We start from the raw sequence: 57671 nt of genomic DNA on the forward strand, positions 1-57671 counted from the left end.
ACAAAAATTAATAAATTTATAACTCGAAAGTCTCCTTAAGGTTTCATCCTAATGTGTCTAATTTAGTTTGAAGACGTACATCTACGTAGCACATTACCCACTCTTCCCTGCGGCAAACAGACGATTTCTGCCAGCACAGCGTCTGCATCTAATTGAGTTTCTTTTTGCGCAATTGTGTCTGTCAATTCTTTGACGGTTGGATGGAGATAGGAAAACCTACCCAACAGGGCATTGGCCGTGCTTCCGCCTACATGTTGTATATAGCATGCTCCGCTTGCTGAGAAGGAACACATAACAGATACCGTATTGGCCAATTCATTCGTTTTAGGAGCAAAGCCTTTTATATCCTCATCTTTTAATACCAACTCGTCTTGCCCTTCCAAAAACAACTGCTCACATCGCTTTTGCAAAAAAGAGTGCCAAAGTTCTTCGTCCTGAGTGCCTTGCTTTCTAAAGTCACTTGCACCTCTCAGCTCTTCGCTGATAATAGCATTATAGGCAATATTGCCTATCCCCTTGGTTACCGGAAAGCCTATGCCCAACTCGGCATCCAAAACTTCCAATAAGGGAACTTCCTGGAACTCATAACGCTCAAGGAACAGCTTTTTAAATTTTCGGAGTTCTTCTTCTGCAGGCGAGCGTTTGGGTGTAAAACGACTTAGCGCCTCTACTCCACTCCATAAATCTTTTATGCTTTGATCTTTCAACAACAAACTATTATCCGGGTCTCCATAGAGATCCACCTGCAGAAGAGCTCCCTGCCAAGAAATCCCTAGTTGTTTAATCGCCGACTCTAGCGGCTCCAATTTTTCGACCGGAAATTCCCCCAGCGGCGACTGTTCGATCGACAGCATAGTCTCCCTGAACAAGAGCAATACTTCCAAGTAAGGAACCATCAATGAGCAGCTTTCCGCTATAGTGCGCAGCCGACTGATCAAGTGATCAAGTTGTCTATCTCCTAGCATCTGAACGGCTAAATCACTAACCAAGAACTGCATCGCGAGCAACTCCTTTACAAAGGCCTGCTTATCGGATTCACTTTCTTCATAACCTATGAGATCAGACAATTGCGTAAAGCTTAACGCTTCAATTCGTGCCAAATAACAAATTTCATCCAAAAGCTCGGTACGCTCTATGGTGCTGAGCTGATAATGCGTCCGACCGTCCTTAAGCTGCGCTTCCATATACCGATAACTGTCAGCTATTGTGTAGAGCGATGGGTTAATGCGATAGTGTAAAAAAGGGACTATATTGTCGTCCCTTTCTATTTTTCCAATGATTGCCTGCAGCAGACCTACATCTACGCGCGCGCGCCGACGGCGTTCCACATTTGAACCGGCTAATGTTTTATTCTCAGGAACCAAATATCGCATCGTACAGCCAGCAAATATGCCGTAAGGCGTACAGCGACTGCTCGCACGAATTATATACTTCTTGAGCGTATGCAATATCCTTCCCTTCTTTTTCGCATCAAGCAATTTGCCTTCCCGGAAAGCGACAGCTTGACGATAAAAATCAGGAGATGCCCAGTACAAGGATTCCAAGAAAACCGGATCATCCAAGCGCTGAAACAGCAACTTTTCTAGCTCCGCTTCGCCTTCTCGACTGACTATAAGATCGGTCAACGGAAACAGCGGTGTCCTGACTATTGCTTTTCCAAAATGTTGATACATGGTGGGTATTATTAAGGCTTATATAGGCTTCCGAAGATCCTTTCAAAAATACTCCGGTCGTTCAATAGAATTTCGGCGTCTCCTTGCATAGTAGGCAATATGGGAAGTTCCCGATTTCTTGAGGTTACCAAACGCGGGGTGCGCAACTCAACATAAGCCTGGTGGTGTTCATCTACTTGCACGGGTAGAATACGTGCGATTTGGCCTTCCAGAAAACCGTACTCATTAGTGGGATAATCGTAAAGATTGACTTTTACCGACTGGCCAACTTTGACTTTCCCGGCTCCTTTATTGGCATACTTTATTTTAATATCGAAAGCGGTAGCCTTAGGCACTACCCAAATGACCTGGTCCAAGGTATTCGTGGCATCAATGCCTTTAGAGACATAAATTTTTCCGTTCATCGGTGTGATAATTGCTTCTTGCTCATTTTTCTTTCTGTCAGTCCGGACTAACAAGGTATCCCCTACCATCACCTCATCACCGTCTTTTATTAAAAAGCGAAAATGCTGATTGGCATCTTCTCGGCGTACAGTCACTTTCCCGGGCTGTTCTTTAGCCTGTATCAATACATCCGCCATCAGTGTATCCGGAAAACGCACCTGATGGATAATAATTAAGGCAATTAAACCCACGCAAAACAAAACGCCCAGGCCCCAACGAACGAGCCACGGAGGTACCTGCCCGACGATCTCCTCCATTTCATTCGAGTTGTTCTGATCATTTACCGATCGTCTGATGTTGTTTAAAATCGATTCTATAGGTGTGTTTGGCATACAAGACATAATTAAGCAGCACCGAGCTCAAGCTGATTTTTCACCAACTCAAAGTAGTATCCCCGTTGTTCGGCTAGTTCATAGTGCGTCCCTTGTTCAACAATTTCACCATCTTTCATGACGATAATCTGATCGGCATTTTTGACCGTGCTCAAACGATGGGCAATGACTAAGACAGTCCGACCAGCATAGAACCGGTCTAAATTTTCCATAATAATTTTTTCATTATTAGCGTCCAGGGCGCTGGTTGCTTCGTCAAAAAACAAATATTTAGGATCTTTATACACCGCACGCGCAATAAAAAGACGCTGCTTCTGTCCACCGCTTAAGCCGGATCCCGTATTCCCCACCCGTGTATTAAATCCGAGGGGTAATTTCGCAATGTAGTCCTGTACATTTGCAACACGTACTGCCTCATAAAGTCGCTCTTCCTGTATACGCTCGCCACTCACTGCAATATTACGCGCAATGGAGTCGGAAAAAATATAGCCCTCTTGCATCACCGTGCCGCAATTGTTTCTCCACAATTGGGCGGATATATCCTGCAAATTAATCCCATCTACCAATATACTCCCTTCAGTTGGCGGGTAAAACTTCAACAACAGCTTCATTAACGTAGTCTTTCCACTTCCACTTGCTCCCACAATGGCCGTTACCTTCCCTTTAGGAATGTGAAGGTTGAGATTCTTTAGTATCAATGGACTCTTCGGCCCTCCGTAACGAAAGGAGAGATTATGCAACGTTATTCCGCTACCACCGTCCGATTGGATGTTGCGTAAAAACTGACTATGATTTAAGTAAATACCATCCCCCATATCGTTGGCTGACTGGTATCCGATGTTTTCGTTAAAGCCGATCAAGTCTTCATTCGACTCCTCTTCTTTTCGATTATGTACTTCGCCCAAGCGGTCTAAGCTGATTTTGGCATCTTGAATATTCCGTATAAATTGAATGATCTGATTCAAGGGATTATTCAGCTGGCCCACGATATAGGAAATACTCAGCATAACACCCAAAGTGATTTCCTGATTAATAACCAACATAGCAGCCGCATAGGATATCACAATATTCTTCAACTGTGTAAAAAAGGAGGCGCCAATTTCCTGATATTGCTCCAAAGCGAGGCTTTTAATGTTTACTTTAAAAAGCTTGGCCTGTATACGTTCCCATTCCCATCGCCGGGCCTTTTGCCCATTATACAGTTTGATCTCCTGCATCCCCGTAATAATTTCATAGACACTATTCTGGTTCTCACGCGCCCGTTGAAAGCGATTGTAATCAATGTGTTTGCGCTTTCTCAGAAACAAGGATATCCATAAAACAGACAGTAGGCTGCCTATAAAAAAGATAGTGAGCAGCTTGGCGTCATAAATGGCCAGTACAATTGAGAAAACGATAAGGTTGATGAGAGAGAACAGCGTATTTAAAGTCGATCCAGTCAGGAACGTTTCAATACGGTGGTGGTCGTTAATACGTTGCGTAATATCTCCCACATTCTTCGACTCAAAGAAGTTGATGGGTAGTTTCATCAACTTGACCAAAAAGTTAGAGATAATGGAAATGCTAATGCGCGTACTGATATGCAACAAAATCCAGTTGCGGATCAAATCAACGGCGATGCTGCCCAAAAACAATAGAAGCTGAGAAAGTAAAATTAAATGGATAAACGAAATATTCTTTCTATTCACTCCAAAATCCACCAAACTCTGTGTGAGGAAAGGGAAGCACATACTGATGAGACTACCCAATAGCATTCCGAGAAATAGTTGAAAAAAATACCGCTTATATGGTCGTAGGTAATCAAATAAAAAGCGAAATCCCTTCTTTTGTTCCTCACGCTCCTCGCTTTCGTTATAGAAATCTGGAGTTGGCTCCAACAAAAGTGCCACACCTTTTTCGTCATCAGAACTTAGCCAACACCGCTTGAACACATCAATATCCACCCGCACGAGATTATGCCCCGGATCACCTATTACCAGATATTCATCCGCTCTAAAGAGATTCTTTTTTTCTACGTCATACAATACAACGAAGTGCTCTTGGTTCCAATGTAATACACAGGGGAGCGGCACCTGCTCTATCAATTGCTTGTAACTTACCTTTGCCACCAAGGTCTTGAAGCCAACCTTTTCGGCAGCTTCACTTAAACCCAATAAGCTTACCCCGTTCTTCGTGATGTACGAATTCGCCCGTAAATAGTCCAATGAATAATCTTTCCCATAGAAAGCAGAAACCATCCGTAAGCAGGTTGGCCCACAATCCATGTAATCCAGCTGCTTGTAAAACTTAAACTTCCTACTGAAGAATTTCATTACACTTGTCTTTCATTCGTTAATTATTGGCATTGCCCGTTGTCGGCCAATGCGTATCTACAGTCGTATCCTTTTTACCACCGGTAATACGATCGCCGTCAATTTCAATATCATCGTCTTCTGCGGCTTCCGTCAATTTGAAGGCTTTCAGCTTTTCGATGCTCTTTTTAATTTCTTCGCGCTTCGAGTTGGTTGATTGATCTTTCTTTCCCATACTGATGTGTTTATTTTTTGTGATATTTAGCGTTGTCCAGGCCTCGAAACTCAAGCAGTCAACTTTCAGCAAAATCATTAAACAGGTCATTAATCTTTACTTTCGTGGCTGTGTCCTGTGACTGTTCGTAAATTGGCGGTTTGTACTCCTTAAAACCACCGAATAGTTGATCAGATTGCTGCTCATCTAACTTATACCGCTCGCAAGCCGCTACGTTACGTTCTCTTTTCTTTATTATCAGCCGATTAAATATTCCTTTCATCTCGTAATAATTTATTCGTCAGTACTTATTTTTGTGTGTTGTAACCATGCGCCGTAGGATGCCTTTAATCGAGTACCGTTTATCGCCAGCAAACATTTATAAAATGAAATTAGTGGGAAAGATGGAAGCGAGCACTTTTTTTAGACGAAGTGGCTTAGTTATTCGACCGAAATGAGGTAAAATACCTATAAAGAATTCCGCCCCGCTTTCAATGTAAAAACCCCTTGCGGTTATATTGACATACACTTTACTTACCAACATGGATATCAGGGAAGCGGAACCCAAAAATCCTAAACAAAGCGTATCTTTGTAAAAGACTTTAGAAAGGTGTATTGATGAACAAAAAGGTATTCTTTGAGGATTGGGGCAACGTGGATTATCAGGAAGCGTGGGATTGGCAAGAACGTATTTTTGCACAGATCGTGCAACAAAAAACCGATAACCGGCTTAACGGTACGGACTCTCCTACAGACAATTACTTAATTTTTGTAGAGCATCCACACGTTTATACTTTAGGAAAAAGCGGAAAAGCGGAAAACCTATTATTAGACGAACAAGGCCTTCTGGATAAACAAGCCACTTATTATAAAATCAATAGAGGGGGCGATATTACTTATCATGGCCCCGGGCAGCTGGTGGGCTATCCCATTCTGGATCTCGACAACTTTTTTACCGATATTCATTTGTATATGCGTACGATTGAAGAGGCAGTCATTCGTACACTCGCGGATTACGAAATAAAAGCCGGACGTTACGCCGGCTATACCGGGGTATGGTTGGATCCCGACAATGAAAGGGCGCGAAAAATTTGCGCCATTGGTGTCAGAGCGAGTCGATGGGTAACCATGCACGGCTTCGCTTTTAATATTAACACCGATTTAAACTACTTCAACAACATCGTCCCTTGCGGTATAGACGATAAAGCCGTTGCGTCTCTGCAAGGTGAGCTGGGCCGCGAAGTACCGATGGCAGAAGTAAAAGAACGGTTGAAAAAACACTTCGCTGATTTGTTTGGGATGGAGCTAAGTCAACAGACGGCTGCCCATTAACGCAAATCGATTATTGAGGAAATGCTGACTTTTTTTAAATAGCCCCGCAATACACGCTGTCCGAAATGCGATCATGATAGGTATCACGGAAGGCCGCGTATACATGTATCGGCTTGTCAGCAGAGGTCAAGGCGCTGTCTTCCCAACTATGTGTTTGTGCCGATCTTTCGGGGCCGATTTCCCGGAAATCGCGAAATAAATCCCCATCATAGAGTAAAACCACTAAGCGGTCGCCTCCCCATCCGCGTATCGTTTCCCATGACATCGTGATACGGTTTCCCTCACGTTCAACGGTGCAATTGCGCGGCGGAGCTATCGTCCCCTTACTAATCAGCACCTTTTCCGGATTCACATAGGGGTCGCCATTTTCGTCAACCTCTACGGCATACTTACGCGTATGTGACTGCGCCATCTGAAAAGGTCCCACCCTACTTCCCGGCGGCGCTGCGTTTCTAAAGCCAAATAGGACAAAAGGCTTTATTGGAGCCAAAAATTCGGATACAACGCGCATTTTGGCTTGGTTTAACAATTCCTTTGGAGAGAAGCGCTTGGTACGACGGCCAACCGTACGAACTACCAGTTGACCATTTAGTTCATACGATATTAGGTCGCCCGTTCTTCCACTAATAGAACCATGAATGCCATTTCTTGCAATTGCCATGTTAAAATGTTTGGTTTATATATGTGTATTGACCGAAACAGCTTTATGCCTGCTTCGCCCTAAAGTTACTATTAAAAAAGTATTTATCAAGTTTTAAGAAAGATTTACAAGGGGGTTAATAAGGCTTTACCTTTATTAACCCCCTTGTAACCCCCTATCAAACCCTTGTTAACCCTCTATTAAGAATAAAGCGTGCACGAATCAAGACCAACCTAATCCCGAAGCAGCCTCGACGGCTAAAACACTAACATTCTGGTAAACTCAAAGGAATATTGGTAGCGAGGCCGCCATCGGAGGTCTCTTTATATTTGGCGTTCATATCAAGCGCAGTTTCCCACATGGTATTCACCACTGCGTCTAAACTGACTTTCGCTTTTTCGGGATTAGACTGCAGCGCCAATTGCGAGGCGGTGATCGCTTTAATGGCTCCCATGGTATTTCGTTCAATACATGGAATCTGCACCAATCCACCGATTGGATCGCAGGTCAGGCCTAAGTGATGCTCCATGGCAATTTCCGCTGCCATCAGCACCTGCCGCTGTGAACCGCCCAGGCATTCGGTCAAGGCTGCCGCAGCCATGGCGGAAGACACCCCTATTTCAGCCTGACAGCCGCCCATAGCTGCCGATATTGTGGATCCCTTCTTAAAGATACTGCCAATTTCAGAAGCCGTTGCGATAAACTGCATAATCTTTTCCTGATAAAAGCCATCACAAAAGGTGAGGTAATATTGCAGCACCGCTGGTATCACACCTGCAGCGCCGTTTGTGGGTGCCGTAACAACACGTCCAAAAGATGCGTTCTCTTCATTCACGGCCAAAGCAAAACAGCTTACCCAATCTAATATATACTGGAAGGAAGCACCTCCTTCACGAATCGCTTTGATCCAGCTGTCGTAGTCGTGATACCCTCGCCCATTAAGCAGCTTCTTGTTGAGTTTTGCTGCACGTCGTTCGACATTCAGCCCCCCTGGCAACACCCCTGTGGTATGGCAACCGCGATAAATGCAGTCTCGAATGGTATGAAAAATATGCAGGACGCCTCTATTGGTTTCTTCCTCACTTCGCCAGGCATGTTCGTTTTCCATCACTACTTCCGATACTTTTAAACCGGTACGCATGCACCATACCAGCAATTCCCTCGCATTCTGTATAGGAAAAGGCAAATCTACTTCCTTCGATCCATCGTGTCTTTCGTGCTCCTGTACAACAAAGCCACCACCGATAGAGTAGTAGGTTTCAGAACGGGCTTTACCACTGGTTAAAAATGCCTGAAAAGTAACGGCATTGGGGTGAAAGGGCAGGCTCTCCTGAAATAAAAAAAGTAAATCATCAGTATAGCTGAAATCGATCCGGTGTACACCGCCCAGATTAAGATAGTGACGCTGTTTGATATCATCTACTTTTGGCTGGATCTGATTAACGTCGAACGTAACGGGGTCATCGCCACTTAACCCTAAAAGAACAGCAATGTCCGTTCCATGTCCTTTGCCCGTTTTAGCAAGCGAGCCATACAACAGAATCTTAACGGTCTCCGTCTCTTCCAGCAAACCCTCTTTCTGGAGTGTTTCGATAAACTTTTGTCCGGCACGCCAAGGGCCCAGTGTATGGGAGCTCGACGGCCCAACACCAATCTTAAATATATCGAAAATGGAAATCTGCTCTTTCTTCATAAAACATTACGAAGTTAAGCGATATAATTGTCATTTCATCACCATTTTCCCATATCTTTTCAGGCATGATAGATACGTTTAAAGGATTACCTTTAGGAAGTCGGCCTATTTGGAAAGCAAACAACCGCTTACTTAATCTTTGGAAAAAAACCTGTCCTGTTAGCATTAAATTGCTTATTTTCTATTCCCAGTAAGCGTTTAAAACAATAATAGAACAGCAGTCCGACAGGAATTATAAACAGATAGATGTAATATAGTCGCTTGCCGATATGAATAAAATTAACGTAGCCCCTTAACATGTTGCCAAGAAAACTCGTTGTTATTGAGTCAACAGAGTACGCATACAATATGAAATTATTAACTGAAGCGACAAAATGAACAGCCAATACCATGGCCACAACGAAAGGAAGCATGCGTACGAACGACCGCCAATCCAGTGTATTGACTTTTTGCTTTCTTTTCAATATTTTGAGCGCTGGTTTATGCTCTTGCAAGGTAGGCCTTTGCTTATGAAGGCTTAACGCAGCGTAAGTTATCGCTATCAATAAAACCGCTTCGAACACAAAAACCAAGATCAGATCCTTAAATCCGCGCCCAAAAAGCTGCACAACAAAATGAAGTTCATTGGACGGATTAATCTCACCACCACTGAAAAGATAGGTACTCCAAAGATCTAAGAATAAGATCAATAGAATCAGCAAATAGACGAAACCTTTATTCCTTAACATTACGATATACGTTTTTTGTGATTGGACCGCCTCCAAAAGCTAATAATCGACATTTCGACCATCGCGCCGTAACGTAGAACAATCTGTTCATTAACGTAATACAGACCTTTCCATTCGCTAACTCAGTCAAGGTGGACGCGAGGAATGACTCTTTAGACCTTTACAACAGTTATTTTACGTGCTGGCTTTCAAATTGTCCATCCCCCTTATAACTGCAATAAAGACAGTATGCTAGCGAGGTAATTGCGATCGTTAGCCAACCGGGGCACTTTGTTTTGGCCACCCAATTTATCCCGACTTTTCATCCATTGATAGAAGGTCCCGGCAGGGGCTTTATGGATAATCGGCTCGCCGAGTGCCATATTCTTGAAACGCTTTGCGTCATAATCGGAGTTCAGCTCCCTCAACTTTTCGTCCAATACGCGTTTAAATTTGTTGAAGTCGTCCGGCTCTCTTTCAAACTCTATAATCCATTCGTGAGCACCCGCCTCATTGTTACGAAAATAAACGGGGCCTGCTGTATAATCGCGAACAATGGCGCCAGTCGCCTTACAGGCTTCGTCAAGCCCATTATCTGCGTTGTCCACAATCAATTCTTCACCGAAGGTATTGATATATTGTTTTGTTCGGCCGGTAATCTGTATGCGATAGGGATGCAGGGTTGTAAATTTAATGGTATCTCCAATCATGTAGCGCCACAGGCCAGCGTTAGTCGAAATAATCAGGGCGTAATTCTTTCCAAGCTCCACTTGGTCGAGCGTAAGCGTTTGTGGGTGTTCGTCGTGCAGGTGTTCCATGGGCAGAAATTCATAGAAGACCCCATAGTCGAGCATGAGCAGTAAATCGTCGGAGTCCGACTGGTCTTGGATTCCAAAATAGCCTTCCGAAGCATTGTAATTCTCCAGATAGTACATATTATCAGAGGGTATTAACTTTTTAAACTGCTCTTTATACGGTTTGAAGCTCACTCCGCCATGAAGATAGAGCTCCAAATTAGGCCAGATTTCAAGCAAATTGTCTTTGCCCGTCAATTCGAGCACCCGCTTTGCCAATACAACGTTCCAGGTGGGAACGCCGGATAAATTGGTAACGTTCTCATGGATAACTAAGTTCGCGACACGCTCAATCTTTTCTTCGAAGTTCGGGTTAAGCGTCGTTTCCAAATCGGGCGTTCGGTACATTTCCGCCCAGAAAGGAAGGTTACGAATCAAGATCGCTGACAGGTCTCCTGAGCTGGACTCCCCGTTGCCCAACTGATTGATCTTATGGCTTCCCCCCAGCACCACCCCTTTACCGGTGAAGACTTTCGCATCCGGTCGGTTATGGCAATAGATAGAGATGAGATCTTTTCCTCCCTGAAAGTGGCAATCTTCCAATGCTTCCTCACTTACCGGTATAAACTTGCTGCGATCAGCGGTGGTACCGGACGACTTGGCAAACCATTTGATATCCGAAGGCCATAGCAGATTTTGTTCGCCGGCAATCATTCGATCGATGTACGGCTTCAAGCTATTATAGTCTTGAATAGGCACCCGTTCTTTGAAAGTGTCGAGGGTACAGATCGACTTATAATCGAATTGCTTGCCCCACTCAGTCGCCTGTGCGGTGGTAATAAGGCTTTGAAACCATTCTTCTTGAACCTCATGGGGATACTTCATGAAAAGTTCAATCTGATGGATCCGCTTTTTCATTATCCAATTAATAATGGAATTGATGATTGCCATTTTGTTATATTAGGATACCTTGGTTTTGTTTACTAAAGTAACAAATTTTATTCACTAAAGATTCGCTTCGTGACTCAATATTCGCTAAACGCCCTCTTTATTCACTATTTTAATTCCAGCACTTAGCCTAGTTTTTTTCTCCTCAGCTCAAAATGTCTTCCCAAATAATAAGTCCTGGCCATTTCATTAACCGCTATTTCCTCCGGTGTGCCTGTCAGCATAATCTTCCCTTCGGTGAGCAAGTAAGCTCTATCGGTAATCGATAGGGTTTCCTGCACATTATGGTCGGTTATTAAGATACCGATATTCCTATGTTTTAATTTATGTACGATCGTCTGGATTTCCTCCACTGCAATGGGATCAACACCCGCAAAAGGCTCATCCAACAAAATAAAATGCGGACTGGCGGCCAGTGCACGCGCAATTTCGGTACGCCGACGTTCACCACCCGAAAGTAAATCGCCCCGGTTTTTTCTCACCTTATGCAAACTAAATTCGTTGATCAGCTCTTCCAGTTTCTCTTTCCTGACAGCTTTGTCTTGATGATGGATTTCCAACACCGCCATAATATTATCTTCTACCGATAACTTTCTGAAAACCGACGCCTCCTGGGCGAGGTAACCGATACCCTTTTGTGCTCTACGGTACATGGGATCTTCTGTGATATTGTCGTCCTCCAAATAGACATTACCTTCATTCGGTTTGATCAAGCCGACAATCATATAAAATGAAGTGGTCTTACCGGCGCCATTTGGCCCCAATAAACCAACGATTTCCCCCTGCTCCACGTGAAAGGAAACGTCGTTTACAACGGTGCGTTGTTTATATTTCTTTACAAGATGTTCTGCTTTTAGTATCATATTAGCTGTTAGCTTTTAGTCATTAGCCGTCGGCTTAAAGCATAAAGCTTATAGCCACCGCTTAAAGCTTATATCAACTTAATTCCCTTTAGACTCAATTGAATATTCCTTTTGTCTCTCCAAACATTTTCCTCAATGGTGAAGCAGGCCGTAAAGGGTATTCCTTTATTAACATAGGCCATGTACTCGCCCAGGCCAAAACCGATGCAATCGAAAACCGGCGCGCCTTCCTGGGTGATATACATCTTTAAATGGTTTGCTCCTACTAATTGTGCCGCGCCCACGGAATAAACATTCTTTGCCATAAAAACCGGCGCATTGTTTTCCGGACCGAAAGGAGCAAATTGCTGTAAAACGCGAAAAAACTTAGGCGTAATATCGGCCAGATTTAATCGCGAATCGATGGTGATTTCAGGTTCCAATAACTCCGGAGCGATACGCTGGGCTACTACCTGCTCGAATTTCATCTGCAATGCTGGCACGTTTTCGGCCTTCATCGTCAGTCCCGCAGCATACTTATGTCCACCGAACTGCTCCAACAGATCACTACATTCCGAAAGCGCTTCGTACAAATCAAAGCCGGCCACGGAACGGGCCGATCCGGCTACGTGGCCATTTGACTTGGTAAGTACAATCGTTGGGCGGTAGTATTTTTCTGTTAGTCGAGAAGCAACGATGCCAATAACGCCTTTGTGCCAGTCCTCTTGATAAACGACGGTGGTTTTTCGCTTAACAGCCGTTTCACTTTGTTGAATGATTTCCAAGGCTTCCGCCGTAATGCGTGCATCGAAATCTTTACGCTGCATATTCTGCATATCGATCAAACCGCAACAGCTTCTTGCTTCTTCCAAGCTTTTTGCAATCAACAACTTGATCGCATCTTTGGCGTGATCTATCCGTCCCGCCGCATTTATGCGGGGACCGATTTGAAAAATCACATCCGTTAAGTTCATATCACCTACCTTAGTAGAAAGATCAACAAGTGCTTTCAATCCCACGCTGGGATTATTGTTCAGTTTTTTCAGTCCATAGTAAGCAAGCACTCTGTTTTCGCCCGTTATCGGCACAATATCGGAGGCAATACTTACGGCCACCAAATCCAGGTACTGAAAAACTTCTGCTTCGTCGAGCTGATTTGTTTTGGCAAAGGCTTGGATAATCTTAAAAGCAATCCCGCAGCCGGACAGTTCCTTATAAGGGTAGGAACAATCGCTACGCTTCGGGTCTAAAACGGCAACCGCTTCAGGCAGCGCATCACCCGGCGTGTGGTGGTCGCCAATGATAAAATCGATCCCTTTGGACCTTGCGTATTCGACCTGATCAACCGACTTGATCCCGCAGTCGAGCGCAATAATCAACGAATAATTATTTTCGTCTGCATAATCAATACCTTGAAAGGAAATGCCATAGCCTTCTTTGTACCGATCGGGGATGTAGTAACCAATATGGTTATAAAAGCGCTTTAAAAAGCTATAAAGCACAGACACCGCGGTTGTCCCATCCACATCATAGTCACCATAAATCAGTATGTTTTCTTTTATGCCGATTGCGTGCTCGATACGTCGGATAGCCAGATCCATGTCTTTCATCAGAAAGGGGTCGTATAGATCGCTAAGTGAGGGCCTGAAGAACTTACGCGCCTGTTCGAAGTCCTGTACGCCGCGCTGGACCAACAGGGTAGCCAAGACCTTATGAATGTTAAGCGCCTTTGATAAAGAACTGACGATACCTATGTCTACTGTATTTCTTTCAACCCACCTTTTTTGCATATACTTTATCTATTAACTGTATCTCCCAAAGGCTAATAAGAGCGCGCTAACCCTTTTATATGCCCCTGCAAGGGTTGCATATAAAGCGCAATTTATCTAAGTTTGTGCTATTCGATCGGTAAATATACGTTTTTTTAGTTGTAAGTATAGGCTTGCGCCCTGTACGTGAGCTCAATCGTTCACGGATTTTTACTTATAACTTATCACTTTTAACTTACAACTTATTCGCATGCAAGCATTTTCTTTATACGAAGGTTCTTATTCAGTTGACAGCAGCAAGAAATTCATCCCTTTTGATCCTTCAAAAGACGACCCCAAAGATCGGAAAGGCTCTTTATTTATTCACATTCATCCCTTTCTCATCCAAACGTCTAAGGGCTTGATTTTGCTGGATACCGGATTAGGCTATAAAGACGAGGCTGGAAATCTGATTTTGCACGACAACATTAAAAAGGCAGGTTTTGATCCGCGAGATATACGTTTTGTTTTGATGTCGCACTTACATCAAGATCACGCTAGTGGCATGGTTTATGAAAACCAAGGGAAACTGCAGTTGGCTTTTCCTGAAGCCACGTATTATGTTTCACGTGGAGAGTGGGAAGCCGGCTACAGCGGAAAATCGAGTTCTTACAAGACGGAGGTTTTCGACGTTCTTCAACGTAGCGGGAATTTGGAGTTAGTGGAAGGCGATGGCCGTATTAACGACGCGATCAGTTATGAACACAGCGGCGGCCATACCGAATTCCACCAGGTTTTTCATATACAGGAGAACGGTCAATACTATTTTTTTGGGGGCGATGAACTCCCCGAACCGGAGCAGTTATTACGGAAGTTTGCTGCGAAATACGATTTCGATGGGAAGAAAGCCATGCGCCTAAGAGAAAATTACGGAAATCGCGCAGCAGCCGAGGGATGGATCTGTATGTTCTATCATTCCACAAAGGCGCCTTTCGGGAAGGTTTCCATCGTCGACGATAGTTTCCGGGTGGAAGGAATTAAGTAAGTCGCTATTACCCTGCTAAATCAATTGGTATTGCGTAGCAACCCGGATTAATGCAGCTGCGTTGGAGACCTCAAATTTCTGCATCAGGTTTCGCCTGTGGGTTTCCACGGTGTGGGGGCTGATAAACAACATCTCTCCGATCTCGGCAGTTGTCTTTCCCTCGGCAATGCAACGAAGCACCTCCTGCTCCCGTCTGGTCAGCTTAGGCAAATTCATCGGGTCATGTAAGGCCGCTTCGAATAGCGACTGCTGCACTTCCGGACTGAAATAAACCTTCTTATTGACAACGGATCGAATCGCGTCGATGATTTCTTCGGCGCCTGCGTTCTTTAACACATACCCATTGGCACCATTTTGAAGCATCTTTGTAATCATACTGCGCTCGTTATAATTACTTATTCCAATAATGTGGGTGCGAGGATAAAGTTGTTTGATTTGTTTACATAAATCAATTCCACTCATGTCGGGTAAATTGATATCCAATAACACCACATCCACACTTACTTCCGTCAAAAAGCCCAAGGCACTGTCGCCATCATGGCAGCAAGCTTTAACCGTTACGGAAGCATTGTCGGACAATAAGGCCTTCATACCCTCCAGCACTACTGGATGATCATCAACTATAAGTAGGGAGATATGCTGCATTGACATTAAATTCTATATTAATCGTTGTTCCGACATTTCTTTCCGACTGAATATCCAACTGCCCATTGAGGTAGGCTACTCTGTTTTTCACATTATGCAGCCCTATACCTTTTTTGTCCTGCGCATCCATGGCATCAAAACCGCAGCCGTCGTCTTCGACGGTGATGAACACTTTCTCCTCGTTTTGAATACATTGTACCAAGATGGTATTAGCGCCGGCGTGCCGTACCGCATTATTAATCAACTCCTGCAAGATACGGTAAACCATAATTTGGCGATCTTTATCATCCTCTAAGGCAAAACCATAGGTTTGAAGCGAGATATTGATACCTGAACGTTCAAGGTCCTCACAAAAATCACGTAGTGCCGTCACCAAGCCGAAGCGCAATAGCGTTTCCGGCATCATGTTTCTGGCGATTCTTCGCAGTTCATTTACCGCTGCATCCAATTTATTCAGGATAACCTGATGTTGCGCCTGAGCTTCCTGTCCTGATCCAAGGCATGGATTTTTAGACAAGAGCAATTTCACATTTGACAATAAGCCTCCCAAACCGTCGTGCAAATCACTGGCCAGGCGCTTTCTTTCTTGCTCCTGCCCTTGCAGCATGGCATCGAAAAACCGTAGTTGCTGTTCCTTGCGCATACGTTGGAGCTGTTCCTCGTGCAAATCACTTTGCTGCTTTACTAAGCGCTGTTTATTCCGGTAAAGCAAGTAGCCCAGCACAAGCAGCACCAATAGGCAAGCTAACACAATGCAAATAAAAAAGAGGATCGCCTTATTATATTTTAGAGCGGCCGTATTGAGCTGGTTCTCGGCCTTCAAGGCAACGATTTCTTTCTCCCTTTTTGCATCTTCGTATTTTTTTTCTATCAAATTTATCTTGACGTGGCTCTGTTTCTCGTTCACCGTATCGGCCAATGCAACATATTCTTTTAGCAAGGTAAATGCTTTTTCCCGATGCCCCAATGCCTCTTCTACATCGACCAAATTCTTAAGGCTGATCAGCCTATTACGCGATAAAGGGTAATTTTCGTTTTCCTTATAAACGCGGTAAGCCATTTCCCTGGCTTTATCGAATTCCCGCTTATCAAAATGTAGATAATATTTGCGGTTGAGCAGTTCGATGTGATTGTAGGCCTCTTGACGCCGACTGGCGAAAGCAATCCCATCGTCGTAGCTTTGTAAGGCTCGGTCGTGGTTTTTTTCCACGTACTGCTGGTACATACCAAAGAGAATATAGTAATTTGTCCACGGATACGCGTTCGGCTTATCGCGCAATTGCTCGTAGGCAAAATCAAGGTGATCGCGCATTCTTTGCCTGTTAAGGTCCGAAAAATCCTCCTGGAAAAGTAGGGTCTTCACCATTCCTAAATGGCTACTAACTGCATCGGCGTATTCTTGGTGCTTTGCAAATATGTTCGCTGCGCGCTGAAAATAAGAAAAGGCCTTGTCGTACTGTTTAATATCAGCAAAGACATTGCCTATATCATAATAATTATTGGCCAGCAAGAGCGAGTCACCAATGGCTTCGAGTATGGGACAGGCCTCTTCTATCAGTATTTTCAGAAAGCTTTCTGTATCGTCCTCCCGCTGACTTATAGCCCCTATATTGTGCCAAACCCGGGCAAGATATCGCTTGGCGATGTAGGACGTATCTACTTCCAATAACGCCCGTGCTTTTTGAAACTCTTCCTTCGCTTCTTTCAGGTTATAATGTTCCATATAGACGCCGGCTACATAATAGTGTGCGATGGCGATGAGCCGCTCATCTTTTAGCTGAACACTTCGATCAAAGGCGTCTTGGGCAAAGTGCATCGCTTTCGCCGAATCGATATAAAGCCAGTGATCTGAAAGTTCCTGTAAGGCACTTATCTTCTGCCTTTCATCCGCGTTGCTTTCCAGCACCTTTTGCAGGCTGTCTTCATTGAAGGCAAGCTTCTGTTGTGCGCATAGGAAATGGCCGCAGCAAAACGACAGAAGAAAAGCTAAATAGTAATGCATAAGCAAGTGACGACTAACAAACAAATTTATTGATTATTGAAGGCATAATGGCAAAAAACAAGAATATACCGGAAAACCACTAGTACAAAATCCCGAATGTACAGGATAGCATAAAAAGAAATAAAGCAGCAATTTTGCTCCAGTAGCTTTTTCAAAAATAAATAATTCTAAATTAAAGATGAGACAAATTTCTTTCCTTCCAACCTTGTTGGTATTGTTAGCGGTTTTCATGGTAAGACCAGTTTCAGCACAAAGTGGAGCGCCATACAACACGAGCTTTGGCTTATTCTTAGACCTTGGAAATGGTGGCACCTATGTCGGCCCGCACGTGAAACATTTCTTTACTGAAAACGACGCCGGACAAGCGATGGTGCTATTTGGCAATGATATAACCATTTTAGGTGTTGAATACTCTTATAACAAGCGGATACCAGATGCAGGGGGATTAATGTGGAATGCAGGGATCGGTCCGCAAGTGCTATTCGGTGACGGCGACACCGGCTTTGCGCTCCGTCCGCAAGCAGGCCTGGAATTTAAGGTTCCGCAAGCCCCCTTGAGCGTGGGCTTCGACTGGCGTCCGTACTGGATTGTTTCGCCCGACTCAGAGTTTGAAGCCGGGAGGTTTGGCCTTACTTTCAAATACACGCTTTAAAGGTGGAGGCTTAGGGTGTAGGGGTTAAGGTTGATACTGCCCTGCACCTCATCATGCCCTTACCTTATACCTTACACCTCATTAGAACTTCTCTTTCATGGTTTTTTCCAAGGCAAACATTTCGTCGCGCAGTTTGGCGGCTTGCAAGAAATCCATATCCTTGGCAGCACGTTCCATATCCTTTCTAGCAGTGTCGATCGCCTTCTGCAATTGGCTTTTGCTCATATATTGAACCACTGGATCGGCCGCTACGCTACTTGCCGGATCGGGGTCGACGTAAGCTTTGGCCGCCCCTCCTTTGAAATCGGCCACGGAGGTCTGCTCCATAATGGCCTCGCGCGATTTACCGACGGTACGCGGTACGATTCCATGTTCTTCATTATAGTTGATCTGCTTCTCTCTCCTTCTGTTCGTTTCATCAATGGTAGCCCGCATGCTATCGGTAATACTGTCTGCATACATGATTACACGTCCCCGATCGTTTCGCGCCGCTCGGCCTATGGTTTGTATCAATGAGGTCTGCGAACGCAGGAAACCTTCTTTATCGGCATCCAAAATGGCCACTAAGGTCACCTCAGGTAAATCCAGGCCTTCCCGCAACAGGTTTATTCCGACCAAGACATCGAACTCGCCCAAGCGAAGGCCTCGTAGAATTTCAACGCGTTCCAAGGTCTTTATTTCCGAATGGATGTATCGAACCCTGATTCCGAGACGGGTCATATACTTGGTAAGTTCTTCAGACATTCGCTTGGTAAGGGTAGTCACCAACACCCGGCCGCCCTCTTTCGTCACTTTATCTACTTCATCCAATAAATCGTCCACCTGATTAACCACCGGTCTGATTTCAATGGTAGGGTCCAGCAATCCGGTAGGCCTAATAACTTGTTCTACTACCACACCTTCGGTTTTCTGCAGCTCGTAGTCACTCGGCGTAGCACTTACATAAATAGTTTGCGGAGCCAAAGATTCAAATTCTTGGAAATTCAGCGGACGGTTGTCCAATGCCGCCGGAAGCCGGAAACCATACTCCACCAATGAAATTTTACGTGAGCGGTCGCCTCCGTACATAGCCCGTATCTGTGGAACCGTAACATGGCTCTCGTCGATGACCATGAGGTAGTCTTCCGGAAAATAGTCTAATAAACAGAAGGGCCGCATTCCGGGCTGTCTGCCATCAAAAAAACGCGAGTAATTTTCAATACCGCTGCAGTAGCCGAGCTCGCGCATCATTTCCAAGTCGTAATTCACCCGTTCTTCCAAACGCTTCGCTTCGAGCATCCGCCCATCTTTAACAAGCTGCTCTTTCCGTTGCATCAACTCGTCTTGTATCGCCCATAAAGACTGCGTGAATTTCTCTTTAGGTGTCACAAAGAGGTTGGCAGGGAACAGCGCTAAGGTTTCCATCTTCTCCAGCGTCTTGCCTGAAACCGGATCAATCACACTGAGCTCTTCAATTTCATCACCAAAAAAAATAATACGATAGGCATCGTCCATATACGCCGGAAAAATATCCACCGTATCGCCCTTTACCCGGAAGGTTCCACGTTTAAAATCGGCCGTGGTGCGTGCGTACAATATCTCCACCAAGCGATGTAAAAAAGCGTTCCGACTGATGCTGGTACCTACACCGAAGCGAAATACCGATCGGGAGAAATCCTCCGGATTCCCCATACCGTAAATACAGGAAATTGATGAAACGACAATGACATCCCGCCTTCCGGACATCAGGGCCGATGTGGTACGGAGTCGAAGCTTTTCAATTTCATCGTTTATCTGTAAATCCTTTTCGATATAGGTATTAGAGTGCGCAATGTAAGCCTCCGGCTGGTAATAGTCGTAATAAGACACGAAGTAGTTAACCGCATTATCCGGAAAGAACTGCTTCATTTCACCATAGAGCTGTGCGGCCAATGTTTTATTGTGACTCAATATTAGCGTTGGACGTTGCGTTTGCTCAATCACATTCGCTATCGTAAACGTTTTACCGGAGCCGGTAACACCTAATAGCGTTTGGTAATGCTCACCGGCCTCTACCCCTTCTACGAGTTGTCGAATAGCTTCCGGCTGATCACCCGTGGGAACGTATTCCGAAGATATCTTGAATTTCATGAACGTATTTTGCTTTTAAAAGACAATGATGGGACTGACGATGAGGCAAATTTATTCGTTTTAGACAGCCTCTATCACGCTTAAACAATCGCTATCCGTTTATTGGAAGCTTCATTTAAGCCCCTTGGATTCATTGCATTTTTTTTGTTATTTGTATTCGGTTTTTGGTGTCGGCGAAGTCCGCATGACACTGTGTTTTACGTGGATAACGAAATCTGTTATCATCTAAGATAAACAAAGATACGAAAAAGCTGTTTGATTGTAATACAGACAAACCAACACTAAATATCTACAACATGGCCTTTATCCTCACTAAAGAAAACAGTATTGCCAATCATTTTATTGCGGAAATGCGCGATGTCAATATACAGCAAGACCGCATGCGATTTCGTCGCAATATGGAGCGCTTGGGAGAAATTTTTGCCTATGAAATCAGCAAAAAGCTTACCTATAAGCCTGTTGAGGTGGAAACTCCCCTGGGCACTGCCGAAACCTCTTTATTTACTGAGCAGCCGGTATTGATTACAATTGTGCGTGCCGGACTTCCCCTTCACGAAGGTTTGTTAAACTTTTTCGACAGAGCAGATTGCGGTTTTATCGGAGCCTATCGGAAGACGAAAAAAAGCGGTGCTTTTGAAATTGAACGAAAGTACCTGACATCGCCGGACCTGAAGGATCGGGTGGTTGTTGTCGTAGACCCTATGGTGGCTACCGGCAGCAGCATGGTACTAAGCTGCCAAGAGCTGCTGGCCACCTATGCTATCAAAGAATTACATATTGTTGCAGCCATTGCCAGTGAGGAAGGTGTGGAACATATAAAGGCTTATTTGCCTAAAGCACGTTTATGGATTGGCGTGGTAGATAGTGAAATGACGAGTAAGGCCTATATAGTTCCTGGCCTGGGCGACGCGGGCGATTTGGCCTATGGCGAGAAAGTCTAAATTAGCTATACGCTAAAGCAATAGGCTGTAGGCTTTATGCTATAAGCAGGCTTAAAGCTTGTTAGCTATAGCTGAGCAAAAACTCCTATCTTTGTGTTATGTATACGCACAAGAAGCACTTGTTTTTTGATTTAGATCATACGCTGTGGGATTTCGACAAAAATGCTGAAGAGACGCTCCATGAACTTTTTGTCACTTATAAATTTATAAATTTGGGAATCCGGTCGGCAGATGTCTTTATAGAGACCTATACCCGAAACAACCGGCGCGTGTGGGCGCTATACCATAACGGAAAGATCGATAAGACGGAATTACGCAGAGCGCGATTTGCGGACACTTTTGAGGAGCTAGGCTTATCGCCCACTTTATTCCCGAGTTCTTTTGAGACCGATTATCTCCGGTTATGCCCCCATAAGCCTCATCTTTTTCCCGGCGCGCACGATACCTTGGCCTATTTGAAAGAGAAATACGTACTGCATTTGATTTCCAATGGGTTTAAAGATGCGGCAGAAATAAAAGTAGTTAAAACAGACATTAAAAAATACTTTTCGCAAATCATCATCTCGGAAGATGTTGGCGTACACAAACCACATCCGGATATATACCACTTTTCGTTAAACGCTGCAAAAGCTTTAAAGGAAGAAAGTGTGATGATCGGCGACAGTATCGAAGCCGATATCCGGGGCGCTCAAGCCTTTGGCCTGGATGCTATTTATTTCAATCCTAATGGACTGGAAGAGCCCATAGACGTAAAGCGTAGTATTAAGGGACTTGAGGAGTTGAAACAATTATTTTAACTCCCCTGCTGCACCATAAATCGCGGCCATTTCTCCCAATGCTGCGATTTCTATGGGTAACGAATATCCTTTACTAGCCAATAGTCTATGCGTGTGTTCGAGAAAGAGCCGGTGTGCCTTGCTGATATTTCCGCCCAATACCAAACCTTCAGGCGATTTACTAAGCAGATAATCCGTAACGAAAACACCTAGCGTTTCTCCAAATTCACGGAAGACATCGTTCGCCACTTGATCTGCGGGAACGAGTTCACATAATGCCTTTACGCTTTCTACATGCTGGCCACTGCGAAGACAATAGGTATCTTTCAGCCACCTTCCCGCAAGGTAGTCTTCTGCGATACCCTCCCTAAACGGAGCACACCAGAGATCCCCATCTTCCGCATGCCCGTTCAAAAACAGCGCACTTCCGAGTCCGGTACCTAATGTTAAGCCTACCGCTCTTTTGAATGCGGTACCCGCTCCGGCAAACATCTCACCTTGCAGAAAACTAGCTGCGTCATTTATAAACTTGATAGCCGATGGATCCATCGCTAATTCTTCTGCGAGCAAGTCTCGAACATTAATTTCGTATAGCGCTTCGTACTTATTCTGTCCTTTCATCAAACTGATTCCCTTCTCATAATCAAAAGGACCAGGAATGGCTATTCCGACCGGTAACTGGTCGAACCCTCCTTTTTCCAAGGAAGCTTTTATGCAAGCAGCCCAAGCGGTAATAATAGCAGGAACAGTATCGTGTGAATTAACAGTATGTCGCTCGAATGTCTCTTCCAGCAATGATTTAGTTTCCAGATTGACCAAAGCCGTAGAGATATGTGATCCCCCGATGTCGCAACCTACTACAATTGTATTACTCATTAATGCGTTTATAATTTAATGGAACGTGACGCAAATATAATTAAAGCGTTTTAGCAAAAAAATAAAAAAAAATGTATATTTTTTGTAAAGCCACTTTTCGACAACAAGTATAGTCAATTTAGAGCGGTGGCAAAAATTTCAATTTCCCCCAGTTTAAGGAAACTTAAAGCTGGCATTGACTCCTGACCCGCTCTGCGTCAATACTTTATAGCGCTTCAAAGCCTGTATATAGTAATAATCCGCGTAAGGCAAAGGCACATCCACTTCGGCCATGACAGGAATATAGCCCGCCCCGTGCATTAAGATAAATCCACCATTGGCACCCAGCAGAGCTGTATATTCGGGAGAAGCCAGCGTTTCGAGCATGGTTTCACCGGCCTTGAAGTAACTTTTGCCGTTTTCGACGCTATAGCCACTCAATTCTAAGAAGGCAGCAGCCATGATAGCCGCCGCGGAGGCGTCCCGATAAGTGTTAGGTATCTCAGGCGCATTAAAATCCCAATAAGGGACTTTATCCTTGGGAAGATTCGGGTTGTCGAGAATAAACGTTGCTATATGTTCCGCATATTCGAGATACAGCGGATCTTTGGTTTCTCGATACAAGGAGGTAAAGCCATATAAGGCCCAAGCCTGTCCTCTCGACCAGCACGACTCATCGTTATAGCCTTGTGCATTACGCTTGTGCTTCACCTTGCCGCTTTTAGTGTCAAATGTCACAATTTGACAGGTACTGTAATCTGGTCTCACATGATTATTCCAGATCGTTTCGGCTTGGTTGCAAGCTACTTTATAGTAAGACGAGTCGCCCGTGGCATGTGTCGCCCAAAAAAGGAGCTCGAGATTCATTAGGTGGTCTATCACCACCACGAACTCCTTATCATTCTGTCGGGTGTCCCAAGAGCGGATCGCCTTCACTTTCGGGTTATACCGTTTGACGAGCGTTTTAGCGCTATTTAAGAGCGCCTTTTGATAAGAAAGCTCCGGGTCTATTTTCATCGCTGTGCCGAAGCTGTTATACATAATCGCTCCGAGATCGGCCAACTTTTCGTTCGTCTGCTGTTTTGATAGCAGCTTGAGCGTCCGTTTAGCCTCCTTAAGCAGTGCGCTATCCTGTGTTTCTTCATAGAGCGACCACAAAGTACCCGGATAAAATCCACTCGTCCACCAATCCGGCCCACTTGTTTCCAGATAGTTGTTGGCTTTCACGAAAGTCTTGGGTAATTTATCCCCCGGCAAATCTTCCATAAGCAACTTATATTGCGTACCGGCATGTTTGAAGCGCTGATCAATTGTTTCAGTAAGTGTTTTACTTCCCTTCGTTACAGCTTGCCTATTGGTGCTACAAGCACTTAGTATCAAGATAAAGAATAAGAGAAAAAGGTGATTTATTAGTAATCTTTTTATCATGTTCATTAAATGCCCGACGTACAGGATATAAAAGAAGGTGTCTAAAAAGTTGTCATTTCGACCGGACCCCGAGGCTTCGGGGGAAGTGGAGAAATCTGTTATTTGTAACTAACTCATTCAGAGATATCTCGATTCCGTTACACTACACTCGATNCAGAGATATCTCGATTCCGTTACACTACACTCGATATGACGTTGGAGGTCTTTTTAGACACCCTCTTTCCTTATAACGTTGTCTAACGCTTTTTGTTGTATCATTGATCTTCGTTGCCATTCGTCTTTTGCTCTACGCTCGTTAGCTTGGCAAATAAGCTCAAATAGGTCTGTTTAGCTGCCGATTGCTGCCTTCACAAGCCTAGGCCATTCGCGTCCTTCGGAACGTGGCTGCCTGTTCGCAAGGACTCTCCGTTCTGCCGAAAATCCGCCTTGGCTGATTGCGGGTTGCAAGTGGAGGCACTAGCATTGTAGCAACTAGGCACAGCGGGAGCTTTTTTTGTTAATTTTTTCGCGGTGAAAAAAAGTAACTATTAAAAGAGTTATCTCCCCATCCAACCACCGTCGACCGTAAGAATGGTACCATGGACATAATTTGCGGCTTCGGATGCCAAAAAGACAACCGGTCCTTTAAAATCCTCGGGATCTCCCCATCTACCTGCCGGAATTCGTGCGAGGATCGATTGGCTCCTTTCTTGGTCGGCCCGCAATGCAGACGTATTGTCGGTGGCGATATAACCCGGAGCTACTGCATTCACATTTACACCGCTGCCTGCCCATTCATTGGCAAAGGCTTTTGTAAGCTGCCCGATAGCGCCTTTAGATGCCGCATATCCGGGCACATTGATGCCGCCTTGAAACGTCAGTAAGGAGGCTGTAAATATGATTTTCCCACTGCCCCTTTGCACCATATCTTTTCCAAACTCTCTGGTAATGATAAACTGAGCCGTTTGATTGATGGCGATAATTTCGTCCCAATAGGCGTCTGGGTGCTCGGCGGCGGGCTTTCTCAGAATATTGCCCGCATTATTGACAAGGATGTCTATACCGCTATGAGCGGCTTTCACCTCATTTACAAATTGATAGACTGCATCGCGCTTTGAAAAATCGCATTGATATGCATAGAATTTACGGCCCAGTGCCGTTACTTCCTTCGCTACCTGGCTATCTGCCAATTCAAGACTAGCAGAGACGCCGATAATATCTGCGCCCGCTTCCGCCAAGGCTACGGCCATTGCCTTTCCAATTCCTCTTTTACAGCCGGAAACAAGTGCCAGTTTTCCGGTTAGGTCAAATTTATCTAGTATAGACATATCTTAATTTATTGAAACACGTAGTGGGTTGTTTACTTTTTCCTTATAAGTGCTCAGATATTGTTCCCATTCCTGTGCATTAACGACTTTGCCGGCTTTATCCCAGGCACCGCCATTATAATACACCAAAGGTTCGTTCGCCGTAGCGCTAAAATGGGCGAGCAGCTGTCCTTCACCTTCGCTTACATGTACTAAGTCTTTTTGTCCGATTACAGCGACCCCCAAGGTGCCGTCGGCTCCATGAGTAGGTTCCCAATAGGCCGCAATACCCTTTTCAAGGTTTTTTATTAGCTGGCCGCCATTCTCTTTGCGGAGTGCAATACCAGCTACCAGTGGAAGTTCTTCCGTTCCATTGTATTGATAAACAGCTTCTACTTTATTCAATTGCGACCCCGCATCAAGCGAAATAGTTTTGATAACAGACACCTCTTGCCCATTGACCTCCCAGGGCTCATAAGTTAATTGGAAGGTAGTACGTAAAGGGCCGTTATCGAGTATCTGGTGATCACGGTAGTGCTTCGAATAAACGATGTGTTCGTCTGCATAAGGCGCGATGTCTCCAGCGCCCAATGTCATGCCAACAGCATAATAATCGAGCCCGTCACCATGATCTTTGTGGTAGTCGCCCGTTTTATACCATTCGTCGATGACTAACTTATCCGTCCGTTTTGCCCATATATCCAGCCCCTGCGCATCATCCGGTCGCCCTTCCAATGCCTTTCCATACATGCGAAAGGCAATTTTATCGTTTTCCCAAGCAAAGTCGTCATACCGCTCCGGCACATATCGTGCAAAGGTTTTGGACTTTACCGCCGCGGGTTCGCCTTCGACCAAGTGTAGTGTCAGTTTTCCGTTCGCGGGAACTTCCGCCCAGATCAGCACGTTCACGACGCTATCGCTTCCCAGTTTCTCCAATTGATAGGCATATTCTTTCCCCTCGTCGTCAAGCAATTTGAAGGCCTTGCCATCCCGTTTATTGGCAAGGAGTTCAAGAAACTCCCGATAGGGCACACTTGCCAGCTCGGCACGATCGACCGCCAGTGTATTGGATATGACCAAGCTTTTGTTCTGTTTATCACCGCTATTGCACGAAAGTAAACCAAAGGCTATTATGAGCGTAGCAAGCCATCTATGTCTTTTGTTCATCGGCATTGAATTTTATTACTTGGCAAGTTTATTTGAGTGCTGTAATGGCACAACCGTCCATGTCGCCATAATCCATATTCTCGCCTGCCATTCCCCATATAAAAGTATAATTTGAGGTAGCGGCACCTGCATGTACCGACCATGGTGGAGAAATCACGGCCTGTTCATTTTGCATCCAGATATGTCTGGTTTCCTGCGGTTGCCCCATAAAATGGCACACTGCCTGCCCTTCGGGTACCTCGAAATAGCAATAAACTTCCATACGACGATCATGTGTATGTGCCGGCATGGTATTCCAAACGCTTCCGGTTTTGAGTTCCGTCATGCCCATCTGAAGCTGGCAGGTGTCTACCACGCCTGCAACCAGTAATTTGTTAATCACCCGATGATTCGCTGTTTCCAGACTGCCCAATTCAACGATCTCCGCATCAGCTTTGGTGACCTTCTTCGTAGGATAGGCATGATGCGCAGGGGCCGAGTTTATATAGAATTTAGCCGGCTTATTGTCTTCTTTACTACTAAAAAGCACCTCTTCATTGCCTTGACCGATATACATCGCTTCTTTAAAGTCAATATCGAACGATTCCCCGTTCACTGTGACGGTACCCGCGCCACCGATATTAATCAATCCAAGCTCGCGGCGCTCCAAGAAATACGGTGCCTTCAACGCATCGATCGTCTCTAGCCGCACCACTTGTCCGACAGGCATCACGCCGCCCGCAATGTATCGATCGTAATGCGTGTACACCAAGGTGACCTTGTTCTCTTCAAACAACTTTTCGATTAAGAAATTACTTCTTAGGGCTTCGGTGTCCATGTGCTTTGTCTCTGCTGGACTTGAAGCATACCGGGTTTCGTACGTAGTGCTCATTATTTCAGTTTTATTCTATTTCTTTAATTGGCTCTTTGAAGGGCTAATATACAAGAAAATAGTAAAAGGCGCAAACGTTTACATACTATGTTTACTTCTTCATTTCTACTTTGAGCACTCGGATAGCGCTGTCGAAAGAAGCTTTAGCGGGTAACTGAATCATTAGTCCCGCCGTTCCATCCTCGGTTAGACCGAGTTCCTCTCCGGTTTCCAATAATTGACAGCGCTGAACCTTATCCGCAGCAATAGGGAGTTTGACGGTATTGTCAGCCCGTTCTTCCATGACGTGTACATAAAGGATTCGCTGATTATTAACGTTCTTCTGGGTAAGCACGACTCCCTTGTCGGCTTCAAGCCCGTCCACCGGTTGGGTTGCATAAACCGCTTCGCTATGGGTAAGCATCCATGCGCCCATTTCCCGCAGTCGCCGAACTGCCGGAAGAGGCAGTGCCCCATCCGGCTTGGGACCGACGTTAAGTAAATAGTTTCCGCCCTTGCTCGCATTACTCACGAGGTACCGTAACATTTGTCCAGCCGATTTCCAATTAAAATCGCCCCTGTGCCAGGCCCAGGTATGATTCATTGTTGCGGGAGTTTGCCAAGGCTTCTCGAGCAATTCTTTTGGATAACTGTTGTCCATCATTTCTAAAAAGTCGATTTCTTCACCGGGGTTATGCATAGCAATCCGGCCATTGATCAAACATTTTTTACTCAATTTGCGCACTAATGAAATGAGCTCGTCCCTCCTGGCCGGGTTAATCAAGTCCTTCGCTTCCTCATCCCAGGTATCGAACCACAACAGATCCGGATCATAACGTTCTATAAGTTCCTGTACCTGTGGCAAGCTCTTTTCCTTCCAGTATTTTTCGAAGTCCCGACTTTCCCTAGCGGGCTTCCAATACGGAATTGCGCCCTGCGGGTGCTCCCAATCCTGCCAATGCGAATAATAAAATCCGTATTTCAAACCATATTTTTTGCAGGCGTCCACTAATTCCCCTAGTATGTCCCTTCCTTTGAGCGGCGTTGCTGCTATATCATAATCAGACACCTTGGAGTCCCAAAGCGCAAAGCCATCGTGGTGTTTAGCGGTGATCACGAAATATTTCATACCGGCGTTCTTCGCTTCGCGGATCCAGTCTTCTGCATTGAAACGAATGGGATTGAACTGCTTTGCTAAGGCTTGGTAAACGGCATCTGGAACTTCCAAACGCTGCTGTATCCACTCTGCGTACCAGCTTTTTCCATTTGGCAAGGTTGTATCAGGCATCGTTCTTCCGTTGTAAGTACCTCCCAATACACTGTAAAGCCCCCAATGCACAAACATACCGAACCTAGCCTCTTTAAACCATTGCACTTTATCGTCGACGGATTCCGGCACCTGTTGCCCTACAGACGACTGCTGCAGGGAAAAGAAAAGGAGCAGGACACTAAAAAATTTCTTCATTATCAATAGGGTGTTAATTTCAATACAGCGGTTTCATGATTTCTATAGAAAATCGCAAAAACGGATTATAGATACCAGTCCTTATAGCGTTTCAGTGCTTCTAAGAAGTAGTAATCTGCATAAATGATTGGCCGGTCTATTTCAGAATCTAACGGAAATGCCCCGGTGCTGTGCTGCAATAGGAAGCCCGCATTTTCTCCCTTTTTAGAGCGATAGGCCTCGCTTGCCAGCGAACGCAGCATTTGCTCAGCGCTTTTAACATATTGCTCCTTTTTCTGGCTGTCTACATACTGTGCCAGTTCCAATAATGCGGACGCAATCAAAGCACCGGCGGAGGCATCGCGTACTGCATAGGGTATAAAAGGAGCATCGAAATCCCAATACGGTATTTTGTCTGCCGGTAGATTGGGGTGATTTAGGATAAAATCTGCGATACCGGCTGCTTGCTTCAAATAGGCTTCATCTCTCGTATCTCTATACATGAGCGTATAGCCATATAGTGCCCAGCCTTGTCCCCTGGCCCATGCGGAGCTGTTGGCGGCACCTTGCCAGGTCGCCTTACGCCGAACTGTTCCGTCCTCGGGATTATAATCTACTACGTGGAACGAGCTGAAGTCGGGCCGAAAGTGATGCTTCAACGTTGTGTTTGCATGGGTAATCGCTATTTCCTTGTAGCGCTTACTGCCTCCCTGATCGCTCACCCAGTTTAACATCTCCAAGTTCATCATGTTGTCGATAATCACCGGGCATTCCCAATACTTGTTTTTGTTCCAGGACTGGATTGCACCGATTTGCGGGCGGTAACGCGTGGCTAATGATGCTGCGGATTGAAACAGGACTTCTTTATAGGCTTGTTCACCTGTAATCCGATAAGCGTTGCCAAAACTGCAGAACATCATAAAACCCAGATCGTGATTCCCCGTAAAGGTTTTGTTCGGTTCTATCAATTTCAACGTGCGCAAAGCCTCCTGCTGAATAACCTTATCTTTTGTCTGCTCATAGATCAGCCATAATGAGCCGGGATAAAACCCGCTACACCACCATTGAATATCCCGCACATCAACCTTCCCTGTTTTTGGATCGACATGTTGAGGAAGTTTATCAGCGGGAATGCGCTGCGCCAAAATTTTATATTGCTCGCGGGCGAATTCAAAGTTCTCTTGAATAAGCTTATGCATGTCGCCGTTCTGCGCGAAAGCTTGAACAGATAACACAAGCGCCCACATAAGGGCAACGACAGACCGGGTTAGCTTTGCCATAGTTCTGTTGGTTAATAGCCTGAGCTCGAATACTCTTTATGATCTCAGGTTACTAGTTCTTTGTCCTGAGAGAGCGCCAAAATAAAAGAAATATGTGTCAATTACAATCGGCAACACTACACAATCGTTTGCATAAGATCAAGTGGTCATCCTTCGGACTAAGGTTACGGGCACAATTTCTTGTGTATGGTTGATCGCACGCAATGATCGATCTTTGAGAAGATCAATTAACTTTTGGGCTACTCTACTGGCCATCTCAACAGGGTGTTGATCAATCGTTGTAACAGGAGGCGAAATAATAGATGCCCGTGGGTCGTTCGAATAACCGATAATTTTCAAGTCATCGGGAATTTTGATGCCTTGTTCCCGCGCAAACTCTACCGCGGCCAAGGCCGTTGTGTCGTTCGAAGCAAAAATACCATCCGGCTTGTCTTTCTCCGCAAATATCTGTCGCAAACTATTCCAGGCATTTTCTGCCGTTAGCTCCTGATAAAAACACCATTTTTTATTCAGTTTTATGTTGGCCTTGCCTAAAGCATGGAAAAAGCCTTCTGTTCGTTCCTTGTAGATACTACAGGACAACGGGCCCGAGATATAAGCAACTTTTGTACAACCGGTTTCGACCAGGTGATTTCCGGCCAATAAACCACCGCGATAATCATCTCCTTTAATAATATGGGCATCAAAATCCTTCGTAGGCACCCGATCGTAAAAGATTAAAGGAATATTTTGCTTGGTAAACCCTTCGAAGTGTTTATAATTCTCAGTGTACAAGGCGAGCGAAACGACCAATGCGTCCACGCGTGAGGAGTATAAGGTGCTTGCCAGTTTCTGTTCGATGGACTCCGAATCGTTCGATTGGCAGATCATCAAGCTGTAACCTTCATCTTGCAATCTATTCTGCAAAGCGGTAATGAAAATGGCGTGAAAATACATGGAAATCCGTGGCACAATCATGCCAATGATATTCGAGCGCTTATTTCTTAGGGACGAAGCCATGCTATTATGGCGGTAGCCCAACTCCTCGGCTTTTTCCTTTACGCGTTTGCGGGTAGCTTCGCTTATGCGTGGATTGTCGTTCAAAGCCCTAGACACGGTAGCCGCCGAGACACCTAGAGCCTCCGCGATATCCACTATACTGATTTCCGACTTTTCGGGCTTATGTTGTCTCATAAAACCTAAACATACAGATTAAATTTATCGTTAGTATTGGCCAATACTTAACAGTACCAATGTACAGGCATAAACCGGTTCGATGCCGTTGGCCTTCGCCAATGCAACCAGCTCTTCATTTTCTGTACCGGGGTTAAATATAATACGTTTAGGCTTAGTTTTCATAAGGTAATCATAATATTGCTCTTGCAGCTTCGGCCCGATATACAGGGTAACCGTATGAACGTCGTGCAGAGGCTCGCCCGGCGGCAGAATTTCAGCACCGGCTACCACGCCCTTTTTTATACCAATGTTGACGATTTCATGGCCGGCCGCTACCAAGCGGTTTGCCGCTAAATAAGCGTATCGCGCCGGATTGGTCGTTGCTCCTAGAATAAGTGTTTTCATATTTGTTGCTCGTTATGAGTTGCCAGTTGTGGGTTACCAGCCCCTTCACTTTACTACTACCTAGCTATAGGCCTTACGCCCTACTCCCTATTCTACTAACACAATTCATGCCATCAATGGCTGCCGACACAATCCCTCCAGCATAACCCGCTCCTTCTCCGCAGGGATACAGTCCTTCAACCTGTGGATGCTGCAAGCTTTCTTTATCTCGCGGAATTCGTACGGGCGAAGAAGTTCTGGACTCGACCCCTACCAGCACGGCTTCATTGGTATAATAGCCTGGCATCTTTTTCCCAAAAAGCGGTAGCGCACCTTTAAGCGCCTTGTATACAAAGTTAGGAAGCACCTCTGAAAGCTGGACCGATTTCAAGCCCGGCTTATACGAGTTTACAGGGAGATCGCTTGACAATCTCCCTTCTACAAAGTCGACCATCCGCTGCGCCGGCGCCACCAGTCGCCCGCCACCCAACACATAGGCTTTCTGCTCGACCGACTGTTGGAAAGCGAGTAAGGCAAAGGGATTCGTCGCAGCGCCCGGCACGTCGGTTAGATTGATCTGAACCACTGTCCCGGAGTTTGCGTAAGGGTTGTTCCTTTTCGATGGCGACCATCCATTCACCACCACTTCACCTTCGTCTGTTGCGCATGGCGCAATGATTCCGCCAGGACACATACAGAAGGAAAACACTCCCCTTCCCCCTATTTGCTCTACCAGACTATAATACGCCGGCGGTAAATGCTCGTTTCTAACGGAGCAATGGTATTGCGCACGATCTACAATTTCCTGCGGATGTTCAATACGGACACCCAACGCAAATGGCTTTGCTTCCAAGGACCATCTTTTTGCTTCAAAGAGGTGAAAAATATCCCGTGCCGAATGGCCTGTTGCCAATACCACGTACCTGCCGGCAATCTCTTCGCCTCCCTCCAATACGATGCCCTCGATCCGCCCTTGCTTTGTAAGCATGTCCACCACCTTTGCATCAAAACGAATCTCTCCGCCGTGCGCTATTATCGTTTCCCGAACAGCTTCAATAATATGCGGCAGTTTATTGGTACCGATATGAGGTCGCGCATCCACGAGAATATCCGGGGTGGCGCCGTGATCCACCAATATTTGCAAAACCTTTTGTACATCACCTCTTTTATTCGAACGGGTGTATAATTTTCCATCCGAATAAGTACCGGCTCCACCTTCGCCGAAACAATAGTTCGAATCCGCATTAACGATCCCTTCCTTATTAATCAAGGCCAAGTCCCTACGTCTTTCTTTTACCCGTTTTCCGCGCTCCAGCACAATCGGTTTGAAGCCCAGCTCCAGGCACTGCAAGGCAGCGAATAGGCCAGCAGGTCCTGCTCCGACGATGAGGACAGCTTCGCCTTTAGAAACATCGCGATATGAAAAAGGTTGACTTTCCAGCGGTGCCACTTCGTCGATGTAAACCATCAGGCGCAAGCGATATACCACTTTTCGTCCGCGGGCATCAATTGATCGTTTTTTAATATGAAGCGCTTGAATGCGTTTAGGAACCAGTTTTAGTGCCTGGGCGGCTTGTTGCAACAGGAAGCTTTCGTCCGAAATCTTCTCCGGGTCTATGGCTATTTCGATTTCTTTTTGCATATTGTATTGCTTGGTTGTTATCCAAGATGCACAAAGGTATGAAATTTCGCCGTCAGTTCCGTTGAAGAGAGGACGAGCGTGGACGAAAAAACAAGGCTTGGCATTGGCGAATAACAAGCATTTTATCTAAGTTTGTTACCCAAGTAAGAATGATATACATTAAAAGTAAAGACAATGATTAAAAGATTTATTTTTGGATTAGTTGGCTTATTGGCCACTTTATCGTTGAGCTCATGTGGCTACAATAGCATGGTTAAATTGGATGAAAATGTTCAATCCAAATGGGCCGAGGTAGAAAACGCATACCAGCGGCGGGCTGATCTGATTCCAAATCTGGTCAATACCGTAAAAGGTGCCGCAAACTTTGAACAGCAAACATTAACAAACGTAGTGGAGGCTCGGGCCAAAGCTACATCGATCAATATCGACCCATCGAATCTCACCCCGGAGGCCATTAAACAATTTGAAGATGCCCAAGGTGCACTCACCGGATCATTAAGTCGCCTTATGGCAGTAGCAGAAAACTATCCTGAACTCAAGGCTACAGAAAATTTTCAGGGCTTGCAGGCCCAATTAGAGGGTACGGAAAACAGAATTGCCGTTGCACGCCGTGGCTTCAACGAGGCGACACAGCAGTACAATTCGACCATCCGCTCCTTTCCGAACAATTTAATGGCGGGCATCTTTGGTTTCAAAGCAAAAGGCTATTTTACCGCGCAAGCGGGTGCAGACAAGGCTCCTGAGGTTAAATTTTAACAAGATATAGCGTAAGCCCATCCGATGTAGCGACTTCGATGGGCTTTCATTTTAAGCGGGCACAACCGCGTAAAACCGAAAAAAGATGAATATTTTCAATAGCGAAGAGCAGGAGCATATCGCCCATGCGATTGGTTTGGCCGAGGCGAATACTTCTGGCGAAATCCGCATCTGTGTAGAAAAACGCTGCGACCAGGATGTGCTTTCCCGCGCGGCGGAGTGTTTCAACAAGCTCGGTATGCACAAAACCAACCTGCGCAACGGCGTACTGATCTACCTTTCTGTTGACGACCATAAATTTGCCATTATAGGCGACGCCGGTATCAACAGCAAGGTAGAACCTGACTTCTGGGACACAACAAAGGATAAGATGTTAGTTCATTTTAGACAGGGCGATTTAGTGGCAGGTCTCATAGCAGGCGTTGAGTGTGCGGGCAATAAGCTTAAAGCCTTATTCCCCCGCGAGCACGACGATGTCAACGAACTGCCCAATGATATTGTGTTTATGAACCGCCAAAAATAAAGCCAGCAACATGAGAGTTTACCAAACTTTGTTCTTTTCTTTTATACTCTTTCTATCAACTTACGTACAGGCGCAAGATTTTCCGCCACCTTCTAAGACGTTGGTGACCGACTTCACCGGAACCTTAACAGGATCACAACAGCAGCAGCTGGAGCGCAAATTGGTGGCCTTTGCGGACACTTCGTCTACGCAAATAGCCGTTGTGATGATGCGATCGGTGGGCGACTACGATATTGCGGATTATGGCGTTCGGTTGGCACAGCAATGGGGAATAGGAACAAAAGGAAAAGACAATGGAATCCTGTTGCTTGTTGCAAAAGAGGATCGGAAGGTAACCATTCAAACCGGCTATGGCGTTGAGGGGGCCGTTCCAGATGCGATTGCTTTTCAGATTATCCGTAATATCATCACACCATCCTTTCGGGCAGGCGATTATTTTACAGGCATTAACCGGGCAACCGACGCTCTAATTTCCTATACGAAAGGGGAATTCAAAGCGGAGCCACGGAAGAATCGCGGAGGTGGCGGTAGCAGTGGCCTCATTATCACCGTTATTATAATCGCCGTTATCATCAGTCTGTTAGCGGGCAGAGGCGGCGGTAAAGGAGGTGGCGGACAAGTTATCGGTGGCCGCGGGGCGTCCGACCTGTTCTGGCTTACTATGTTAAGCGGCATGGGACGTGGAGGAAATCGCGGCGGTGGCTTTGGTGGCGGAGGTAGCTTCGGCGGCGGTGGCGGTGGCTTCGGTGGTTTTGGAGGGGGAAGCTTTGGTGGCGGAGGCTCCAGTGGAAGCTGGTAACCCTATTAGTTGGGAGTTATCAGCTGCCAGTTGTGAGTTGCCGGTTAGGCTGAGCAGAAGACAGTATGCAGTAGAAAACAGCACTTATAACTAATTAGCAAAAAATGTTAAAAAGAGATTCTTTGACTGCACAAATGCAACAGTTAAGTCATACGCTGGCGAAGGTAAAAAGACTCATAGTGGAAGATCAGGAGCCTAAGGCCTTGGAGGAGGTGGCCTACACCTTGGGACACTATTATGGCACTTCCCAGAAAGAATTGGTCGCAATGTCGACCGATCTGTTTATCGATCGAATCCGCGAGCAAGCCTATAAGGCGGAAGAATTGAATATGTTAGCCGCTTTTTTAGACGAGCTTGCGGGGCTTGATGAGGAGGAGGAAACAAGGAGAAATTTATGGGCCAAAGTTATTGCACTTTACGATTTCATTGAAGCGGAGTTTCAAACGCTTTCTTTCGATCATATCGCAAGAAGAAATATTTTAGTCAGAGCACTCGGTACCGATTAGTTACTCGGACGAGTGCAGACGCCCTCTAACTAACTTTATAAACTGTATGAACCTAAAAATTAACATGTTGATCCTTTCGTGCATAACCTGTCATTTGCTAAGCGCACAGACCGGTGGTTTTCAACCCATCTATCCGAACGGAAAGATTCCCAACGAACGACCAGATAAAATCGAGCTAAAAGAAGTCAGCGAAATAGGCAGCGATGGCATCGAACGTATATCGGCGGTCAGCGTCCCTGCCATGAAGTATTATGCACCAAACAAAAGTAAAAACAAGGGAACGGCTATTATCATCTGCCCTGGCGGCGGCTATGGAATTTTGGCGATGAGCCATGAAGGGCATGAAATCGGAAAAAAGTTCGCTGAAAACGGCATAGCGGCTTTTGTACTCAAATATAGGCTTCCGAATGATGCCATCATGGCCGATAAAAGTATCGGTCCCTTACAAGATGTGCAGCAGGCTTTCAAACTTATCCGGGAGCAGGCCACGACTTACGGTATTAACCCCCAAAAGATCGGCATTATCGGCTTTTCTGCCGGCGGACACTTGGCTTCATCGGCCGGCGTACATTACCGCGATGTAAAAATCGACCATACAACAAAAACCAGTCTACGACCAGACTTTATGCTGTTGATCTATCCTGTCATCAGTATGGATAGCCTTATCACCCACGCCGGGTCGCGTAACAATCTACTGGGGAAGGCGCCGGAAGACGACTTGGTAAGGTATTTTTCCAGTGAAACGCAAGTCACCGCAGATACCCCTCCGACCCTACTGGTACACGCGGAAGATGATACCGCAGTTCCGATTGCCAATAGCAAACGTTTTTACGAAGCCTTACAAAAGCAGCATATCCCTTCTAAACTGATCACTTATCCGCAGGGTGGGCATGGCTTCGGCCTGCATAATAAGACCACGAAAGACGCGTGGTTTGATCATGCTTTGACCTGGTTAAAGGAAATGGGATTTTAAATGGTTTGGCGGCAACCTGATTAGGAAAGCTTCTGGAAGGTTCGCCACCAAAGGTCAGGCATTTCACCGTCCACGGCCAACAGATAATCCTCATAGCTGCAAGGGACCAAATGAAAGCGTTCGTTGACCGACTTTGTATTGGGATAAGGCACTTGCATCCACCAGCGATCTGTCTTTTTACTTTTTATGAATATCAGCTCATAACTGTCATCGTTCAACGAAGCCCGATAAATCACATAAGAAGATTTTGGCTGCAAAGGGAAATCCTTTTTCCGATTGTAGAAGCCATCAATGAAATACCAAATCATTTGTGCCAATAAGGTAGCCGTTTGTCCGTTTTGGTCAAAGGCTGGATTAAACTCGTAAAAACCGATGGAGCTGAGCTTATCGCTCATACCGGCATATCTACAAAGTTGGCAAGCTTCTTCGCCATAAAAGCCATTGGGCGTTGCATTGGCATTGGCACAGGCATCCGGCGACCGGATCGCACTGATATCAAAGCTCAATAAATCAGCGTTTCTGATCACAGGCTCCGCCTGATCGGTTCTTCCGGAAAACAAACCTAAACGATAGGAGTCAAAATACAACTTATCCATCACCTTTAAACTCTCTTGACTCACATAGTAGGTTTGATAACCTATGTTGCTATAGTTGAACAAGTAATTCGGTTGATGGAGTAATATCTTCGTAAGATAGGTTTGCGACGAGGCTTCACTTTCATTGTCGATGCTTTCATCCAGGTCAAAGTGTGAATCGATCACCACCAAATCCACCTTTTGTTCCAGTTTTTCGTAGCCTTGAAACTGCGCATAGGTTAAATCCTGGCCGCCGCCGATAATAACAGGAACCACGTTTCGCTTTATCAGTTCTTCAACGACCGTTTTCAGTGCCGCATAAGTATCGCTTACCTGATTACCTGCCTTTATATTCCCGAAATCTGCCACGCGCAGGGGGTATTCGCCGCGGTGCAAGCTATAGAGCTTTTCACGCACATAATTCGGCGCGAGTGCACAACCTTGATTAGCGACTGCCCGCCGATCTTCTGCCACGCCGATGATAGCCAAATCAAAAGGCTCTTCATTCTGATCTGGAAATTCCGTTTCAAAAGCTTTGATATGGGCACCGAGTTGGCTGGTTAAAAATCCGTTTGCCGGAGTTAATTGCTGAACATCAATAGGCGAGAAAAAATCGATCAATGACATGAAAACAGGATTACGCTAATGCTATTTATTTTAAGATTGTGCAAATATCCATTTATTAACTTACTTTTGAAAGTATTAATGATCAATCTATAGGAATAAGACGGTGATATTAGTTACTGGTGGAACAGGTTTTTTAGGTTCAACGCTTCTTAGGCATTTACTGGCCGACGGAAATAAAATTCGGGCGATTAAGCGTCAATCTTCGACCGTCCCTCCGGATCTCTTGGATCATCCAAACCTCCAATGGTGGGAGGCAGATATCAGCAATTACTTCGAACTCGAAGACGCTTTCACCAACGTTACAGCGGTTTATCACTGCGCGGCGATGATTTCTTTCGAACCGCGTGATAAAAAGAAAATTATCAGCATCAACCGGAATAGCACGGCACATATTGTCAATCTATGTATACAATACGGCGCCCGTTTGTTATACGTTAGTTCGGTAGCCGCCATTGGCAAACCCAAACCTTCGCAAAAGATGGCAGATGAAACCGATCTGTGGGAGTTTGACGGCACCCAACACGGCTATGCAATTTCTAAATACGAAGCAGAAATGGAGGTATGGAGGGGAACTGTCGAAGGTTTGGATGCCGTTATTATTAACCCTTCGCTCATTATTGGCCATCAAAGCGGACCGGAAAATACAGGGGCAATTTTTAAATTACTGAAAAGTGGACTCCGTTATTATGCCGGCGGTAGTGTAGGCTTAGTAGATGTAGAAGATGTTGCCAGAGCTGCCATCATTTTAATGAACAGCAAAGACATACAGGCTGAGCGCTTTATCATCAACAACCAAAACATGAGTTACCAACAGCTGTTTAGCGTCTGCGCCACTTACCTTGGCCGGCCGGCCCCGAATAGATTGGCCACCCGAAATATGCTCGGGATTGCTTGGCGGGCAGCAAAAGTGCTGTCGTGGTTTACAGGCAAACAACCCGGCTTAACGCGGGATACCGCACGCGCTGCTTGTGAAAAACAAGCGTATTCAAATGCGAAACTAAAGGAAAAGGTAGGTTACGCTTTTAAGCCGATTGACCAGACACTAAAAGAAATTTGCGCGCATATTTAAGCCCGCATGAGATAGATCCTTTACGATTATTGACATAAAAGAAACAAATCCCTGCATCGCAATGAAAAACTATTACATCATTGATTTCGACAGCACTTTTACACAAGTTGAAGCACTTGATGAGTTAGCCCGGATTTCCCTTGAACATCATCCGGCGAGAGAATCGATTTATACAGAGATAGAAAGGCTCACCAACGCCGCTATGGAAGGAAAGATATCTTTTCGTGAAAGTCTTGCCGGCCGTGTTAAACTGCTTGAAGCGAACAAATCGCACCTGGAAAAACTAATTAGTATTCTAAAAAAGAAGGTGTCCTCCTCTTTCTCCAGAAATCGCGTTTTTCTGCGGGAACACAGCGATGATGTATTGATCGTTTCCGGAGGTTTTAAAGAATTTATCACACCCGTGGTAAGGCCTTACGGTATAAAGACCGAAAATATTTACGCTAACACCTTCGTTTTCGATGACGAAGGAAACATCATTGGTTACGACGAAAACAACCCTTTATCGGATGAGGGAGGAAAGGTGAAGTTGCTCAAAACGATGAAGCTCGACGGTACTATTCACGGGATCGGCGATGGCTACTCCGATTTTCAACTAAAAGAATCGGGGTTGATTGAAAAGTTTTATGCCTTTACGGAGAACATAGAACGCAAATCGGTATCGGAGAAAGCGGATCATATTACGCCCAGTTTAGACGAGTTTTTATATGTTAATCACCTTCCTAGGGCCATTTCGTATCCTAAAAACCGTATTCTCTGCCTTATTGTGGGCGATGTACCTGAGATTGCCACGCATTTACTCCGACGCGACGGCTTTTCGATCCGTCAGAAGGAAACGTTGGAAGCTAAATACGTTAAAGATATCGGTATGCTCCTATTGGCCAATGGTACCTTTATTACAGATGAACAGCTGTCTCAAGCTGAAAAGCTGAAAACGATTGGCTACCTGGGCAACAGTAAAGGCTATATTAATCGGGAACTGTGTAACGAGATGGGTATCGTTTTATTTGACGACAAAAAGAACAAGAAGCGAAACGGCGAGTTTATTCCGAAAAGGATGGCCGATTTCATTAACAAAGGTGATACCGTAATGAGTCGCAATTTTCCGAACATGCAATTACCTCGAATGCATCAAGCCCATCGTCTCATCCATATCCATAAAAATGTACCGGGCATTATGGCGCAGATCAACCATGTTTTTGCCCAGCACCATATCAACATAGTCGCGCAGTTTTTAATGACCAAGGGAAATATTGGCTATGCGATTACAGATATCAGTAAAGGCTATGACGACTTGCTCCTTAAAGAATTAAGACAGATTACAACCACGATAAAATTGCGGATTTTATATTAGAAAGAGGCCGTCTATCACTTTTTAGACGGCTCCATTCATATCTATTGCAGTATTTCCGCCAGCTTGGTATGCAAATCTTCGCCACGGAGATTCTTGGCAATAATCTTACCCTGCGGGTCTAACAAAAAGTTAGCAGGTATACCGCGAACACCGTAGAGTTGAGCAGCGGCATTATTCCAGAATTGGAGATCAGAAACCTGGGTCCAAGTTAAGCCATCATCATTAATTGCTTTAAGCCAAGCCTCTTTGCCATTGGATCGATCTAGGGAGACTCCTAATACCGTAAAATTCTTATCCTTATATTTATTAAAAGCAGCCACTACATTCGGGTTTTCCTGTCTGCAAGGCCCACACCAACTAGCCCAAAAATCGATAAGCACATACCTTCCCTTAAAGGATGAAAGTGCAACGGGCGTACCGGTCGTATCGTTCATCGTAAACTCCGGGGCCTGCGAGCCTACGCTCGTCCCTTTCGCGACATTCAACAATTCACCATATGCTGTACCTATTTCAGTTGCCTGCACTTCCTGCGACAGACTGCTGTACAGCTCTTGGGCGCGCTCATAATCCCGGCCCGGATCCACGGTCGAGCGTAGGGTATACAGACTTACCATCGAGTTGGGTTTACTCTTGATAAAGTCGGCAGTAATTTGCATTTGCTTGTTTTGCAATCCCTCATAAAGCTGTTGAAAATTCTTCTGAAACGCCTCGGAACTTCTTTCTTCATCCGAAGCGCCATAATAAAGCGCCATCATCTGTGCTTGATCGGCTTTCAACACATCCATTGCCTTATTGAGGGCCGCCTGATCGACGTTTAGTGGCGTACCGCCCAATGTAGCGCGACTCAATGAATCGGCCGACTGAACGGTAATCGTTCCCTTTTCGAGGAAGATGGGGAGCATATCAGGTGCTTCAAGCTGCATTACGGGCTCCCCTTTATGCGCCATTACCAACACTGCGTTTATGGGATTTTGCACCGTTCCTTTAAAGGAAAAGGCGCCGTTTACCAGATCACTGGAATCGAGCTGATTAGCCCCATTCAAGCGATATGACACATAGGCTTTGGCCGGTGCGCCCAAGTTTCCTACCTTTCCTTTAATTTCATATTCCTGTTGTGCATTTGCCAAAGATGGCAAAACCAGTAACGCACCGATAATAAATTGTTTCATGTACACTTGTTTTTATGTAGGATACCAGCTGACAAAATCATTGCTAAGCGGCCTACGTTAGCATAAAGTATGTTAGTCGACAGGCAGCTCCGATAAGGAGTATACCTATTACAAATGTAACATTAAAATTAAGGAAGGGAAACTTCCTTTCTTTCATCGTTGAAATTTAGCCAACATGTTACAAGTAGTTATCTTTTTTTCCTAAATTGCGCGGGCATACAACGTATATAATATTTTCACCGTGGCACATCCTTACGAAATTAAAGTGGAGTTAACGAAAGACTCACAATTAGCAAAGGTTGACTTCAACAACCTTAAATTCGGGCAGATTTTATCTGACCATATGTTAGTGGCTGATTACGACGATGGCGAATGGAAAGAAGTCAAAATTGTCCCTTATGCTAACCTCAGTCTGAACCCAGCTACGTCCGCCTTGCATTATGGACAGGCTATTTTTGAAGGTATTAAGGCCTATAAGTTTGACGATGGTCGTGTAAGCATTTTTAGGCCCGACAAAAATCTCGAACGTTTCAATAAATCTGCTGTCCGTTTAGAGATGCCAGAAGTCCCTCAAGAGATTTTCATTGACGGATTAAAAAAGCTGATTGACATTGACCGCAATTTTGTGCCGTCAGTTGCTGGCGCTTCCCTTTATATCCGTCCCTTTATGTTCGGTACGGAGCCGGCTTTAGGCGTCCATCCTTCAAAATCTTATAAATTTATTATTATTACAGGGCCGGTTGGCGCCTACTACAACAAGCCTTTACGTGTAAAAGTGGAAACCTATTTTACGAGGGCTGCATCAGGCGGCGTAGGGTTTTCAAAAAATGCGGGCAATTATGCGCTTTCGCTCTATCCTACGAGGCTTGCACAAGATGAAGGTTTCGATCAATTGATCTGGACCGACGCAAAAGAGCATAAGTATATTGAAGAAGCTGGCACGGCCAATCTGGTTTTCATGCTTGGCGACACCTTAGTGACTCCGGGATCTGACACCGTTTTACAAGGCGTTACCCGCCATAGCATTATGGACCTAGCAAAAAGCTGGGGAATCAAAACGGAAACACGGAATGTAAGCGTGCAAGAACTTATCGATGGCATCGAGTCCGGTAAGGTGAGCGAAGCTTTTGCCGCCGGTACCGCCGCTACTTTAACCCCCATTTCGGAAATCGGTTATGAAGGCAAGATCTATAAATTAAGTGATCCGGCAACCCGAGCGTTTTCCAACAAAGTACTCGATTATCTCAACCAGCTTCGTTACGGCAAGGTTGACGATCCTTTTGGATGGAACCTGATAATAGGATAATATGGTAGTTTGTCGATTATGGCGGCTCTGCGCCATAATCGATAAATTTACTTTTCTTCCTTCTCCTTCTTTTTATTAAAAATCCCTCTAAAAAATTTTTTCACTTTTCCGACGGCTTTATCTGCCCCTTCTGCCGTGTTGGTCAATAACGCTTCGCGCTTTTTATCGATTCCCACGCTGGCTTTAACACCTTCAAACAGGCTCTTCCACAAAAAATTAAAAAAAGAAGCCGTTAAAGGCCGTTTATAATTGATCGGCCCCGGATGAAACTTTTCATTTGCATCTGGATTACTATCATTGATTAAGAACTTATTTGCTAGTATAGAGACCATCCCCTTTTTGGATTTAGCGCCATCGCTGTCCTGAACGATAATTTTAACTGCTAATTTCCGGTAAAAGAAGTCGACCCTACCGACTGCTCTGTATTCATCGGCTTTTACATTGAAACGAAGTCTATCAAAGTAACCGGAAGCGACCTCAACCATCGCCAAAGGCTTTGTTAAAGGGTTCAGGGCCGTTGCGTTCATGGCCGTCAGCGAACCGTTGTAGGTAAAAGCGCCACGTTTATCAAGCATATCGAACTGAAAATTTATGTGGAGCTTGCCATTGTTCATAAACTTTGAATGAATATCTGCTGTCATATAGGGATTGCTTACCAGCGCAAGCGAATCGTTCGTTACGTGACGGAATGTGGCACGGGTATCATTGAAAGTCACCCGCCCCGTCTGTCCGCTTTTTTGGTTATATTCCAGGTAGCTAATCAACGTCTCCTTTAAAGTGAGGGTATCTATTTTAATCGGGAAGGCCAGCTTTCTTAACTCCTGGTGCGGGAATTTACCGACTTTTTCAGTTGCCTTTTTCTTAGGATAACTCGTATTCTTATAAATTTCGACTCTTGATTTACCCAAAACCACTTGTCCGGCATACAGTTTTTGTTGCTTCAAGAGCTTAGGCAAGTCGATTTCGTTAATACTGATAGTATCGAAAGCCAGCTCAAAACGCTCCTGTGCTACACCGGCTTTCTTATAAAAGTCCACCTTGTTATAACGAGGCATAAGCTGCAATCCACTCAGGACGATTTTTCTATCGGCCGATGTGAATTGAATCCCTTTTAAATCAATATAGTACAAGCTATCTCCGGTTGCGATACGGTAATCGTCCATTTTAAAATCAACGGAACGTGCGTTGTAAAAACGCGCGCTATCACGCTGTGACGTCGAATCCACCCGCAGATCCGCAATATTGATATTCACATTCTTCAGTCGGGTAGTCTTTTCTTTCTCTTCATTCCGATTCGTATAGGCGACATTTACATTTTCAAATGCGATATGATCTATTGTTAGTTCATTCACTATTTTGGAAATTTTCTGGTATAAGGTGCGTCTATCTTTTGATTCGATGGTGTCATTATAGGCCTGCGTTTGATTGACTACCTTAATATCGGGGTTTTCCACAACGATTTCATCAATATTGAGTTTTCTTTCCGTGTAAATCCGCTTAGGATGAAAGTTACGAACTGCCACCTTCGCTACCGAAACGTCGTACAGGTTATCGGGCGCCTTTCTGTTCGCTTTCAACTGATTATATACGTTGGTGTCGGGCCTGAGTTTAAAATTATATAGATAGGCGTTTCCGGTAACCATGTTAAAATCCAAATCATCATATGACACTTGATACAAGCTATCGCTGGAGTCCAAGACAATGGCATGTATGCGTTCATTTAAAATTGGTTTCCAGTGGTTCCCCAGATACCATACGCCGGCGATAATGACTAGCACCAGTGTCACCAAAATACCGATTACCCACCTCCAAAACGGTTTCATAAACGTGCTCGATCTATTTATATATTCAATGCTAACCTAAATGCACAAGAAAAGTTTGATTGTTCGTTAAATCTCGGGCAGTCCTAAATTACGTTTTAACCCGGAATAAAGGGCTTTCCACATCAGGTTAAAAAAAGTATTTTCTTGCGGATGTTCATAATAATGGCGTGCAATACGGGCGGGTTCATTCTTTTGCGACGGGTTATCCGTCTTTATGGCCAGCCAGTTAATGAATAAAGAAAGCACTCCTTTCTTTTCCAATTTACCACTACGAACGTCTAAAGCTGCAACTTTCAAATCGTTATAATACATCTCAGTTTCAACATCGGCGCCGTACCTGTTCGCTTTTATATTAAATTGCAGGGCTTTAATATAACCTTTCTCAGCACGCGCCAGGGTGATCGGCTCCAATAACTGATTGTAAAAGGGGGCAGGAGCGCCTTCTAGCGCGCCTTTGTAAGTGAAGGCCCCGTTCCTGTCGCTCATGTTGAAGTGTAGATCCAGTGTCAGCTTTGGCTTCCCCAAGAAATAAGTCGACAAATGCCCGCTCACCCAAGGATTACGCTTTAGCTCTCGCTTATCGTTACTCACATGCCGAAAGTTGGCATTCAGGTTCTTAAAGAAAACTAAACCGGCCCTACCTGATTTTGGATTCAGCTCTTTATAATATACATCCGTATTACGAATAAACACATCGCCTATGGTAATCGGCAGTTTTAGTCGCTGAAAAGCAAGCGCGGGAAAGTTATTCGAGGCCATCGTGGTCTTTTCCGGCATACCTTTATCAGCATATACGCGCACAACTGCATGGTTAATCACAAGGCTGTCGACCCCGAGGCTTCCTTGTTCCAGCCATTCATTAAACCCTACTCCGAAGGCTTCTATTTTCGGAAAAAGCAGGTCATACCGGTCTTGTTTATATTTCAGCGACTTCGACCACTGCGCCTCTGTGTACTTCGGCAGAACGGCAAAAGAATCTATACGAATCCGCCCTTCATCACTCGAAACCACTAAGTTTCCTAACTGAAACCGGTATAAGCGCTCGCTGCTTAGGTAGGTCACGCCTTTACCGTATATACGGAACTTTTCCACAAACGGAACGGCACTCGAATCCGCACGCCCGCTGCGGCGTTGGCCGAGCGAGATATTGCTGGCATAGGCGTCTATATTCTTCAGCCAGGCGCCCTGCTTCGTCTGCATGTCAACCGTGCGGTATTGAATTGATTGTACAGTGGTTTCACTGATCGTTATTCTGTTTTTGATGTTTTGAAGCTGTTCCTGTAAGGACTTTTTTTCTCCGGCCTTATGTGGAAAGATAAAGCGTGTAATAAGAGGTTCGGTTATTAGGAGATTGGAAATATGCAGCTCTTTGCTCCATAGAAATTGAAGCAAGCCAAATCCACTTATATCAATTTTCTTCGCGGTTACCTCGAATAGCGTTCCAATCCCTTCGGCCTGCAATCGGCCGAGTCCCATTGTATCTGGAATCAATTGGATTTCCGTTGCGATCAACTGTCCTTTAAACAGGTTTACTTCGGCCGTTTTAAAACGAATCTCATAAATACCCTTACTTTCCTCTTTAACAGCGGCCTGCAAGGTGGGGGGCACTTTACGTTCAATGATCCGTTCGGCGATGAAAACCACTATCAAAAGGGTTGCGACGGTAAAAACCGTCCACAACCCTATTTTCATGCTCCTACTCTTTCCTTCTTTTATTTCTGGCATATATTGTCATTATCGCGCCTTAAGAGTAGGCTAAACGATGTTATTGAATAGGTTTGATATTATCTCAGTCGATAAAAACAGATCTAAAGATAAAAATCTCTTTTAATTAACACCAAATCAGCGAAATTGTTCATTAAGCACCAAGAGCACGCTAAATTCGCCCGACCACAACACTTAGCTGACAAACTGTCACAAAAACCAAAATTTATTTGTAGTTTTGTAGCCTTAAATCATGGCTATGATCGAGACAGAAATGAGTTTAAAAGAACATGACGAGTCGCGCCAAGGAGAGGCGGTTATGTTAGGTGATAAGGAAAAAGCGAGCGGACGCAAATTATATATTGAGAGTTATGGCTGTCAAATGAACTTTGCGGACAGCGAAATCGTTGCGTCTATACTATTAGACAAGGGTTTTAGCACGACTTCTGACTATAAGGAGGCAGATGTAGTTTTTATCAACACCTGTTCCATCCGCGAAAATGCGGAGCAGCGCGTGCGAAATCGTCTAAAGGAGTTCGAATCTGCTAAATCGAAAAAGCCAGGAATGATCGTAGGCGTTTTAGGCTGCATGGCTGAGCGCTTAAAGTCGAAATTTTTAGAAGAGGAAAAGCTAGTTGACGTGGTGGTAGGTCCCGATGCTTACCGCGATTTGCCGAACCTAATTGAAAAAGTAGACGACGGTACGAGAGCGGTTAATGTATTGCTTTCCCGCGAAGAAACCTATGCGGATATCAATCCGGTGCGACTAAATACCAACGGTGTCACCGCATTTATTTCCATTATGCGCGGTTGCGACAATATGTGTTCCTTTTGTGTGGTACCCTTTACCCGTGGAAGGGAACGCAGCCGCGACCCCTATTCCATTGTTCAGGAGGCGCGGGATCTTTTCAACGCCGGCTATCGGGAGGTTACTTTGTTAGGACAGAACGTTGACTCTTACAAGTGGGCTCCACAAGGGGATGAAGCCGGAGTAGATCGTACACCTATCACCTTTGCCAAGCTATTGGAGATGGTGGCTGCGGTTGATCCCTTGCTGCGGGTGCGCTTTTCTACGTCCCACCCCAAAGATATTACCAATGAGGTGCTCTATAGTATTGCCAAGCATGAGAACATCTGCAACTATATACATTTACCGGTACAATCCGGAAACAGTAGGGTATTGGAGCTGATGAACCGCACTTATGACCGTTCATGGTATATGGAGCGCGTGGATGCCATCAAACGCATTATTCCAGATTGCGCTATATCCACCGATGTGATTACCGGCTTCTGCAGCGAAACGGAGGAGGAGCATCAGGATACCCTTTCGATGATGGATTACGTTCAATACGACTATGCCTATATGTTTGCCTATTCGGAACGCCCTGGAACGCTTGCCGCCAAGCGCTATCAAGATGACATTCCGGAAGAAGTGAAGAAAAGAAGGTTGACAGAAGTGGTCGAAAAGCAACGCGCCCATAGCTTGTTCCGCTTACAGCAGCAGGTAGGCAAGACGCATAAAGTGTTGATTGAAGGCTTTTCGAAGCGATCTGACAAGGATTATTGCGGACGAAACGATCAAAATGCGATGGTCGTTTTTCCGGTGGATAATCGCTATAAAGTAGGCGACTATGCCTATGTGCTGGCCGAAACGTGCACATCAGCTACCTTGATCGGTAAGATTGTTGATTAACAAAAAGCGATTCCAACGCTCTTTAAAGAGTAGCAGACTACTTTAGAGCTGGTCATTTTTTCATCCATAAAAGCGAGAAGCCAAGCTTTTTGGAGCAAAAAATATTAGTAGAACAAATGGATATACAAGATATAAAAAATAGATTTGGTATTATAGGCAATTCGCCTTTATTGAACAGGGCTATCGATGTCGCTAGGCAAGTAGCTCCAACCGATATCTCTATTTTAATCACCGGCGAAAGCGGTAGTGGGAAAGAGGTGTTTTCGCACATTATCCATCAACTGAGCAGTCGCAAACACGGTGCTTTCATTGCTGTAAACTGCGGTGCTATCCCAGAAGGCACCATCGACTCCGAACTATTTGGGCACGAAAAGGGGTCCTTTACCGGCGCCCATGAAGCAAGAAAAGGCTATTTTGAAGTGGTAAATGGCGGGACTATTTTCTTAGATGAGGTTGCCGAATTGCCCCTGAGTACCCAAGCACGTCTGTTGCGTGTCCTTGAGTCAGGAGAATATTTACGGGTAGGCTCTTCGAAAGTACAGAAGACCAATGTGCGCGTAATAGCAGCCACCAATGTAGACGTTTACGAGGCTGTAAAGGCTGGTAAATTCAGGGAGGATTTATATTACCGTTTAAACACCGTTCCTTTACGTATTCCTCCCTTACGGGATCGAAGAGAAGACATTCACTTACTTTTCAGAAAGTTTGTGGCCGACTTCACCGATAAATACAGAAGTCCGAGCATACAGCTTACCGACGACGCACAGCAATTGCTGAGCAATTATAATTGGCCGGGAAATGTAAGGCAGTTGAAAAATATTGCCGAGCAAATAGCCGTCCTTGAAAAGGAAAGGCTCATTACCTCCCAAATATTGCAAACCTATCTTCCTGCCGAGCGGACCAGCACATTACCCATGCGCTTGGAAAACAAAAGCGGCGAGGACTTTTCCGAAAGGGATTTGCTCTATAAGGTATTGTTCGACATGAAGAAAGACATGGTCGAATTGAAAAAATTGGTCGTTGAATTATTAAAAAACGGCATTAATGCAAATACGATTTCTGATAATTCCCCGTATTTAAATCAACTATATAGGGAAGTACAGCCTTCGTCGACGAGCAGTAATGAGAGCTTTTCGCCGCTGACAATCCACCAACCGGCTGCTAATAAAGAAAATTTCGAAATAGCGCCGCATGCGGAAGAAGTGGAAGAATCCTTATCGCTTGTCGAAAAGGAATCCGATTTAATCAAACGGGCGTTAAAAAAGTATAAAGGGAAGCGTAAACTGGCGGCTCAGGAATTAGGAATTTCTGAGCGTACTTTATATCGGAAGATCAAGGATTTGAATTTAAGTTAGGACAACGCTGAATTGTTAGCAAGTAAAAAGATGTATAGAGCTGTTAGAGTATTATTTTTATTGGTCCCATTTTTATTAACGCTTCAGTCATGTGGCGTATATAAGCTGAATGGCGCCTCCATTCCTGAAGGAATGAAGACCTTCGATGTGCAGTTTTTTGAAAACGCTGCGCCTATTGTTGTTCCTTATTTAAGTCAGCAGTTTACGGAAGCGCTAAAAGAACGTATTCGTAGCCAATCAAGATTAAGCCAGGTAACCTCTGAAGGCGATGCTATTTTCGAAGGGCGCATTACCGGTTATGCCATCACTTCAGCCGCCGTAGGCGGAACGAACGATCGTGCGCAAGCCAATCGCCTGTCTATCACGGTAAGTGTTAAATATGTAGATAACATTAAGCCCGACAATAGCTTTGAACAGAGTTTCACCCGATATCAAGATTTTCAGGGCACCGTGCAATCGCAGGAGCAAGCACTGATAGAAGCGATTAACCGACAATTAACCGAAGACATTTTTAACCGAGCTTTTGCCAATTGGTAAGCGTAACATCGTCTACAGTGGAGCATCAATCGTTATTACGGCATAAGTTTAATGGATTCCTTGCAGATCCGACCCAAATTAAACGAGAAGATTTGGCGTCGCTTTTGCGCGCCTATCCCTATAGCCACATACTATGGTTTTTAGAAGCTAAACGCTGTGCGCAAGAAGACGGCGATCAGCAGCGTATTTTCAACAAGGCCTGTTTGTTTGCATCCGAGCCGGAACAACTTTATAATTTCGTTTATAACCCTCCCCTCAACGACTTTACATTAAGTCAGGATGATGCCGTGGCTAAATTGGATCAGGTATTGGGACAGGAACGTTCGCCGGAAGATACCGCCCCGGAGCAGTCGGTTTACGAACATATTGACTTAGCAGAGGAAATAGCGGCCGAGGAGGATCTCGCCGTTTCCACGATAGAAGAAGAGACCAGCCCGCTGGAAGAGACTTCTGAACGTCTTCTTAACGACAATACCGAGCCTATTTCAGCGGAGATAGAGACTCTCCCCTCCCATGAAGCGGAGACAGAGACGCGGGAAGATGTTTCAAAATACGATGATGATTTAATGCCCTACACCTTTGTTTGGTGGCTCCACAAAACGCGCTTGGCATATGCAGACACTTATCAGCCTTATGCTTCAAAGAGAAAACCTTCTTTAAAAAAGATTACCAACGATCTTAGCGACTTGGTTTTAGATCAACAGATCCGGGAGAATATTTTTCATCTGCAAGAGCCAGAAGAAAAACTGAATATTCAGGAAAGCAGAACGATCACCTTTAAAGTACCGAGAAAAACAGACGAGATTATTGAGCGCTTTATTAAAGAAGAACCACAGATCCGTCCGCCACAGGCCAATAAAATAAGCCTCGAAAACAAAGCAAGGCAGAGCGCCGAAGATCAATCCTCTTTTGTTTCGGAGACACTCGCCCAAATCTATGTAGAACAGGGACTTTACCACAAGGCAATTGACACTTACCTGAAATTAAGTTTGAAATATCCCGAAAAAAGTGTTTATTTTGCCGACCGTATTAAAGAGTTAGAGAATAGAATTAATTAACCACATAAAGAAATGTATACATTACTTATCGTATTAACCATCTTAGCCTGCGTGCTTTTGGTATTTATCGTTTTAATCCAAAACCCGAAAGGGGGCGGTTTAGCTTCTGGTTTTGCCGGGTCAAACAATCTAATGGGCGTACAACGTACCGGAGATATTTTAGAAAAGGGAACTTGGGGCTTGGTTATAGCGATCATGGTCTTTTCTCTGTTACTGAATGTTACCAATCCGGGCACCGGCCTTGGAAGCAGTCCCGGTTCGGAATTACAGAAGCAGATTACTCCTACCGCTACACCGTCGGCTCCTTTACAGCAGCCATCGGCAACGCCGACCGCTCCGGAAGGGCAAAAGCCAGCATCGGTAGATACAACGAAATAGATCTGTAAAGGAATTCTCACAGAAGGGGCATGCAAAACATGCCCCTTTTTTGCTGACAAATATTCAGCTAAGCTGACAATTGGGAAAGCTGATTTTATTCCGAAACGGCAGTCGGAATGAAAAAATGACAACAAAAATAGCCATTTCATTTTTGGCACAATTCATGACCAGATATCCCCGGAAACGTTAATCTAATATAAAAAACAATAATATTCAGTACAATTATGGCATTAAGTATTAAACCGATTGGAGACAGAGTAGTAGTAGAAGCTGCTGCTGCTGAAGAGAAAACTGCGTCAGGTATCTACATTCCTGATACCGCCAAAGAGAAGCCGCAACGTGGAACCGTTGTTGCTGTTGGTGAAGGAAAAAAAGATGAGCCTATCACTGTAAAAGTAGGTGACCAAGTGCTATACGGTAAATATGCTGGTACAGAGATAACCTACGACGGGCAAGAGTATTTAATTATGCGCGAATCCGACATCTATGCGATCATCTAATCGTATAGTTTTTTTTAGAGTAGATTAAAACGATCATTAACCCTTAAAAGAGCGTATAATTAAAAGAACATGAATTGTTGTACGCAATTTTAAACTTACAAAACTATGTCAAAACAGGTAAAATATAACGTAGAAGCGCGTGATGCCTTAAAGAAAGGCGTTGACATCCTAGCAAATGCTGTAAAAGTGACCTTGGGTCCAAAAGGACGCAATGTAATCATTGAAAAGAAATTTGGTTCACCCGCCATTACGAAAGATGGCGTTTCTGTAGCGAAAGAAATCGATTTAAAAGATGCGCTTGAAAACATGGGCGCTCAAATGGTAAAGGAAGTTGCTTCCAAAACTGCAGATCAAGCAGGAGATGGTACCACAACCGCTACCGTTTTGGCACAAGCTATTGTGACTGCGGGTATCAAAAATGTGGCAGCGGGTGCGAACCCAATGGATTTGAAACGAGGTATCGACAAAGCAGTAGCTACTGTTGTTGAAAACCTGAGAACACAGTCGCAAACCGTAGGCGAAGACAATAACAAGATTAAACAAGTAGCTACAATTTCTGCCAATAATGACGAAGTGATCGGCGAATTGATCGCCGAAGCGATGGAAAAAGTTGGTAAAGACGGTGTTATTACTGTAGAAGAAGCAAAGGGTACTGAAACTGAAGTTAAAACAGTAGAAGGTATGCAATTCGACCGCGGTTACTTATCGCCTTATTTTGCTACCAACACTGAAAAAATGGAAGCTGAATTAGAGAACCCTTACATATTGATCTACGACAAAAAGATCAGCAATATGAAGGAGTTACTACCTATCCTAGAAAAGCAAGTACAAACAGGTAAACCTCTATTAATTATCGCTGAGGACTTAGACGGCGAAGCGTTAGCTACTTTAGTAGTAAACAAAATCCGCGGTTCACTAAAAGTTGCTGCTGTTAAAGCACCAGGTTTCGGTGATCGTCGCAAAGCGATGCTCGAAGATATTGCCATCTTAACTGGCGGTACCGTAATTTCAGAAGAAAGAGGTTATAAATTAGAGAATGCGGATCTTTCTTACTTAGGCCAAGCAGAGAAAGTGGTAGTTGATAAAGACAATACAACCATCATCAATGGCTCTGGTGAAGCTGAAACTATCAAAGGCCGCGTTAGCCAAATCAAAGCACAAATTGAAACAACTACATCGGACTACGACCGTGAAAAATTGCAAGAGCGTTTAGCGAAGTTAGCTGGTGGTGTAGCAGTGCTTTATGTGGGCGCAGCGACCGAAGTTGAAATGAAAGAGAAAAAAGACCGTGTGGACGATGCCCTTCACGCTACGCGCGCAGCGGTAGAAGAAGGTATTGTTGCAGGAGGTGGTGTTGCTTTCATTCGTGCAATCGAATCGCTGGACAGCCTTAAAGGAGAGAGCGAAGACGAAACTACCGGTATCAACATCATCAAACGTGCAATTGAAGAACCGTTACGTACTATTTGTAACAACGCAGGGGTCGAAGGATCTATCGTTGTACAGAAGGTGAAAGAAGGTAGTGGCGACTTCGGTTACAACGCACGCTTTGACAGATATGAAAATCTAATCAGCGCTGGTGTTATCGACCCGACTAAAGTGTCACGCGTTGCATTAGAAAATGCTGCTTCTATCGCTTCGATGCTATTAACCACCGAGTGTGTATTGGCAGACGAACCGGAAGATGAAAAAGCTGGTGCAGGTGCTCCTCCAATGGGCGGTGGCATGGGCGGCATGATGTAATATAGATCATTCCCAATAAAAAAGCCGTGGTATAAACATACCATGGCTTTTTTTATTGGAATCTGCAAATAGCCCTTAGGCATATTCCCTTTATTAATCTAATGTAGTGGTTAAGCCCGAACAGATAGCCTAGTAGGTTTCGCTATCCGGCGGGATACCGAAATTATACTCTTTACGGCTGCGTCTTGATGGGGTGCTCTTTTTTGTGGACTTCCTTATCCAAGAGGTAATGCTCTCTATGGTTTCAGCAAGCCTTTCTTTGTTCACCAAACCGGCAACCTGCGATGAAAGCAATCCCATTAAAATTCGCTTGAAATAGCCCGCTTTCCTAAAGAAAACACGATTGACGAGAAAAGGGAGCCCTATGCGTAAACCCTTTGTCAACCAATCATCGTGATAAGACTGTTGATTGCTACCGATCTTATTCAGCAAGGTGGATGGATTGGGAATAAAGCCGGAGATCCTTTGAAAAAAATGAATAGGCTTACTTACCTTATTCTTTAATATGCCGAATTGATGTTCTAAATACGCTTCCTGTTGCATTTTTATAGCTTTTAACCGTACGATTTCAGCTTGCAACTCCTCTATATTACTTATGTTGTTCTTCATTGTCGTCATCTTTACGTAAACCGATTAAAAACTTGATAAAAAAATTGGCAAACATTTTTTTGACTGCTCGCCTAAAAATTGCCAAAAGCAAAATAAGCGCAATGAAAAACAATCCAGTAACAGCAAAACCCAGCGCATAACTATCTAGCAGCTCCCCGATAAAACAAGCAAGTGCTATACTTAGATAGAATATAACAAAAAAGCCGAACAACATGCTTATAACGCCAATAGCGATTCCGGGGAGAATCTTGGAACCGCGCCCGACGATTTTTAAATAAGCTAAGTCAGCATAATTTTCGACATACTCTTTTAGCTTTTGGATAACGCCCTTAATTGAAAATGTATCTTTTTCTTCCATAGGTAGTATCTTTCCATTATAGATGCCTTAACAACACCTATAATGGATGTTTATTTTATATTCATGCATGCTCTTCCAAGGCTTCTTCTACGCTTGCTTCACCTTTATTTACTTTCGATTTAACGGTAGATACCAAGCGTTCCTTTAAGTCGTTAAACTGCTCGACTTGTTCAGCGGTACGTTCCTTGATCGCATCACCTAAATCTTTCAAGGAGTCACTTAATTTGTCTCTTGTGTCAGCGCCTTTCTCAGGTGCAAATAAGATTCCCAATGCTGCGCCGGCAGCCAGACCTGCTAATAAAGCAGCTACTATTTTTCCATTATCGTTCATAACGTTCAAAAAATTAATGTTATTTAAAATTAATAATTTAAAAGGCTACCTGAAGCGACCTTTTATATATACAAAACACAAAGCAAACAGTTTGCCAACCTATCAATTATCGTCGATTTTTTTCGCCAACCGCATCTCTGCAAGTTTATTGGTTTCATAGATCTTGATAGCGATCAAGAAATAAGAAAGCAATAGCGGTCCGAATACCAGCCCCATAATCCCGAACATTGGAATACCGATAATTACACCAATAATGGTAATGATGGGATGGATGTTTCCTACCCGCTTGGCAATAACCAACCGCAACACATTGTCGATATTAGACACCAAGAGCAAGCCCCACAACAACATGGCGGCTGCATTAAAGGTATCGCCGTCGATAAATTTGATTATACAAGCAGGAATAAAAACCATCGGCGCACCCACCACAGGAATAAAAGATAAAATCACACAGATAACGCCCCAGAACAAAGGATCGGAAAAACCGAACATCCAATAGCCAAGCGCTACGGCGCTACCCTGCACCAAGGCGATGAAACCCTGGCCCAATACATTCGAATAGGTAATGTTTCTCAGCTCAATACCGAAACGGATTGCATTTTCATCTGGAAAGGGCGAATAGCGAAGCATCCCTTTCTCAAATTCTCTGCAACTGACGAATAAGAAATAAAGCAGAAAATACATAACTGAGACATCGAGCAGTATATCGGCAGCTCCACCAAGAATAGAGGTCATCAAATTGCCTGCATACGCCAAGCCTCTTTGTAGGTTGCTTGTTATCAAATCCGGCTGTTGTAATTTATCGCCTAAAAACCTGTTAATCTCATTAATTACGTGTTGAATCTTTTCCGGATGTCTGGTGATTTCAATCACTCGCTTCGCAATCATATTAATGAGCCCATAAAAAGGGAATACAATCATAAAAAAGGAACTCACGATGATCAGGATAGCGGCAAGCGATTTCCGCCATTGCAAACGTTCGGTCAAATAAAGATTGAGTGGTCTGAAGATCGTGTACATGATCAAGGTAGCCAAGAGAGCGCCAAAAATGCCTCTGAGCGAATACAAGATAAAAGCACCCAGCACCACAATAATCATCAAGGTGATGTTATTACGTTGTTTTTGATCGAATAAAGCTACAGCCATACCTTTGCAAAATAAAAAGTAAAAGGTAATAATCAAAAAGTAAGCGTAAAAAGTCGTTGGCTGCGCTGACCACCTCGCCCTATTACCATTAAAATATCACAATAGTTAAAATATTTCATATAAGTATGGTATTTTAAATTATTCGTTGTATTTTTGTGTCACACAATAATTTAGGGCAATTTGCGTTTTGATGAGAAACGGCAACATTTGTCCTAATGCAAACCAGAAAAGTGGAAAATTTATGAAGTTAAAAAAGAGCCTTTTAGTGCCCAGCGTTATTTTTTTGTTTTTGGCCGTCATTATAAGCTCCAGCTGGCGATCGATCCATCCAACCGAACCTGTAAGCATTAATGCATCTGAAGAAAAAAAAGCAGGAAAATCTCACTCGATTTTATCTAGCACATTTTCATCTGTTTATGAGCATATTCAAAAATATGCGCCCACGTTAGACAGTATCGTTTTCAAACAAGCCTATATTGGTTATTTAAACTTAAGAGAGCAAGGCAAAACAGAATCGCCTATTATCACGATCGTTGACCTGAGCATCCACAGCAGCAAACCTCGTATGTGGATTATTGATGTAGAACAGGACAGCTTGCTGTTACATACTTTTGTTGCGCATGGCCGCGGAAGCGGCATACAAGAAGCGAAGCTGTTTTCAGATCGTCCAAACTCCAACCAGAGCAGTATTGGCTTTTACCTAACAGGGGAAACCTATCAAGGAAAACACGGGCGGTCGTTAAGACTGGATGGACTCGATCAAGGCTTCAATACAAACGCCCGCGCTAGAGGTATTGTATTGCACGGCGCATCGTATGTTGGCGCTAACATATTAAAAGCGCAAGATCGGATGGGTGTAAGCCAAGGTTGCCCGGCAGTAGCAGAACCCCTAAAAGATCAAATCATTGATTTTATCAAAAACAGATCCGTTCTATACATTTACGGAAACTCTGCAAAATACCATTCGGCTTTTCTGAATGAGCAAATCGCAACGCAAAGCTTGATGGCTGCGTTGGAACCCCAAACCGAAGACTCTACCTTATTAACAGAAGCTGGCAACGGCTTACTGTAGCATCCGATACAACACAGAATCGAGCTTATAAACGTCCGGATAAAACGTTAAATTGGAAGAAGAATCAAGCTTGCAGGTTAGGTAATCCAAGACGACCGGGACCTGCGGCTTTAAACTAATCGTCTTTGCTTTTGGTTCATCGCTTGACATTTCCTCTTTTATAAGCTCGTACTCTTCGCCATCGCCGAACAAAGCATAGGCTAAATCCAACGGTTTCTCCACCCGCACACAACCATGACTGCTCGCGCGCATCGCTCGGCTGAAGGTTGCCTTCACGGGTGTGTCGTGTAAATAGACGCTGCTTCCGTTATTAAAAAGAAACTTAATGAGACCCAGCGAGTTTGTATCCCCTGGCTGCTGTTTAAAGCTATAAGGAAGATTCGCTTCG

Annotated in this window: 54 protein-coding genes (1 of these 54 running past the window's edge); 21 read left to right on the forward strand and 33 right to left on the reverse strand. The window is 44.6% G+C overall.

What is annotated here, in order from left to right:
* Positions 1-62 precede the first annotated feature (62 nt).
* The 5 genes from EPX21_RS00005 to EPX21_RS00025 are packed head-to-tail and all read right to left on the reverse strand — an operon-like array spanning position 63 to position 5237.
* On the reverse strand, positions 63-1673 hold the full coding sequence (locus EPX21_RS00005) for a lantibiotic dehydratase family protein (RefSeq protein ID WP_134087625.1): 1611 nt from the start codon (positions 1671-1673) through the stop codon (positions 63-65).
* 11 nt (positions 1674-1684) lie between these two features.
* Positions 1685-2449: a hypothetical protein gene (locus EPX21_RS00010; RefSeq protein WP_134087626.1), complete on the reverse strand. Its 765-nt coding sequence runs from the start codon at positions 2447-2449 to the stop codon at positions 1685-1687.
* A gap of 11 nt (positions 2450-2460) precedes the next feature.
* Positions 2461-4761, reverse strand: coding sequence for a peptidase domain-containing ABC transporter (locus EPX21_RS00015; protein WP_134087627.1), 2301 nt, complete (start codon positions 4759-4761; stop codon positions 2461-2463).
* Between the two features lie 19 nt (positions 4762-4780).
* The gene (locus tag EPX21_RS00020; RefSeq protein WP_134087628.1) at positions 4781-4975 is read right to left on the reverse strand and encodes a hypothetical protein; all 195 of its coding nucleotides are present in this window, start codon (positions 4973-4975) and stop codon (positions 4781-4783) included.
* 58 nt (positions 4976-5033) lie between these two features.
* Positions 5034-5237 (reverse strand): hypothetical protein, encoded by a 204-nt coding sequence (locus EPX21_RS00025; RefSeq protein WP_134087629.1) that lies wholly within the window; start codon positions 5235-5237, stop codon positions 5034-5036.
* 335 nt (positions 5238-5572) lie between these two features.
* On the opposite strand from EPX21_RS00025, the gene lipB reads away from it, so the two are divergent.
* Positions 5573-6286 (forward strand): lipoyl(octanoyl) transferase LipB, encoded by a 714-nt coding sequence (gene lipB, locus EPX21_RS00030; RefSeq protein ID WP_134087630.1) that lies wholly within the window; start codon positions 5573-5575, stop codon positions 6284-6286.
* Between the two features lie 34 nt (positions 6287-6320).
* Here lipB and EPX21_RS00035 read toward each other — a convergent pair whose 3' ends face one another.
* The 6 genes from EPX21_RS00035 to recJ form a co-directional block, all read right to left on the reverse strand.
* A complete protein-coding gene (locus EPX21_RS00035; RefSeq protein WP_134087631.1) occupies positions 6321-6947 on the reverse strand; it encodes a DUF6266 family protein in 627 nt (208 codons plus the stop codon).
* A 244-nt stretch (positions 6948-7191) separates the two neighbouring features.
* Complete coding sequence (locus EPX21_RS00040) at positions 7192-8619, reverse strand: L-serine ammonia-lyase (protein WP_134087632.1); 1428 nt, start codon at positions 8617-8619, stop codon at positions 7192-7194.
* A gap of 128 nt (positions 8620-8747) precedes the next feature.
* Complete coding sequence (locus tag EPX21_RS00045) at positions 8748-9347, reverse strand: hypothetical protein (RefSeq protein WP_134087633.1); 600 nt, start codon at positions 9345-9347, stop codon at positions 8748-8750.
* Between the two features lie 206 nt (positions 9348-9553).
* A complete protein-coding gene (locus EPX21_RS00050) occupies positions 9554-11071 on the reverse strand; it encodes a GH3 auxin-responsive promoter family protein (protein ID WP_134087634.1) in 1518 nt (505 codons plus the stop codon).
* Between the two features lie 122 nt (positions 11072-11193).
* Positions 11194-11931 (reverse strand): LPS export ABC transporter ATP-binding protein, encoded by a 738-nt coding sequence (lptB, locus tag EPX21_RS00055; RefSeq protein WP_134087635.1) that lies wholly within the window; start codon positions 11929-11931, stop codon positions 11194-11196.
* 68 nt (positions 11932-11999) lie between these two features.
* Entirely contained in the window at positions 12000-13700 is a 1701-nt protein-coding gene (gene recJ, locus EPX21_RS00060; RefSeq protein WP_134087636.1) for a single-stranded-DNA-specific exonuclease RecJ, read from the reverse strand.
* Positions 13701-13929: 229 nt separating this feature from the next.
* On the opposite strand from recJ, the gene EPX21_RS00065 reads away from it, so the two are divergent.
* Positions 13930-14703, forward strand: a complete 774-nt coding sequence (locus tag EPX21_RS00065; protein WP_134087637.1) for an MBL fold metallo-hydrolase — start codon at positions 13930-13932, stop codon at positions 14701-14703.
* A 15-nt stretch (positions 14704-14718) separates the two neighbouring features.
* Here EPX21_RS00065 and EPX21_RS00070 read toward each other — a convergent pair whose 3' ends face one another.
* Positions 14719-15354 carry a response regulator transcription factor gene (locus EPX21_RS00070; protein WP_134087638.1) on the reverse strand — a complete coding sequence of 212 codons (636 nt, stop codon included), beginning with the start codon at positions 15352-15354 and terminating at the stop codon, positions 14719-14721.
* Positions 15320-17350 carry a sensor histidine kinase gene (locus EPX21_RS00075; RefSeq protein ID WP_134087639.1) on the reverse strand — a complete coding sequence of 677 codons (2031 nt, stop codon included), beginning with the start codon at positions 17348-17350 and terminating at the stop codon, positions 15320-15322. Before EPX21_RS00075 ends, EPX21_RS00070 begins: the two co-directional genes overlap by 35 nt.
* 178 nt (positions 17351-17528) lie before the next feature.
* Here EPX21_RS00075 and EPX21_RS00080 point away from each other — a divergent pair, with 178 nt between their 5' ends.
* Entirely contained in the window at positions 17529-18002 is a 474-nt protein-coding gene (locus EPX21_RS00080; RefSeq protein ID WP_134087640.1) for a hypothetical protein, read from the forward strand.
* A gap of 81 nt (positions 18003-18083) precedes the next feature.
* Here EPX21_RS00080 and uvrB read toward each other — a convergent pair whose 3' ends face one another.
* Positions 18084-20111 (reverse strand): excinuclease ABC subunit UvrB, encoded by a 2028-nt coding sequence (gene uvrB / locus EPX21_RS00085; RefSeq protein WP_134087641.1) that lies wholly within the window; start codon positions 20109-20111, stop codon positions 18084-18086.
* 296 nt (positions 20112-20407) lie between these two features.
* On the opposite strand from uvrB, the gene upp reads away from it, so the two are divergent.
* Both upp and EPX21_RS00095 read left to right on the forward strand, forming a co-directional pair.
* Positions 20408-21052, forward strand: coding sequence for a uracil phosphoribosyltransferase (upp, locus tag EPX21_RS00090; RefSeq protein WP_134087642.1), 645 nt, complete (start codon positions 20408-20410; stop codon positions 21050-21052).
* Between the two features lie 98 nt (positions 21053-21150).
* On the forward strand, positions 21151-21849 hold the full coding sequence (locus EPX21_RS00095; RefSeq protein WP_134087643.1) for a YjjG family noncanonical pyrimidine nucleotidase: 699 nt from the start codon (positions 21151-21153) through the stop codon (positions 21847-21849).
* Here EPX21_RS00095 and EPX21_RS00100 read toward each other — a convergent pair.
* From EPX21_RS00100 to EPX21_RS00145, 10 genes are all read right to left on the reverse strand, one after another.
* Positions 21841-22704, reverse strand: coding sequence for an ROK family protein (locus EPX21_RS00100; protein WP_134087644.1), 864 nt, complete (start codon positions 22702-22704; stop codon positions 21841-21843). The two genes, EPX21_RS00095 and EPX21_RS00100, sit on opposite strands and share 9 nt — an antisense overlap.
* Before the next feature lie 153 nt (positions 22705-22857).
* The gene (locus tag EPX21_RS00105) at positions 22858-24111 is read right to left on the reverse strand and encodes a glycoside hydrolase family 88 protein (RefSeq protein ID WP_240768420.1); all 1254 of its coding nucleotides are present in this window, start codon (positions 24109-24111) and stop codon (positions 22858-22860) included.
* Between the two features lie 536 nt (positions 24112-24647).
* Complete coding sequence (locus EPX21_RS00110; RefSeq protein ID WP_206105959.1) at positions 24648-25412, reverse strand: SDR family oxidoreductase; 765 nt, start codon at positions 25410-25412, stop codon at positions 24648-24650.
* A 9-nt stretch (positions 25413-25421) separates the two neighbouring features.
* Positions 25422-26564, reverse strand: coding sequence for a DUF4861 family protein (locus EPX21_RS00115; RefSeq protein WP_166670634.1), 1143 nt, complete (start codon positions 26562-26564; stop codon positions 25422-25424).
* Positions 26565-26592: 28 nt separating this feature from the next.
* The gene (kduI, locus tag EPX21_RS00120) at positions 26593-27435 is read right to left on the reverse strand and encodes a 5-dehydro-4-deoxy-D-glucuronate isomerase (protein ID WP_134087648.1); all 843 of its coding nucleotides are present in this window, start codon (positions 27433-27435) and stop codon (positions 26593-26595) included.
* A 91-nt stretch (positions 27436-27526) separates the two neighbouring features.
* Positions 27527-28879, reverse strand: coding sequence for an alpha-L-fucosidase (locus EPX21_RS00125; RefSeq protein ID WP_134087649.1), 1353 nt, complete (start codon positions 28877-28879; stop codon positions 27527-27529).
* 65 nt (positions 28880-28944) lie between these two features.
* Complete coding sequence (locus EPX21_RS00130) at positions 28945-30138, reverse strand: glycoside hydrolase family 88 protein (RefSeq protein WP_134087650.1); 1194 nt, start codon at positions 30136-30138, stop codon at positions 28945-28947.
* Positions 30139-30276: 138 nt separating this feature from the next.
* Complete coding sequence (locus tag EPX21_RS00135; protein ID WP_134087651.1) at positions 30277-31311, reverse strand: LacI family DNA-binding transcriptional regulator; 1035 nt, start codon at positions 31309-31311, stop codon at positions 30277-30279.
* Positions 31312-31341: 30 nt separating this feature from the next.
* On the reverse strand, positions 31342-31698 hold the full coding sequence (locus EPX21_RS00140) for a CoA-binding protein (RefSeq protein ID WP_134087652.1): 357 nt from the start codon (positions 31696-31698) through the stop codon (positions 31342-31344).
* Between the two features lie 73 nt (positions 31699-31771).
* Complete coding sequence (locus EPX21_RS00145) at positions 31772-33319, reverse strand: NAD(P)/FAD-dependent oxidoreductase (RefSeq protein WP_134087653.1); 1548 nt, start codon at positions 33317-33319, stop codon at positions 31772-31774.
* Positions 33320-33493: 174 nt separating this feature from the next.
* Here EPX21_RS00145 and EPX21_RS00150 point away from each other — a divergent pair, with 174 nt between their 5' ends.
* The 5 genes from EPX21_RS00150 to EPX21_RS00170 all read left to right on the forward strand — a co-directional run bounded on the left by EPX21_RS00150 (position 33494) and on the right by EPX21_RS00170 (position 36876).
* A complete protein-coding gene (locus tag EPX21_RS00150) occupies positions 33494-34075 on the forward strand; it encodes a LemA family protein (protein ID WP_370450910.1) in 582 nt (193 codons plus the stop codon).
* A gap of 85 nt (positions 34076-34160) precedes the next feature.
* Entirely contained in the window at positions 34161-34598 is a 438-nt protein-coding gene (locus tag EPX21_RS00155) for a TPM domain-containing protein (RefSeq protein WP_134087654.1), read from the forward strand.
* Between the two features lie 10 nt (positions 34599-34608).
* Entirely contained in the window at positions 34609-35397 is a 789-nt protein-coding gene (locus tag EPX21_RS00160; protein WP_134087655.1) for a YgcG family protein, read from the forward strand.
* A 104-nt stretch (positions 35398-35501) separates the two neighbouring features.
* Entirely contained in the window at positions 35502-35903 is a 402-nt protein-coding gene (locus tag EPX21_RS00165; RefSeq protein WP_134087656.1) for a hypothetical protein, read from the forward strand.
* A 46-nt stretch (positions 35904-35949) separates the two neighbouring features.
* Positions 35950-36876, forward strand: a complete 927-nt coding sequence (locus EPX21_RS00170) for an alpha/beta hydrolase (RefSeq protein ID WP_240768426.1) — start codon at positions 35950-35952, stop codon at positions 36874-36876.
* A gap of 20 nt (positions 36877-36896) precedes the next feature.
* Here the strand turns inward: EPX21_RS00170 and EPX21_RS00175 are convergent, their stop codons facing one another.
* Positions 36897-38078 (reverse strand): formimidoylglutamase, encoded by a 1182-nt coding sequence (locus EPX21_RS00175; protein WP_134087657.1) that lies wholly within the window; start codon positions 38076-38078, stop codon positions 36897-36899.
* Positions 38079-38181: 103 nt separating this feature from the next.
* On the opposite strand from EPX21_RS00175, the gene EPX21_RS00180 reads away from it, so the two are divergent.
* Both EPX21_RS00180 and EPX21_RS00185 read left to right on the forward strand, forming a co-directional pair.
* Complete coding sequence (locus tag EPX21_RS00180; RefSeq protein WP_134087658.1) at positions 38182-39147, forward strand: NAD-dependent epimerase/dehydratase family protein; 966 nt, start codon at positions 38182-38184, stop codon at positions 39145-39147.
* A gap of 61 nt (positions 39148-39208) precedes the next feature.
* Entirely contained in the window at positions 39209-40501 is a 1293-nt protein-coding gene (locus EPX21_RS00185; RefSeq protein ID WP_134087659.1) for an HAD-IB family phosphatase, read from the forward strand.
* A gap of 41 nt (positions 40502-40542) precedes the next feature.
* On the opposite strand, the gene EPX21_RS00190 is transcribed toward EPX21_RS00185, so the two are convergent.
* Positions 40543-41670 carry a TlpA disulfide reductase family protein gene (locus EPX21_RS00190; protein ID WP_134087660.1) on the reverse strand — a complete coding sequence of 376 codons (1128 nt, stop codon included), beginning with the start codon at positions 41668-41670 and terminating at the stop codon, positions 40543-40545.
* Positions 41671-41911: 241 nt separating this feature from the next.
* On the opposite strand from EPX21_RS00190, the gene EPX21_RS00195 reads away from it, so the two are divergent.
* On the forward strand, positions 41912-42976 hold the full coding sequence (locus EPX21_RS00195; protein WP_134087661.1) for a branched-chain amino acid aminotransferase: 1065 nt from the start codon (positions 41912-41914) through the stop codon (positions 42974-42976).
* Between the two features lie 47 nt (positions 42977-43023).
* Here EPX21_RS00195 and EPX21_RS00200 read toward each other — a convergent pair whose 3' ends face one another.
* Positions 43024-44799, reverse strand: coding sequence for a hypothetical protein (locus tag EPX21_RS00200; RefSeq protein ID WP_134087662.1), 1776 nt, complete (start codon positions 44797-44799; stop codon positions 43024-43026).
* A gap of 66 nt (positions 44800-44865) precedes the next feature.
* A complete protein-coding gene (locus EPX21_RS00205; RefSeq protein WP_134087663.1) occupies positions 44866-46524 on the reverse strand; it encodes a hypothetical protein in 1659 nt (552 codons plus the stop codon).
* Positions 46525-46762: 238 nt separating this feature from the next.
* On the opposite strand from EPX21_RS00205, the gene miaB reads away from it, so the two are divergent.
* The 7 genes from miaB (at position 46763) to groL (ending at position 53767) form a co-directional block, all read left to right on the forward strand.
* A complete protein-coding gene (miaB, locus tag EPX21_RS00210; protein ID WP_134087664.1) occupies positions 46763-48196 on the forward strand; it encodes a tRNA (N6-isopentenyl adenosine(37)-C2)-methylthiotransferase MiaB in 1434 nt (477 codons plus the stop codon).
* 116 nt (positions 48197-48312) lie between these two features.
* A complete protein-coding gene (locus tag EPX21_RS00215) occupies positions 48313-49551 on the forward strand; it encodes a sigma-54-dependent Fis family transcriptional regulator (protein ID WP_134087665.1) in 1239 nt (412 codons plus the stop codon).
* Positions 49552-49581: 30 nt separating this feature from the next.
* A complete protein-coding gene (locus tag EPX21_RS00220) occupies positions 49582-50088 on the forward strand; it encodes an LptE family protein (RefSeq protein WP_134087666.1) in 507 nt (168 codons plus the stop codon).
* 17 nt (positions 50089-50105) lie between these two features.
* Positions 50106-51146 (forward strand): hypothetical protein, encoded by a 1041-nt coding sequence (locus EPX21_RS00225; RefSeq protein ID WP_134087667.1) that lies wholly within the window; start codon positions 50106-50108, stop codon positions 51144-51146.
* A gap of 12 nt (positions 51147-51158) precedes the next feature.
* Positions 51159-51524, forward strand: coding sequence for a preprotein translocase subunit SecG (gene secG, locus EPX21_RS00230; protein WP_134087668.1), 366 nt, complete (start codon positions 51159-51161; stop codon positions 51522-51524).
* 224 nt (positions 51525-51748) lie between these two features.
* Complete coding sequence (groES, locus tag EPX21_RS00235) at positions 51749-52024, forward strand: co-chaperone GroES (RefSeq protein WP_134087669.1); 276 nt, start codon at positions 51749-51751, stop codon at positions 52022-52024.
* A gap of 105 nt (positions 52025-52129) precedes the next feature.
* The gene (groL, locus tag EPX21_RS00240) at positions 52130-53767 is read left to right on the forward strand and encodes a chaperonin GroEL (protein WP_134087670.1); all 1638 of its coding nucleotides are present in this window, start codon (positions 52130-52132) and stop codon (positions 53765-53767) included.
* A gap of 129 nt (positions 53768-53896) precedes the next feature.
* On the opposite strand, the gene EPX21_RS00245 is transcribed toward groL, so the two are convergent.
* The 4 genes from EPX21_RS00245 to EPX21_RS00260 form a co-directional block, all read right to left on the reverse strand.
* Positions 53897-54376 (reverse strand): hypothetical protein, encoded by a 480-nt coding sequence (locus EPX21_RS00245; protein WP_134087671.1) that lies wholly within the window; start codon positions 54374-54376, stop codon positions 53897-53899.
* Positions 54357-54734 (reverse strand): phage holin family protein, encoded by a 378-nt coding sequence (locus EPX21_RS00250; RefSeq protein ID WP_134087672.1) that lies wholly within the window; start codon positions 54732-54734, stop codon positions 54357-54359. Before EPX21_RS00250 ends, EPX21_RS00245 begins: the two co-directional genes overlap by 20 nt.
* Positions 54735-54795: 61 nt before the next feature.
* Positions 54796-55065: a YtxH domain-containing protein gene (locus tag EPX21_RS00255; protein WP_134087673.1), complete on the reverse strand. Its 270-nt coding sequence runs from the start codon at positions 55063-55065 to the stop codon at positions 54796-54798.
* 102 nt (positions 55066-55167) lie between these two features.
* The gene (locus EPX21_RS00260; RefSeq protein WP_134087674.1) at positions 55168-56211 is read right to left on the reverse strand and encodes an AI-2E family transporter; all 1044 of its coding nucleotides are present in this window, start codon (positions 56209-56211) and stop codon (positions 55168-55170) included.
* A gap of 241 nt (positions 56212-56452) precedes the next feature.
* Here EPX21_RS00260 and EPX21_RS00265 point away from each other — a divergent pair, with 241 nt between their 5' ends.
* Complete coding sequence (locus tag EPX21_RS00265) at positions 56453-57283, forward strand: murein L,D-transpeptidase catalytic domain family protein (protein WP_166670635.1); 831 nt, start codon at positions 56453-56455, stop codon at positions 57281-57283.
* Here the strand turns inward: EPX21_RS00265 and EPX21_RS00270 are convergent.
* Positions 57275-57671 carry the 3' portion of a L,D-transpeptidase family protein gene (locus tag EPX21_RS00270; RefSeq protein ID WP_134087676.1) on the reverse strand. Its footprint extends 1025 nt past the window's final position, so only the last 397 of its 1422 coding nucleotides appear in the window; its start codon lies beyond the right edge, outside the window; it ends in the stop codon at positions 57275-57277. The two genes, EPX21_RS00265 and EPX21_RS00270, sit on opposite strands and share 9 nt — an antisense overlap.

Origin of the sequence: Olivibacter sp. XZL3 (genome assembly GCF_004368405.1) — a bacterium.
Classification (GTDB): Bacteria; Bacteroidota; Bacteroidia; order Sphingobacteriales; family Sphingobacteriaceae; genus Olivibacter.

What these genes read in the sequence shown, in the direction of transcription:
- EPX21_RS00005 (WP_134087625.1), bottom strand. Translation starts at nt 1,673, where the DNA reads ATGTATCAACATTTTGGAAAAGCAATAGTCAGGACACCGCTGTTTCCG.
- EPX21_RS00010 (WP_134087626.1), bottom strand. Translation starts at nt 2,449, where the DNA reads ATGCCAAACACACCTATAGAATCGATTTTAAACAACATCAGACGATCG.
- EPX21_RS00015 (WP_134087627.1), bottom strand. Translation starts at nt 4,761, where the DNA reads ATGAAATTCTTCAGTAGGAAGTTTAAGTTTTACAAGCAGCTGGATTAC.
- EPX21_RS00020 (WP_134087628.1), bottom strand. Translation starts at nt 4,975, where the DNA reads ATGGGAAAGAAAGATCAATCAACCAACTCGAAGCGCGAAGAAATTAAA.
- EPX21_RS00025 (WP_134087629.1), bottom strand. Translation starts at nt 5,237, where the DNA reads ATGAAAGGAATATTTAATCGGCTGATAATAAAGAAAAGAGAACGTAAC.
- lipB (WP_134087630.1), top strand. Translation starts at nt 5,573, where the DNA reads ATGAACAAAAAGGTATTCTTTGAGGATTGGGGCAACGTGGATTATCAG.
- EPX21_RS00035 (WP_134087631.1), bottom strand. Translation starts at nt 6,947, where the DNA reads ATGGCAATTGCAAGAAATGGCATTCATGGTTCTATTAGTGGAAGAACG.
- EPX21_RS00040 (WP_134087632.1), bottom strand. Translation starts at nt 8,619, where the DNA reads ATGAAGAAAGAGCAGATTTCCATTTTCGATATATTTAAGATTGGTGTT.
- EPX21_RS00045 (WP_134087633.1), bottom strand. Translation starts at nt 9,347, where the DNA reads ATGTTAAGGAATAAAGGTTTCGTCTATTTGCTGATTCTATTGATCTTA.
- EPX21_RS00050 (WP_134087634.1), bottom strand. Translation starts at nt 11,071, where the DNA reads ATGGCAATCATCAATTCCATTATTAATTGGATAATGAAAAAGCGGATC.
- lptB (WP_134087635.1), bottom strand. Translation starts at nt 11,931, where the DNA reads ATGATACTAAAAGCAGAACATCTTGTAAAGAAATATAAACAACGCACC.
- recJ (WP_134087636.1), bottom strand. Translation starts at nt 13,700, where the DNA reads ATGCAAAAAAGGTGGGTTGAAAGAAATACAGTAGACATAGGTATCGTC.
- EPX21_RS00065 (WP_134087637.1), top strand. Translation starts at nt 13,930, where the DNA reads ATGCAAGCATTTTCTTTATACGAAGGTTCTTATTCAGTTGACAGCAGC.
- EPX21_RS00070 (WP_134087638.1), bottom strand. Translation starts at nt 15,354, where the DNA reads ATGTCAATGCAGCATATCTCCCTACTTATAGTTGATGATCATCCAGTA.
- EPX21_RS00075 (WP_134087639.1), bottom strand. Translation starts at nt 17,350, where the DNA reads ATGCATTACTATTTAGCTTTTCTTCTGTCGTTTTGCTGCGGCCATTTC.
- EPX21_RS00080 (WP_134087640.1), top strand. Translation starts at nt 17,529, where the DNA reads ATGAGACAAATTTCTTTCCTTCCAACCTTGTTGGTATTGTTAGCGGTT.
- uvrB (WP_134087641.1), bottom strand. Translation starts at nt 20,111, where the DNA reads ATGAAATTCAAGATATCTTCGGAATACGTTCCCACGGGTGATCAGCCG.
- upp (WP_134087642.1), top strand. Translation starts at nt 20,408, where the DNA reads ATGGCCTTTATCCTCACTAAAGAAAACAGTATTGCCAATCATTTTATT.
- EPX21_RS00095 (WP_134087643.1), top strand. Translation starts at nt 21,151, where the DNA reads ATGTATACGCACAAGAAGCACTTGTTTTTTGATTTAGATCATACGCTG.
- EPX21_RS00100 (WP_134087644.1), bottom strand. Translation starts at nt 22,704, where the DNA reads ATGAGTAATACAATTGTAGTAGGTTGCGACATCGGGGGATCACATATC.
- EPX21_RS00105 (WP_240768420.1), bottom strand. Translation starts at nt 24,111, where the DNA reads ATGATAAAAAGATTACTAATAAATCACCTTTTTCTCTTATTCTTTATC.
- EPX21_RS00115 (WP_166670634.1), bottom strand. Translation starts at nt 26,564, where the DNA reads ATGAACAAAAGACATAGATGGCTTGCTACGCTCATAATAGCCTTTGGT.
- kduI (WP_134087648.1), bottom strand. Translation starts at nt 27,435, where the DNA reads ATGAGCACTACGTACGAAACCCGGTATGCTTCAAGTCCAGCAGAGACA.
- EPX21_RS00125 (WP_134087649.1), bottom strand. Translation starts at nt 28,879, where the DNA reads ATGAAGAAATTTTTTAGTGTCCTGCTCCTTTTCTTTTCCCTGCAGCAG.
- EPX21_RS00130 (WP_134087650.1), bottom strand. Translation starts at nt 30,138, where the DNA reads ATGGCAAAGCTAACCCGGTCTGTCGTTGCCCTTATGTGGGCGCTTGTG.
- EPX21_RS00135 (WP_134087651.1), bottom strand. Translation starts at nt 31,311, where the DNA reads ATGAGACAACATAAGCCCGAAAAGTCGGAAATCAGTATAGTGGATATC.
- EPX21_RS00140 (WP_134087652.1), bottom strand. Translation starts at nt 31,698, where the DNA reads ATGAAAACACTTATTCTAGGAGCAACGACCAATCCGGCGCGATACGCT.
- EPX21_RS00145 (WP_134087653.1), bottom strand. Translation starts at nt 33,319, where the DNA reads ATGCAAAAAGAAATCGAAATAGCCATAGACCCGGAGAAGATTTCGGAC.
- EPX21_RS00150 (WP_370450910.1), top strand. Translation starts at nt 33,494, where the DNA reads ATGATTAAAAGATTTATTTTTGGATTAGTTGGCTTATTGGCCACTTTA.
- EPX21_RS00155 (WP_134087654.1), top strand. Translation starts at nt 34,161, where the DNA reads ATGAATATTTTCAATAGCGAAGAGCAGGAGCATATCGCCCATGCGATT.
- EPX21_RS00160 (WP_134087655.1), top strand. Translation starts at nt 34,609, where the DNA reads ATGAGAGTTTACCAAACTTTGTTCTTTTCTTTTATACTCTTTCTATCA.
- EPX21_RS00165 (WP_134087656.1), top strand. Translation starts at nt 35,502, where the DNA reads ATGTTAAAAAGAGATTCTTTGACTGCACAAATGCAACAGTTAAGTCAT.
- EPX21_RS00170 (WP_240768426.1), top strand. Translation starts at nt 35,950, where the DNA reads ATGAACCTAAAAATTAACATGTTGATCCTTTCGTGCATAACCTGTCAT.
- EPX21_RS00175 (WP_134087657.1), bottom strand. Translation starts at nt 38,078, where the DNA reads ATGTCATTGATCGATTTTTTCTCGCCTATTGATGTTCAGCAATTAACT.
- EPX21_RS00185 (WP_134087659.1), top strand. Translation starts at nt 39,209, where the DNA reads ATGAAAAACTATTACATCATTGATTTCGACAGCACTTTTACACAAGTT.
- EPX21_RS00190 (WP_134087660.1), bottom strand. Translation starts at nt 41,670, where the DNA reads ATGAAACAATTTATTATCGGTGCGTTACTGGTTTTGCCATCTTTGGCA.
- EPX21_RS00200 (WP_134087662.1), bottom strand. Translation starts at nt 44,799, where the DNA reads ATGAAACCGTTTTGGAGGTGGGTAATCGGTATTTTGGTGACACTGGTG.
- EPX21_RS00205 (WP_134087663.1), bottom strand. Translation starts at nt 46,524, where the DNA reads ATGCCAGAAATAAAAGAAGGAAAGAGTAGGAGCATGAAAATAGGGTTG.
- miaB (WP_134087664.1), top strand. Translation starts at nt 46,763, where the DNA reads ATGATCGAGACAGAAATGAGTTTAAAAGAACATGACGAGTCGCGCCAA.
- EPX21_RS00215 (WP_134087665.1), top strand. Translation starts at nt 48,313, where the DNA reads ATGGATATACAAGATATAAAAAATAGATTTGGTATTATAGGCAATTCG.
- EPX21_RS00220 (WP_134087666.1), top strand. Translation starts at nt 49,582, where the DNA reads ATGTATAGAGCTGTTAGAGTATTATTTTTATTGGTCCCATTTTTATTA.
- secG (WP_134087668.1), top strand. Translation starts at nt 51,159, where the DNA reads ATGTATACATTACTTATCGTATTAACCATCTTAGCCTGCGTGCTTTTG.
- groES (WP_134087669.1), top strand. Translation starts at nt 51,749, where the DNA reads ATGGCATTAAGTATTAAACCGATTGGAGACAGAGTAGTAGTAGAAGCT.
- groL (WP_134087670.1), top strand. Translation starts at nt 52,130, where the DNA reads ATGTCAAAACAGGTAAAATATAACGTAGAAGCGCGTGATGCCTTAAAG.
- EPX21_RS00245 (WP_134087671.1), bottom strand. Translation starts at nt 54,376, where the DNA reads ATGAAGAACAACATAAGTAATATAGAGGAGTTGCAAGCTGAAATCGTA.
- EPX21_RS00250 (WP_134087672.1), bottom strand. Translation starts at nt 54,734, where the DNA reads ATGGAAGAAAAAGATACATTTTCAATTAAGGGCGTTATCCAAAAGCTA.
- EPX21_RS00255 (WP_134087673.1), bottom strand. Translation starts at nt 55,065, where the DNA reads ATGAACGATAATGGAAAAATAGTAGCTGCTTTATTAGCAGGTCTGGCT.
- EPX21_RS00260 (WP_134087674.1), bottom strand. Translation starts at nt 56,211, where the DNA reads ATGGCTGTAGCTTTATTCGATCAAAAACAACGTAATAACATCACCTTG.
- EPX21_RS00265 (WP_166670635.1), top strand. Translation starts at nt 56,453, where the DNA reads ATGAAGTTAAAAAAGAGCCTTTTAGTGCCCAGCGTTATTTTTTTGTTT.